Source organism: Acinetobacter sp. 479375 (genome assembly GCF_000581715.1).
Classification (GTDB): domain Bacteria; phylum Pseudomonadota; class Gammaproteobacteria; order Pseudomonadales; family Moraxellaceae; genus Acinetobacter; species Acinetobacter ursingii.
Genome location: NZ_JEZN01000015.1, coordinates 1 through 57,671, shown reverse-complemented (window position 1 = coordinate 57,671; position 57,671 = coordinate 1). Strand labels below are relative to the sequence as shown.

Sequence of the window (57,671 nt, the reverse complement as noted above, 5' to 3'; positions counted from 1 at the left end):
TGAATGAAGAAATAATTCCTTAAGTTCATCTTTAGTTACGCCGTTGTTGAAACAAGCGCGAATATGCATACGCAGCTCTGCTTCACGTCCTAGCGCAAGCAAAATACCCATCGTAACCAGACTGCGTGTATGACGTGGTAGACCTGGACGAGACCAGACCTCGCCCCATGCATAACGACTGATAAAATTTTGAAAATCTGAATTGAAGTCATTCAGGTTCTCAAGTGAACGGTTGACGTGCTTTTCACCTAGAACTTCAGTGCGGACTTCAAGTCCTTGTTTATAACGTTGTTCATCATTCATTAGAGAAACCTCAGATCAAGTTGCATCCGTATGTGCAACAACAGATTTAACAAAGATTGCGACAGCGGCAGCGGCAGCAGGAATAAACAACATGCTCAGGATCATGGTAAATGACCAGTTATTACCTAACAAAACCGCACCAATCCATGCACCAAATACTGCACCAAAACGCCCAATACCAGACATCCAAGCGACACCTGTCGCACGACATTGAGTTGGGTAGAAACGAGCGCTGAGTACAGGCATAGAAGATTGCGCGCCATTGACCGCAATACCAGCACACAGAATAAAGACAGCAAGTAAAGTCGGATTAGATAAACTTTGACCTACAATTAGGGCAAAAATACCAGCAGCTAAATAAAAGCCAGCAATGATACGGTTTGGATTGAAACGATCCATTGCCCAGCCAATGAACAGTGCACTGAGTACACCACCAAATTGGAATAAACCACCGATAAATGCTGCGCGTTCAAGCGATGCACCCGTTTCACGCATGAGTGTTGGCAACCAACTGGTCAACAGGTAAATAACAACTAAACCCATGAAGTAAGTCAGCCAAAGTAAAACAGTACCTTTGACATATTTTGGTGAAAACAGCATGCCAAACACGCCTTTTTTATCACCGTCATTGGCTTTTTCTTCAGGTACATGAAATTCAGTGACGCCTTGTACTTGCTGTGGCGCAATGCGCGTCAAAATCTGACGAACTTTTTCGTTATTGCCGCCTTTTACAATTAAGAAGCGATAAGATTCAGGCAGACAGAAAATCACCAAAAGCATCAAAATAAGTGGAGCCCAGCCACCTAATAAAAATAGGCTATGCCAACCATGGGCTGGAATCAGCCAGCTACTAATGAAACCACCCATTGCCATGCCCAAGTTATAACCACAAAACATGCAGGTCACTAAAAGTGAACGCACGCGCGCTGGGCAATACTCAGAAAATAATGTGGTGGCATTTGGCATAGCTGCACCAAGCCCGATGCCTGTCAAAAAGCGGAAAATCACCAAACTATCCAGATTGGTTGAATAAGCACAAGCCAGCGTAAAACCACCAAAAATCAGCATGGAAACAGACAAGACGATTTTTCGACCAAAACGGTCAGCGGTTGGACCAGAAACCAACGCACCAATAATCATCCCGCCCAATGCAGCACTCATCACAGGGCCAAGTTGAGAGCGATCAACACCCCAATCCTGAGCCAATGCAGGTGCAATAAAACCCATTGCAGCAGTATCAATACCATCAACAAAAACAATGAGAAAACAAACAATGGCGATCAACCACTGATACTTACTTAAAGGAGCATCATTGATCAGTGCCTGTGCATCTAAACTCGTTTTTGAAGTAGCGTAATCCTGAGACGCCATATTTGCCTCCTAAGGCCTAAAGTCCTTTTAAATATCTAAACTACTGAATAGACTCAATAAACTGACTGAAGACTTGAGTAAAGGCTTCAGGTTGTTCAATATTGGAAAGATGAGAAGCTTCAATGATATAAAGCTGACTTTCTTTGATGTGCTGTTGCATAAATTCACCATCTGCAACTGTAGTTACAGGGTCAGCAGCTCCTGCAATAATCAAAGTTGGAATTGCAATCGATGCAAGTTGTTCACGTACATCCGCCGTTGCCAAAGCACGACAGGCGTTGGCATAACCTTGAGCTGGTGTATTGGCCAGACTCTGAATGGTTTGTTGTGCCAAATCATTATTTTGATAATCAAATTTATCGCTAAACCAACGTGTATGGGTGGATGCGACCAAATCAGCCAAGCCATTCGCCTCAACGGTATCAGCTCGTGCATTCCAGCCTTCCTCTGTCCAGATTTTGGCTGCTGAGTTGGCAACAGTAATGCTATAAAAACGTGTCGGCTGATAAATACCTAACCAGAGTGCTGTCATACCGCCCATTGAAATCCCACAAAAATGTGCTTTTTCAATGTTGAGTGCATCCAAAATATCGATGACATCTTCACCCAGATTTTGTAGTGTTGTATTTTCAATGACATCACTTTGACCATGACCACGGGTGTCATAAGTTACAACTCGATACTGGCTTTTTAATGCAGCAACTTGCGGTTGCCACATCCCATGATCTGTACCCAATGAGTTTGAAAATACGATTGCAGGCGCATTTTCAGGCCCATTGATCTGGACAGATAATGTTTTGCCTTGACGATTGGTCATCATGATGCTGTTGTGTACGCTCACTTTGCCACTCCTTTTGCTTCCTGCAATACTGCGTCAATCTGGTCTTGAATATTGCCGAGATATGACTCAGGTTTAAAAATTTCATCAAGTTGTGAGGCATTAAAATATTGCTTCACGTCTTCAATGTTTGAAATTACATCTTTTAAATGTGTATGTTCTGCAACCGATTTTTTGCATGCAGCTTCCACCATATGATGCGCATTAAGACGCCCCATATGCGGTGCCAATGCCATCATCACCGCTTCTGCCATAATCAGCCCATGGGTACACTCGATATTACGTTGCATGTTATCTACATGGACTTCCATGCCTTGCAGTACATCCAAAGTGCGCTCTAATGCACCTGCGGTGAGTTGAAAAATTTCAGGTAAACACAACCATTCTGCATGCCAACCGCCTAAACTGCGCTCATGCTCTTGCACCATACTTTGATAAATGCTCGACATCAGTGCTGGAACACGATTGGCCGCCGCCAACACAGATGCTGCTGCAACTGGATTACGCTTATGTGGCATTGTTGATGAACCACCGCGACCTTTGGCTGTTGGCTCAAAAACTTCTGCAATCTCAGTCTGCATCATGAGCGACCAGTCACGCGCCATTTTGCCTAGGTTACCTGTGATCATGCCAAGTACACTTGCAATCTCGACGATACGATCTCGTTCACCATGCCAAGTACAAGCGGCTGCATTTAGCTGTAATTGCTGTGCATAAGCATTCACAACCACTGAGCCTTGATTCTGCAATGAAGCCAATGAACCAACGGCACCACCTAGTTGTGCGGTTAAAACGCGATCTTTCATGGCATCCATACGATCCAGATCACGTTTAAAAGCTGAAGCCCAACGTGCCAGTTTATGACCTAAAGTAATCGGTAAAGCCTGTTGCAACCATGTGCGACCCATCATCACTTGATAACGATAAGTTTGTGCTTGAGACAAAGCGGTGTCATAACACTGCTGAACTTGATTTTGTACAATGGTCAGTGCATCGCGACATTGCAAAATACAGGCTGTATCTAAAATATCCTGACTGGTTGCACCCCAATGCACATAACGCGCAGCATCTTCGTCCGCTTGTTTGACGATGGCAGTCAACTGTGTTACAAAAGGAATTGCAATATTCCCAGCCAAACCTGTTGCGGTTGCCAAAGTATCAAAGTCAATTTTTTCCAATGCTGTTTTTGCAACTCGTTCAATCACAGCAGCAGCAGATTGAGGAATTACCCCAACCTGTGCCTGTGCTTGCGCCAGTGCAACTTCAGCTTCAACCATATATGACACTAAAGCATGGTCACTGAAAATTTCAGTCACCTCTTTTTGGTAAAACAAGCTGGCATATAACTGGCTCATGATGACTTTCCTTAAACCCGCTCAATAATCAAGGCAATACCCTGACCCACACCGATACACATAGAACATAGCGCATACTTACCACCCGTTTGTTCAAGCTGATTCAGTGCTGTCGTGACCAGACGTGCGCCAGATGCACCGAGTGGATGACCCAATGCAATCGCACCACCATTTGGATTAACTCGTGCATCGTCGTCTTGTAGACCTAAATCACGGGTACAGGCTAAAGCTTGCGCTGCAAAGGCTTCATTCAGCTCAATCACATCCATCTGATCCAAGCTCATGTTGGCTTGCTTCAATAGTTTTTTAATCGCTGGTGCTGGTGCAAACCCCATAATGCGGGGTTCTACGCCCACTGTGGTCGCAGCAATGATTTTGGCACGTGGTGTTAAGTTGTATTGTGAAATGGCTTCATCTGATGCAATCAGTAATGCCGCTGCACCATCGTTAATGCCAGATGCATTACCCGCAGTCACTGTACCGTCTGCTTTAACCACGCCTTTAAGTTTGGCTAAAGCTTCTAAAGTGGTCGATGCACGTGGATGTTCATCGGTATCAATGATGATCGGATCGCCTTTGCGCTGCGGGATCGTGACAGGCACGATTTCTTTGGCAAAGTAACCTTTGGCTTGTGCTGCCGCAGTACGTTGCTGACTGGTATAAGCAAACTGGTCTTGATCTTCACGGTTGATGTTGAACTGTTCTGCCACGTTTTCAGCCGTTTGTGGCATGGTGTCTACACCATACATGGCTTTGAGCTTTGGATTGATAAAACGCCAGCCCATGGTGGTGTCTTCAATCTTTTGGCTACGACCAAATGCGCCTTCTGCTTTGCCCATCACATACGGTGCGCGACTCATGCTTTCGACACCACCTGTAATGATCAGATGGGCTTCACCTGCTTTAATCGCACGGGCAGCCATCGCAATCGCATCCAGTGATGATCCACATAAACGATTCACTGTGGTTGCAGGAACTTCAACGGGTAAACCTGCAAGCAGTGCGGACATTCGTCCTACGTTGCGGTTGTCTTCGCCTGCCTGATTGGCACAGCCGTAGATCACGTCATCGACTTGTTGCCAGTTCACGCTTGGGTTGCGTTGCATCAATGCAGTAATTGGCACTGCACCCAAGTCATCAGCGCGAACTGGTGCTAAACCACCTGCATAACGACCAAATGGAGTACGGATTGCATCAACAATGTATGCATTTTTCATATTTAGTTATCCTTATCCCTGTGTCGCGTCAATCAGCGTTGCACCCGTTAAGCTCTGTAATTCTTCAAAGCTTAAACCGTCCACTTTCTCAGTCACTTTCAGACCTTCTGGTGTCACATCAATAATGCATAAATCGGTGTAGATGCGATCCACACATTTTTGCCCTGTAGCAGGGTAAGTCAGTTCAGCAACGATTTTCTGTTCGCCTTTTTTAGTCACGTGATCTGTGGTCACAAAGACTTTTTTTGCACCAACGGCCAAGTCCATGGCCCCACCCACCGATGGAATTGCATCATGTGCACCGGTATGCCAGTTGGCAAGGTCGCCATTGGCGGCAATCTGGAAAGCACCTAATACACAAATATCGAGATGTCCGCCACGCATCATCGCGAATGAATCACCATGATGGAAAAAACATCCGCCTTTGAGCATAGTCACGTATTCTTTACCGGCATTGATCAGTTCTGGATCTTCTTCACCTTTTGCGGGTGGTGGGCCAAAAGCCAGTAAACCATTTTCTGAATGGAGGAATACATCTTTGTCTGCAGGCAGATAACTGGCAATTTTGGTCGGCAAGCCAATGCCTAAATTGACGTATGAACCTTCTGGAATATCCTGTGCCACACGCTGTGCAATCTGGTCACGGCTTAGTTTTTGATAACTCATGTCGTTCTCCTTATGCTGAAACAGGTACTGGTGCAGGTTGTACCTGTACCACGTGTTGTACAAAGATGCCTGGGGTCACGACCACTTCTGGATCAAGCTCACCGAGTTTAACCACTTCACTGACTTGGGCAATGGTTACATCGGCTGCCATCGCCATAATTGGGCCAAAGTTTCGTGCAGATTTGCGATAGACCAGATTGCCCCAGCGGTCGCCTTTATGCGCTTTAATCAGGGCGAAGTCAGCTTTGATGGGATTTTCTAAAACGTAGTCTTTGCTGTCATATTGAAGGGTCGGTTTACCCTCAGCCAACAATGTACCAAAACCTGTCGGGGTGTAGATTGGGCCAAGTCCCATGCCTGCGGCTTGCATACGGCAAGCCAGATTGCCCTGCGGTACGATTTCCAATTCGATTTTGCCCGCACGATACAGTTCATCAAATACGTAAGAGTCGGCCTGACGTGGGAATGAACAGATGATTTTTTTGACTGCGCCAGTTTTGAGTAGCTTGGCAAGACCGTAGTCGCCATTGCCTGCATTGTTGCTGACGATGGTGAGGTCTTTGCGTCCAAGTTCGATTAAACCATCAATCAGTTCAGCGGGTTGACCTGCTGTACCAAAGCCGCCAATTAAAATGGTGGCACCGTCTTTAATCTGGGAGAGCGCTTCCGCGAGGGTCGCTGCACTTTTATCTATCATTTAGATAACTCCATTGTGCATCAAGCAAAATTAGAAAGGTGGAAAACTAGGACATGGCTAAGGAAGAACATTTCATGCAAGTTCAAATACTATTCCTTAGTCATTCGGTAGGATTCCCTTGTCTGATCATTTTTTATAATTTTTTGTTTGAGTTCCAGACCAGTTTAGTAGGTTTTGTTCGGTGATTAAATCATTTGTTCGACTATCGAACAAAACCTGATTTATCTGGTCGGCTTTAGCGTTATAGTATGCAAATCAATATGACGAATGTATCAAATGCTAGGAATGTCAGTAGATATGGATAAAAAAATAGAGAAAGAAGAAAAAATTCTTCACAATTCAAGTAACAAAAAAACGATTCGTCATGAAGATTTTGTTGCTGGAATTGGTAAAGGCATGGCGATTTTAGACAGTTTTGGTACGGATCGCCACCGATTAAATATTACCATGGCAGCTGAAAAAACAGGGATGACTCGGGCAGCTGCACGACGCCATTTACTTACTTTAGAGTATCTCGGTTATCTTGAATCCGATGGGCATTACTTTTACTTGACGCCTAAAATATTAAAATTTTCAGGCTCTTATCTTGGTGGTGCACATCTTCCCAAGATTTCTCAGCCTTTACTTAACTTATTGACAACACAAACTTCTCTCATCTATTCGGTCATGGTACTTGATGGCTACGAGGCGATTACCATTGCCAGAAGTGCTGCACACCAACAAACAGATCGGGTAAATCCCTATGGTCTACATTTGGGAAATCGCTTGCCTGCACATGCAACCTCAGCAGGAAAAATTCTTTTAGCCTATCTAGATGATCATGAACAACAGGAATGGTTATCACAACATCCACTACAACGCCTAACCAAATATACGCATACCAATAATCAGGATTTTTTAAAACTTTTATGTGAAATTAAAGAACAAGGCTGGTGTTATTCCTGTGAAGAACATGAGCTGGGCGTACATGCCTTAGCTGTACCTATTTATGGACAACAGTCACGTGTAGTCGCTGCGCTTAATATTGTTTCTCCCACGATGCGAACCACTAAAGAATACTTAGTCCAGCATATTTTGCCTTTATTACAGGAAACAGCCAGAGAGTTGCGTAATATTTTATAATTCAAATTTTAAACTTATCGTTCGATCATCGAACTCTTATATTTTTCTAGAAAATATTGCGGCTATGGTTTCGATTAGAAAAAATACACAAATGTTCTGAATTGATTAACTTCTGCTTGAGTATGGATCGGTCTATAATATTTAAGCGATGAAATACATTTAGATAGTTTATGTGAATCTTCATTTAATACTGGCACTCTAGGCTAAACGAAGATTCATTATTTACATATCTTATATGCGTATTTTTATTGCATAAAATGTTCGAGATGATTGCTAAAATGACGTTGAGGGGCAAAAAAATCATCCCATGCTGTTAAAGCGATAAGAAAGATCATCGCAATGACTAATATTACAATGATACGTAAAGTTCCTAGAAAATAATGCATTAACCTTCCCCCTTCAGTTGACTCGAATTTAGTTTTTGAATCATGTAAAAACATACACTACACACGAAGCCAAGGCTCATCATCATCGCGCCAAGAAAAAACAAATGTGGGTAAATGACACCACTTGTATGTAAAAAACTGATCAACAAACCACCTACAAGCTGTGCCGTTGCAAATGCTGCGGTTGCAATACTCCATGCGGATTGGTGATTTTGAGTACCTAATATGCTCAATAAAGCACTTGAACTAAGAGAAACCACAGCAGGATTTAATAAACCTGTTAAAAAAGAAGAAAGCGCTAAGCTATAAAAATGGTGGAAATAAACTGGAATAAAAATGGCGAGACTATAAAGTAAATAACAACGCCATAAAGCACCCGAAATCTGCCAATGTTTACTGCAATAAAAAGCAAATACTGCTCCTAACATCGAGCCTATTCCATAAAATGCCCATTGCTGATTGGAAAATTGAACACTTTGATGTAACTCACTTTTAATAAAATCGATCCAAAACAAACTATGTGGAATATAGGCAATTGCACTTAAAGCGTAAGCAGCAATGATTAGCCCAGCCATTTGAACGTATTTGGGTGCTAAAGAAATGCCTGACTGGTATATCTGATGAGTCTGTAACGTCTTTTGTTGCCCTTGTAAACCAATAAAAATGACAAAACTAAAGATCAAGCTTAGAACACCCAGAAATAACCATCCTAATCCAACATTGATTTTGGCAGCATAAGGCACAATAAATGTTGAAATCACTACCCCCGCTCCTATCCCACTAAATGCCACCATACTGAGCCGCTGTCGTATTTCAGGCTCTACCCATCTTAGTGCGTAGCTTGGCGCAAGCACCATTAAAGTTGCACCTGCAATTCCTGAAAATAATCGAAAAACAATATATAAAAACTCAGGTAAACCATGAATTGCACAAAGTAAAAGGCTTACAGATCCTACAAATGCACTGATACTAATTAATTTTTTATCTTGGATATAATGCGAGACAGGATGCGCCAATAATGCCCCGATGAGATAGCCCAATAAATTTGCACTACTTAAATAACTGGCAAATGATGCAGTAAACCATTTTTGTTCAACTAAAAGTGGCATCAAGGAGGTATATGAAAATCTAAACAACCCAATCCCTAGGCACGTTGACAGAAATGCCACCCAAAACAATCTGGATGTATTTTGCATAGACCAATCTCTGTTTAAGTTAAATAGATTAAAGTCGATTATTTATATCTGGTAAAATGATTTATAGTGATAGCCAGTATCTTATTTTGAGATAGTATTTTTGCGATAGTTTGGGTTTTGAGATGTGAAACACTGAGAGAAAAATAATGCAGTTAAAGTCTTTGGAAATTTTTTTAAAGGTTGTGGAATGTGGCAGTTTTTCCCATGCAGCAACGCATTTGCATACGGTGCAATCGAATATTACTAATCATATAAAAAAGCTTGAAGATGAATTAAACTGTGAATTATTGTCACGTCAATCTCCTATTCGACCCACCAGTGCAGGTCAACAGTTACGCCATTATGCAGAGCAAATGATTGAGCTACATCAACAAGCGAAATTTCATTTTTCTGATCAAACATTATGCCATGACATTCCATTAAAAATTGGGAGTATGGAAACCACAGCCGCAACACGTCTACCCCAGTTATTTAAAGACGTACTTTCGCAACTGCCTGAATTAAGACTTCACTTAAATACGGGTACAACACGTGAATTGATTGACCGCGTTTATAAGGGCGATCTTGACTGTGCTTTTATTGCCAGTTCGCAAGTGCTGCCTGATTTTTATAATCTTCTGGCATGGACGGAACATTTAGTTTTGATTTGTCCTAAAGAAGTCCATGCATTTCCAGATAAGAAGGTTTTATTAAATACGCCTTTTCTTGCTATCCGTCAGGGTTGTTTTTATCGAAAAAGCATTGAGTCTTTTTTACAGGGTTATGATTTACCCCCGTCACAACTCACTGAAATGGGCAATCTGGATGCCATCTTAAGTTGTGTGCATTTAGGTATGGGTTACGCCATATTGCCACGTTCATATATTGAAAAGTCATCCTATAAAGATGCGCTACAGTTTTTTGATATCGATGAGCAAATTGGTGAAATTAATACGTATCTCATCGCCAATAAACCACAAAGCTGGAGTGGTAATCTCAAACATTTTATTGAACAAGCTACAGATATTTTAGTGCAATCTCAAAATGTGGAAATGACATGAAGCTTGTAAAATGGCTCTTAAATAAGATGAATGCTTAAATAACATTCATCTTATTTCATTGTGATAACAGCAAAATTTTAATAGCCTTTCATGACATTCACTTCATTGACTAAAGCCAAGCCCTGCTGCACACGACGATCATTTTCAAGAATTTGCCCAATGACAGCCGACCAAGGTGCGTGTGAAGCAACATGTGGAGTCACCAACACTTTAGGATGTTGCCAAAAAACGTGATCTTGTGCCAAAGGTTCTTTTGCAAATACATCTAAAACTGCACCACGTAATTGCTCTGAATCCAGTGCAGCAATTAAATCCTGTTCGTTTAGATGTTGTCCACGACCACAATTAATTATACAGGCTCCTTTAGGAAGCTGTTGAAACAATTCAGTATTTAATAGACCAACATTATCTTCAGTCAAAGGAAGCAGGTTAATCAAAATTTCACTTTGAGCAAGAAAATCCTGTCTTTGTGCATCACCTGCAAAGCAAGTTACACCTTCAATTTGTTTTAAACTACGCGACCAACCTGAAACCTGATAACCTAGCTTTGCAAATTTTTCAGCAATATAACCGCCCATTTGCCCCAAACCCATAATGCCAATTTTGACATCTGAACTAGATTTTTGTGGCGGTTGTTTCCAGCGTTGTTGCTGTTGTTGGGCGATCAAAACATCAAAAAAACGCTGATAGTACAGCACGCACCATTGCAAATAATCGTACATGCCTTTTTGATGAGATTCATCCACGACACGGCATACTGCATAGCGGTCACCTATGCGTTTTAGATTTAAATGCTCAACGCCCGCCGCCATAGAATGAATCAGCTTTAGATTTGGCAAAGTTTCAAGATAATCTAAATCTGGAAACCATGAAATCGCGGTGGTTGCCTGTAGAGCTTGTTCGCTATGTGCCAGACAATAAGCCTCTTGCGGTGCATATTCAGCCAATGCATCTTCAAGCCATTTTTGTACTTTGGGAACAGTGGTTGCAATCACGATCATGAACAGTATTCCTCTTTTTGTTGTTCAATCAATGACAATGCAGCATGCCATGCATTTGCAATAATTCGCTCAATGCCTTTGGATTCAAATTGTGCTGAAGTATGTTCACGAACCTGTTGACTCGGAATATTTAACTCACAACCACCAGCAAGTGCTTTGATTTGTGCCTGACAAGCGCGTTCTAAAAAGTAAATTTCATGGAAGGCACGTTGTACGCTATCACCTGCTGCTAACAAACCATGATTACGCAAAATCATCACCCGATTTTGCCCAAAATCCTGAACTAAACGTTCGCGCTCTTCAGTTAACAAGGCAACGCCTTCGTAGTCGTGATAGCTGATTTTGTTATAAAACTTTAAGGCATGTTGCGAGATCGGCAATAATCCCTGCTTTTGTGCAGATACCGCAATTCCATCAGCGGTATGGGTATGAATGACACAATGTAAATCTTGACGTGCTGAATGAATGGCTGAATGAATGACAAATCCTGCCACATTGACCATTTTTCCCTGATCATGTTCATCGATAATATTGCCGTCATAGTCGATTTTGACTAAATGAGACGCTGTCATTTTTTCAAAAGGAATACCATATTGGTTAATTAAAAAATGACCTTCCTCATCGGGTACACGTAAACTAATATGAGTGTCGATTAAATCGGTCATGCGATAATACGCAATTAAACGATATAAAGCTGCTAATTGGCATCTGGCAGCCCATTCATTGGCTGAAACTTGTTGTTGTAAACTTGACATGATTGCATCCTTTGCATGTATTGGGTGTCACAAATCGTTTTAAGTTTAATCGAAGTTGGGCTGACGTTTTTGCATAAATGCCTGTACGCCTTCTTTATAATTTGATGATTTGCCTGCCTCACGTTGCAAATCTCTTTCAAGATCAAGCTGTTGTTCAAGCGAGTTTTGCTGCGAAAGATTTAAGGCTTTTTTAATGAGTTTCATGGATGACAAAGGTTGCATAGCTAAAGTCTCAGCCAATGCATTGACTTGTTGCTGAAAAGCATCATCTGGATAAACCTCCCAGATCATGCCCCATTCTAAAGCCTTATTAACCGATAGTTTATTTCCAAGCAACATCAGCGCTTTTGCTCTGGCATGACCCACCAAACGCGGTAAAATCCAAGTCCCACCTGCATCGGGAATTAAACCTACTTTAGAAAATGACTGTATAAATGAAGCGGACTGCTTGGCAACGACAATATCGCATGCCAATGCTATATTGGCACCAGCACCAGCCGCAACGCCATTGACTGCTGCAACAACCACTTTAGGCATATTGGCAATTTTTAAAATCAAAGGATTGTAATAACGATCTAAAGATGCACCAGCATCATAGTTGGGATCTTCGATGACTTCAGGTTTTCGGGCAGATAAATCTTGTCCTGCACAAAAGCCTTTGCCCATACCTGAAATTACAATCACTTTGATCTGTTCAGAGGTTTCCCATTCGGACAAAATCTGAGCCACTTCCTGATGCATCTGTTCATTAAAACTATTGAGCACTTCAGGTCGATTCAGTGTTAAATAGGCAACACGTTGCTCGACATGTGTCAAAATATGTTGAAAATCCATATTCAATACTCTTGTTTGAGGAGATGGTTTTATGTTCGCCATCTCCACGTTTATCATTGATTAAAAAACGAAATCTTCTGCATCTAGCGCCATCACTGATTCAGCGCCTGTTTTAATTGAGGCTGCATGCTGTTGAGTTCGATTTAATAACTTGTCATAAAAGAATTGTGCAGTTTTAAGTTTAGCCTGATAGAACTTCTGTTCAGTGGTGCCTTGATCCAGTTTTTGTTGCGCAACTTTTGCCATACGCGCCCACAGATAGGCAAAAACGATATAACTTGAGTAATATAAATAATCGACTGAGGCTGCTCCGATTTCCTCTGGATTATGCTGTGCTTTAACTGCAATATGCTTGGTAATCTCCAGCCATTCGTTTTTAAGTTTAGACAATTGATTCAGATAAGTTTTTAAACTTGAATTGGACTGATTTTCCTCAACAAACTGATCAATTAAATCAGTCATGTTTTTAAGCAACTTGCCTTCTGATTTGAGTACTTTACGCGCCAGTAAATCGAGTGACTGAATTTCTGTGGTGCCTTCATAAAGCGTAGAAATACGTGCATCTCGAACAATTTGTTCCATGCCATGTTCAACTATAAAACCATGTCCACCAAAAATCTGGACACCATGTTTGGCAGATTCATTGCCGGATTCAGTTAAAAATGCTTTGGCAATGGGTGTTAAAAATGCCAGTAATTCATCTGATAATTTTTTTTGCGCTTCATCACTTGAGCTTTCAATAATATCTGCGTGTTGTGCCAGAAAATATGCCAAGGCACGTCCACCTTCAGCAAGTGCTTTTTGGGTCATCAACATACTACGCACAGCGGGATGTACAATAATTGGATCTGCATTTTGTGTAGGTTGTTTAGCGCCTGTGAGTGCGCGCATGGCTAAACGTTCTTTGGCATAACTGAGCGCCCCTTGAAAAGCAATTTCAGATGCTGCCAAGCCTTGTACTGCTGTACCAATACGCGCAGTATTCATAAAGGTAAACATGCAATTTAAACCACGATTTTCAGGGCCAATCAGATAACCTTTAGCCGCATCGAAATTCATCACGCAGGTCGCATTGCCATGAATTCCCATTTTGTGTTCAATCGCGCTACACACCACCTGATTACGATCTTGAATATTGCCAGACTCATCAACATTAAATTTGGGTACAATAAATAATGAAATGCCTTTGGTCCCTGATGGTGCATTAGGCAAACGAGCCAATACGATATGCACAATATTTTCAGCCAGATCATGCTCACCTGCTGAGATAAAGATTTTCTCGCCTGTGATCGCGTAACTACCATCTGCCTGAGGTTCTGCTTTAGTCCGAATCAAACCCAAATCTGAACCTGCATGCGATTCAGTCAGGCACATGGTACCCGTCCAAATCCCTGCTATCAGTTTGGTCAAAAAAGTTTGCTTTTGTTGTTCAGTTCCATGATGCTCCAATGTCCGCATCGCACCATGTGAAAGTCCCTGATACATTGCCCACGACCAGTTCGACGCGCATAACATTTCAGAAATAGCGATCCGCAACAAAGTAGGCATACCCTGCCCCCCATAAACTGGATCAGCCGTCAGTGAGGTAAAACCTAATTCGACATATTTCTGATAGGCTTCTTTAAAACCTTTTGGCGTGGTGACTTTGCCGTGTTCAAAATGACAGCCTTCATGATCACCACTTTGGTTGATCGGAGCAATTTCATTTTCACAAAAATCGGCTGCGGCTTCTAAATACTGATTGATCAAATCGCGACTAAATTGATCTGCATATTTTGGAAACTGTTGATAGTTTTCTTCAACTTCTAACATCTCGTGTAAAACGAATTGCATATCACGCTGTGGGGCTTTATATACAGGCATATCCTATTTCCTTGATTTTCTATTCAACTTAAAAGCATGTTTTAAGTTTCTCAAAATTTATTCTCCTCATAGGTTAAAAATATCTAAAATAATTCCATATTGCAAAATTTATTTCTGCAAATTTCAATTTTGTTGGCTTTAATTTTTCATGGCTCTTAGTCCAAAATAAATTAAAATATAAATAAACAATAAAATACAAAATGTTATGAATTTTTTAAATTACACCTATTTATTTAATAGAAATTTAATTTTTGTCATGCAAAATTTTATTCCGAAAATCATATTTTTATAGTAAGGTATTTTTCATGTTTTAAAGCAAGGATGAATCATGCAAACAGGTTTAGAGTTTTTAACCGCACTCAAAAATGGCGAAGTATCGTCTTCCCCAATGGCACAAACGCTTCCGATGCAATTGATTGAAGCCTCAAAAGGTAAAGTGATCTATAAAGTGACACCCAATAAAACTCATTTAAATGTTCAAGGGGGTGTACATGGTGGTTTTTGCGCGACTGCGCTAGATACAGCAACGGGCGGTGCAGCGCATTCCGTACTTGAAGCCAATGTTGGTTACGGAACGATAGATTTGAATGTCAAAATGATTCGGCCAATGCAAACAGATACGGCTTACTATGCGCATGGTGAATTGATTAATGCAGGTCGAAATATTATTACCACTGAAGGTAAAATTGTGGATGATAATGGAAAAATTTATGCGTTTGCTTCAGCGACATTTATGATCATCCGCAAATAAACCCTTAGAAGATTAAGTCTTAGTGACTTAATCTTCTGTCATGAGGTTGTCTCATTTTATAAAAATCATAACGATCAATTACAAAGCTAATAATTGCCATGCCCAAACCAATACTGGCACAGGCAATCCAACCAGAATGTTTCCATGTATAAACTGCAATAAAAGAACCTAATGCTGCTCCACCAAAATACAGCGTCATATAAATTGAATTAATTCGAGATCGTGCTTGTGCAGAAATACGATAGACCAGATTTTGATTAAGTACATGTAAAGCAGATAAACCAAAGTAGGCTAAAATCACACCAACTGCATATAAGATCAAAAATTTCTGCGCAAAAAATAAGGGAATCCAAGCCAGAATAAGCAAACTCAGACTAATCAGAGCCGTGATATTTTCCTGCTGATGTGCAATTTTTTTACCTGCCCACGGTGTTGCAAATACTCCTGCCAGACCAACTATTCCAAAGAGTCCTATTTGAAAGTCATTAAAATGATAAGGTGCATTGGCCAGTAAGAATGTCATGGTGGTAAAAATCAGCGCCAAAATACCAAAACCAATACCGCCCACTAATCCTCGACGTATGAGATGTGGTTCATGAACGGCTAAAGTAAATAATGATGCGTAGATTTGCCAGACCTTTAATTTAACTGTCTTTTTTGCAACTGGAAGTTTAAACCAGACAATCGAGGCAAACAGAAGAATAATAAAACCACTTAATAAATAAACAGCATGCCACGTCCAGATCGTCGAAATCAGTCCTGCAATCGAACGGGCTAACAAAATTCCCATGAACAAGCCACTCATCAGGGTTCCCACGACTTGTGGGCTTTTTTGAGGTGTTGCTAAACCTGCGGCAAATGGAACGAGAACCTGAGTAGAAACTGAAAAGAATGTGGAAAGAAAGGTCAAGCTATACAAAGTCGTCAAATTGGGGCTAAAAGAAAGCCCCATTTGAGCCAGACCTGTACAGATCATCAGTAAAACAATATATGACCTTTTTTCAAAAAAATCCCCCATAGGAACCAATACAAACAAACCCAGCGCATAAGACAGTTGACCAATTACGATCACCAGTGCGGCTTGATCTGGATTGACTCCCAGAGCATGTGCGATTGAATAAATCAGCGGTTGATTATAATAATTCGATCCAGCACAAATACCGCAAGTCATTGCAAGTATAAATACCAGACTCTTAGACATATCCATATGTTCTGTACTGGATTGAATCATGTTAGACATTTTTTACTCAAATGCTGATTTTAAAATTTATACATCGATACAAAGTTGACACGCGAAATGTCAGCCGTTCTGCCATCAAATACTTTGCGCTCACCTAGATGATATTCCACACCAAAATCCATTTGCGCTGTTGGACTATAAAATAAGTTAGCTGCATAATCGGTTAAACGATCATTGGCATCCTGATTTAATTCAGCATAGTCGCTACTGTCATCATATTTAAAGATTGAAGCAGACCAGTTGGTACGCCATTGATCATTAAATTTATAGGTATAACCGATATTAAATGAATCGAGGGTATTCATCACCAAATCAGTTTTGTCTTTATTTAATGAGAAATCGCCTGCTGCATTTAAGCTGTTGCTATTCGCCAATCCAGTTTGAGTGGTATACGGCATAAATTTCTGATCACCAACAATATGTTGATAGTTTGCCTGTAAAGACTGTTTTGGCGTAATTTGATATTTCAAACCGCCACCTGCGCCCCAACTTACTTTTTTAACGTCATCCCTGCCCACATCGGCTGATTTTTCGTTTACAAAACCTTGAGCAAGCACAAACAATGGACCTTCTTTATAGGTATATCGCCCTGTTAAAGATGGAAAGGCTGAAACCCTTGAGCTTGTATATTCAAGTGCAACTTTTAAATCATGATTGTTATCAATTTTCCAGTCATAACGAACTTGTGGTAACCGTGTATACGAGGTTCCCATAAATTGGGTATAGTCGACTGATTCTGTACGGGTTTCCATATTCGACATCAGTGACCAAGTCTGACCAAACGTCCAGTCTTTATAAGTAAAGAACGCATGTCGAATGCGGAACTTGCCATCACCAGTTCCCATTGTTGAGCTATCAAAGAAATCGGCTTCAATATTACCCGTCACTTTTTTATCTGGGCTAGTGAAGTAAACACCTAAACGACTGGCATTAATCATCGCATCTGAACGCGGATGATTGGCACGTTTATCATTTTCAAACGGTGCTTTATAAATACTGCTTGTTGTACGCCCACCCGTATCTGGTGAGGATTGAAAATCAACAGCCGCATCTAAACGTGCAATTCCGTAGACCTTAACATTATCAGTCCAAGTAACCCATGAAGGTGGTATTGCTTTATCCGTTTTTGCTGAAGAATCAGAAGATTGCACGGTTTTTTTCTCAGCTAATTCGGCATTGGTAGCCAATATTTTTTGCTGATTGGTTTTTTGCAGCTCAAGCTCAGTTTTTAAACGCTGTAATTCTGCTTCAAGCGCATTTATTCGTTGCTCAGTCGTACTTTCTACAGAATTTGCAAAAAGCGCCCCAGAAGCCGCGGCACAAGCCGCAGCTAAAATAAGTTTTTTCATCTTTATTCCTTAAAGATAGAGATTAATCAATCAACTTGTATATGCCCCTGAACATCCGAATTTTCATATACAAGCTATTTTGAAGTACTAAAGTAAAATTTAAATTCGAGCATCCACAAGTGGACATTCTGTTACAGCCTGCAACTCATCAAAAGTTAGACCTTCAACCATTTCAATCACATGTGCTTGTCCACCTTTTAAGTCAATAATGCATAGATCGGTGTAAATACGATCGACACATTGCTCACCAGTGATTGGATAACTCAATTGATTCACAATTTTGGCTTCACCTTTTTTAGTGGTGTGCTCCATATAAACAAAAATACGTTTTGCACCAACTGCCAAATCCATTGCGCCACCAACCGCAGGGATATCATCTTCTCGACCTGTATGCCAATTCGCCAGATCACCATTCAATGCAACCTGAAATGCACCCAATACACAGATATCCAAGTGTCCGCCACGCATAATGTCGAATGAATCACCATGATGCATAAAACAACCACCTGGTAATAAAGTCACCAGTTCTTTACCCGCATTGACTAGATCTGGATCTTCTTCACCTGGTGCTGGCGGTGGGCCAAATGCCAATACTCCATTTTCAGAATGTAGAAAGATTTCCTTGTCTTTAGGCAGATGTTTGGCAACATTGGTCGGCAATCCAATCCCCAAATTTACATAAGAACCATCAGGAATATCTTTTGCGATAATTACCGCAATTTCTTCACGACTTCTTTTTTGAATGGTCATTTGATATCTCCTACTTTGACAACATGCTGTACAAATATTCCTGGAGTGATGATGCATTCAGGATCAAGACTACCCAGCTCCACGACATCATTGACCTGTACAATTGTGGTCGTCGCGGCTTTTGCCATAATTGGACCAAAATTACGCGCGGCTTTACGATAAATCAGGTTGCCCCAACGATCAGCTTTGTCCGCATAAATAAAAGCAAAATCGGCATGTAATGGATATTCCAATACATAGTTTTTACCATTGATGGTTCTTGTTTCTTTACCTTCAGCAATCTTTGTACCGTAAGCTGTTGGAGTAAATACTGCCCCAAGTCCTGCACCTGCGGCCTGAATACGGCAAGCCAGATTGCCCTGTGGAACAAGTTCTAGTTCAATTTTTCCAGCACGATATAAGTCAGGAAAAACTGTTGAACTTACAGACTTTGGAAACGAACAAACCAGTTTTTTAACCAGTCCAGCCGTAAATAGTTTGGTTAAACCGTTTGGACCCGAAGACGCATTATTATTGATAATGGTCAGCTCTCTTGGTGCAATATCAATAAGTGCTTCCAGTAAAGCTTCTGGTTGACCAGTAGTACCAAATCCACTGGTCATGATGGTTGCACCATCAGGAATCGTTCTTAAGACCGATTCAATATCACTGGTGATCTTATTAATCATATCAATTCATTCCTTCTGTCTTCATTTACAAAGCTTTTTGTAAACTATTCATTACTCAGCCTTTTGCGGATCGTATAATCTGTCTTTGATAAATAAGGTTGGAATCAAACCACATAAAAAGTAGGCCACTCCCATTAACAACAAACCTGCACCAATCGAGTTATGAGTTGCCAAATAACCAATAGCGATCGGGGCAAAAATTGCACCAATTCTTCCAATATTAAATGCACCACCTACCGCAGTTCCTCGAATTGAAGTCGGAAAACTTTCAGTTAAATAGGTGGCATTGATGGCATAAGGAATGCCGTATAAAAAACCAAAAATTAGCATTAACCAGCCAATATTTTCGGCCGTATGGAAATAAACAACGACTGGAATAAATAGCGCAGTCCCCATTGTTCCAAATGCAAATACAATTCGACGGCCAATTCTGTCTGCGACAAAACCAGCGATCACTTTGGCAAACATCATGGTCAGGAAAGTCCCAATCATATAAATTGCCATTTCTTTAAACTTGATTCCCAATTCTGCTTCTAAATATGAAGGCAGCCAGTTACTTACGCCAAAATAACCGAACAATAAAAATCCAGAACTAAATGTCCATAACATCAACATCTTGCCGTGTTGTTTATCTTTAAATAATGCGACATAAGGGTTTTCGAGTTTTTGTGCTTTACCTGCTTGCGGATTTGCCAATTTGAGTGCACGTGCTTTTTTCCATGACGCAGGCTCTGGAACAAGAAAGAACATCAAAATGGAAAATACAATTGGAATAATGGTAATGAAATACAGCATTCGCCAGCCAAACTCTGGAATAATCCATCCAGATAAAGCCGTGATGACCAATGAACCTAAGGTATAACCAGTCATGAGCGTTGCCAAAACAGTGGTTCTATATTTAGTCGGAACCAGTTCCGACATAAGCGTATTACATGCAATATACAGTGATCCTAAACCCAGACAGGTAATGGTTCTTAAAATAACAATCTGTTCATAAGACTGCGCCAAACCCGTACATGCAGAAAGAATGGCAAACATCGCTGTTGCGATGACAATCACGCGTACACGTCCAAAGCGATCACTTGCCCATCCACCAATCAACCCACCAATCGCCATTCCAAAAATAGACCAGCTTCCGAGTGCTCCTGCCTGTACACTGGTTAAACCAAACTCTGCTTTCAAACTTGTTAGTGTAAAAGCTAAAATCCCAATATCTGCTCCGTCACACAGCAACACCAAAAAACAAAATATAAACGCAGTCATCCAGACTTTTTTTGGGGTCTGAATTACCGTATCTTTCTCAAAACCCAAAACTTCCATTTTCATATTGCCACCTATTTCATTTAGATGAATTTGTTGTACTTTTAAATAATGAATATTTTTAAATTCAGACTGGTGATCCATCACCAGTCTGAATAGCAGCATTAATCCGCTTTTTGTGGATTAAATAGTCTGTCTTTAATGAATAACAGTGGAATCACACCACAGATAAAATATGCAGCGGCCATCACCAACAACCCCAAACCAATTGAGCCGCTTTGAGATAAATAACCGATAGTTAATGGAGAGAAAATAGAAAGTACTTTACCAACATTGTATGCACCACCTACTGCTGTACCACGAATCGACGTTGGAAAGCTTTCCGTCATATAAGTTGCATTGATGGCATAAGGAATTCCGTAAAGGAAGCCAAAGAACAGCATTAACCAAAGAATGTTTGTAGGTGTATTGAGATAAACAATGACTGGGATAAATAAAGCAGTCCCAATGGTTCCAAAAGCAAATACAGCACGACGCCCTAAACGATCTGCAATCATCCCTGCAATGATTTTGGCAAAAATCATAATGATGAATGTGCCCACCATATACATGGCCATTTCTTTGAATTTGATACCGAGTTCAGATTCAAGATATGCTGGCAACCAGTTACTGACACCGTAATAGCCAAACTGCAATGCACCTGTACTCACCACCCAGAGCAAAAACATGATGCCGTGTTTCTTTTCTTTAAAGATTTCACGATATGGATTTTCACGCTTAACTGCTTTCATACCGCCTTCAGTTTGAGCTGCACGAAGTTGACGCGATTTTTTCCACGATTCTGGTTCAGGCACCATGAAATACATAAAGAAAGACAAAACAATAGGTGTAATCGCTAACCAATAAAGATAACGCCAGCCATGATCTGGAATAATATGTCCAGCCAATAAAGTCGCAAGTAATGAACCTAATGTATAACCTGTCATTAAGGCTGCAAGAACTGTTGTACGATGTCGGGTCGGTACCATTTCAGACATCAACACGTTACAGGCAATATATAGTGCGCCTAAGCCCATTGAACCAAAAACACGCACTAGCGCAAATTGTTCAAAAGAATGAGTAAAGCCTAAAGCACAGGTTAAAATTGAAGAGTAAGCAATAAAGAATACGATGATACGTACGCGCCCAAAACGGTCACACGCCCATCCCCCGATCAATCCCCCGATTGCAGAACCGAATAAAGTTAAACTACCTAATGTCCCAGCTTGAACCCCAGTAAGATGAAACTCTGTTTTAAGACTGGTCAAACTTAATGCTAAAAATCCTAAGTCCGCACCGTCACAGAGTAAAGCAAGAAAAGCAAATATAAATGCAGTAATCCAAATTTTTTTAGGCGTTTGAATCGCCTGTATTGTATTACTTGATGTAATTGTATCTGTTGTCATGTCTATTTCCTCAGACAAAAAACACATGAGGCATCCAATTGCCTCATGTCATATAAGATCAGAAGTTAAGCAGTCACTTCCTTAATCATATTTTTAGCGATAATGATTTGTTGAACTTGAGTTGTTCCTTCATAAAGACGGAACAAGCGAACGTCACGATAAAAACGTTCAATTGAATATTCGCTGATATAACCCGCGCCACCATGAATCTGTACACAGCGATCTGCTACACGACCACACATTTCAGTAGCAAACATTTTTGCGCAAGATGCTTCAGTGCTAATGTTTTGACCTTCATCACGACGACGTGCAGCATCTAAAACCATACATTTGGCTGCATAGATTTCAGCTTTAGAGTCTGCAAGCATGGCTTGAATTAATTGAAAATTTGCAATCGGTTGACCAAATTGTTTACGCTCTACAGCATAACGAAGTGCATCATCCAGCATACGTTCCGCCACACCAACACTATATGCACCAATATGTAGACGACCTTTATCCAAAACTTTCATTGCAGTTTTGAAACCTACGCCTTCTACCCCACCAATTAATGCAGAAGCAGGTACACGACAGTTTTCAAAAATCACATCACAAGTATGTGATCCTTTTTGTCCCATTTTTTTATCAATTTTACCCAGCGTAATTCCTGGGGTATTGGCTTCAACCAAAAATGCAGAAATACCACTTGCACCTTTAATTTCAGGATTAGTACGTGCCATCACTGTAAAAGTCGCAGCATGCGGTGCATTGGTAATAAAACGTTTAGTACCATTTAAAACGTAGAAATCGCCATCTTTTACCGCAGTTGTTTTTAAAGATGCCGCATCAGAACCCGCTTCTGGTTCAGTCAGACAGAAAGAACCAATAATTTCGCCGCTTGCATAACGCGGTAAATATTTTTGTTTCTGTTCTTCAGTACCATCAATGATCAGACCACTTGAACCAATGCCGTTATTTGTACCAATTAACGAACGAAATGCAGGAGAAGTATGACCCAATTCAAAGGCAACATTGACTTCCTCTTCCATCGTGATACCTAAACCGCCGTATTCTTCTGGAATGGTCAAACCGAATAAGCCTAGTTCACGCATTTGCTGAACAATATCTTCAGGAATACGGTCATTTTCAGCAACTTCATGTTCTCTTGGAATCAATTCATTTTTGACAAAATCCCGAATCGTCGAGAGTAATTGTTGCAACATTCCTTCATCGCGGATCATGAGTGATCTCCCATTTCATATATTTCGCTATTGATACCAACTATTTTGCAAATTAGTCAGCACACAAAGTTTCACAAAATCTAGTTCTGCATTAAATTAATTTCATACTACGAGAATTAAAACTATTTTTTCAATACTTTTTTAAAAATAAATTTCGTTAAACGAAATTATGTATCAGCTAGGCTTTATTTTTCAGGCATTTACTGATTTATCAAAAAGTTCAATCAATTAATGTCATAAAAAACACTTGAAAATTTTTGTCGATTAAGCATTATATGAGGAATATAGTTTTGATATGCGAAACAAAGGATGTAAAATGACAGATATGAACAAGGATAATTTCGTCGAAATCGATTATTCAATTGAAAAAATAGCAATCGTCAAAATCAACCGCCCTGAATCAAAGAATGCATTAAATACAGAAGTGCGCAAACAGCTTGCACAGGCATTTAGTGAACTTAGCTTTAATGACGATATTCACGCCATTGTCCTTACAGGTGGTGATGAAGTGTTTGCAGCTGGTGCAGATTTAAAAGAAATGGCAACAGCAGGTTCAACTGACATGATGCTACGCCGTACAGAACGTTATTGGAACGCGATTTCTCAATGTCCAAAACCTGTTATTGCGGCAGTGAATGGCTATGCTCTTGGTGGTGGTTGTGAACTTGCCATGCACAGCGACATTATTATTGCAGGTAAAGGGGCCATTTTCGGTCAGCCTGAAATTAAAGTCGGTTTAATGCCAGGTGCTGGTGGTACACAGCGTCTGTTCCGTGCGGTCGGAAAATTCCATGCGATGCGCATGATTATGACAGGTGCCATGGTTCCAGCAGAAGAAGCCTATATCATGGGTCTAGTCTCTCAAGTGACCGAAGATGACCAAACCATTCCTACTGCTATCAAAATGGCGCAAAGTCTTGCCAAAATGCCACCGATCGCATTGCAGCAAATTAAAGAAGTTGCGCTGATGAGTGAAGATGTGCCATTAAATGCTGGCTTAACCTTAGAACGTAAATCTTTCCAATTATTATTTTCTACTGAAGACAAAAACGAAGGGATCAATGCTTTTATAGAAAAACGCAAACCTTCTTATCAAGGCAAATAGGTCTTTACAGTCGAATATTGAGGAAATGAAATTGATGGCGCGTAAAGTATTTATTAGTGCTGGTGGTTCTGGGATTGGTCGATGTATCGCAGAAGCCTTTTTAAAACAAGGCGATGACGTTTTTGTATGTGATATCAATCAACAAAGCTTGCAGCAATTCAAACAGGATTATCCTCAACTACAGATTGCGTATTGTGATCTGGGTCAAATGAATGCAATTCAACCCATGTTTGAAACTGCCATGCAAGCGTTAGGCGGATTAGATATTTTAGTAAATAACACAGGAATTTCTGGCCCTACCGTGGCAGCAGATGAACTGAGTTTTGAAGACTGGACACAGGTTTTAAATTTAAACCTGAACAGTACCTTTATGATGACGAAATTGGCGATCCCTTATCTCAAGCAATCCAATTCAGGTGTCATTATCAATCTTTCCTCGATTGCAGGACGAATGGGTTATCCATTTAGACTGGCCTATTCGACTTCAAAATGGGGAATCATTGGTTTTACCAAAACGCTTTCGATGGAACTGGGTGCCTTTGATATTCGTGTCAATGCAGTTCTTCCCGGTGCAGTCGATGGTGAACGTGTGCAACGTGTATTACAAGCTCGTGCAGATGCCATGAATATTTCTCTTGAAGAAGTGACTCAAAACGCACTTGCCAATCAATCGCTTAAACAATTTGTCAATCCTAAACATATCGCAGATTTATGCGTTTTTCTCGCATCGGATAGTGCGAGTTCCATCTCTGGGCAAATATTACCGATAGATGGCGATAAGCAGCGATTAACCTAATTTTTTATATCTTTATTTTTTAAATGATTACAGTATCTTAGGACAGTTATCATGACACAACAGATCAAAACTATTGCCATTATTGGTGTCGGTGTTATGGGTAGTGGTATTGCCCAGATTGCAGCCCAATCGGGTCACACCACTTATTTGTATGATGCCAAAGCTGGTGCAGCACAGCAAGCCAAAGAAAAATTGGCAGCGACCTTTCAAAAGCTGCTTGATAAAAACAAAATCACAGCTGAACAAGCTGATGCAGCCAATGCAAATCTTTTGATTGCCCATGAACTTAGTGATTTAAAAAGCTGTGATTTGATCGTTGAAGCCATTATTGAGCGTTTAGACATTAAACAATCTTTGATGGATCAGCTTGAAGCAATTGTCCCAGAAACCACAATTTTGGCTTCAAACACTTCATCGCTTTCAATTACTGCGATTGCAGCGAATTGTCAGCATCCTGAACGCGTGATCGGCTATCACTTCTTCAATCCTGTTCCACTCATGAAAGTGGTTGAAGTGATTCAAGGTTTAAAAACAGATCCAAAACATGTGGAAACGCTGAACCAACTTTCTCGTGTATTTGGTCATCGCCCAGTGGTGGCAAAAGATACTCCAGGATTTATTATTAATCATGCGGGTCGTGCTTATGGTACAGAAGCTTTAAAAATTTTAAATGAAAATGTCACAGACATCAGTGAAATTGATCGTATTTTACGTGATGGTGTGGGTTTCAGAATGGGCCCTTTTGAACTCATGGATTTAACAGGGCTTGATGTTTCACATCCTGTGATGGAATCAATCTATCATCAATATTATGAAGAAGCACGTTATCGTCCAAGTCCGCTCACCAAACAAATGCTCGGAGCCAAACAATTGGGTCGCAAAGTTGGTCAGGGTTTTTATGACTATCGTACAGGAAGCAAAACAGGTGAAACACCTGCCAAAGTGGTAGAAGGTTTAGATCGTTATCCGACTGTATGGATTGTAGCTGATTTTGCAGCTGACAAAAAACTGCTCGAAGCCTATCTCACTGCACAAAATATTCAACTGGATACTGGAACAACACCTCAAGCAGACAGCTTATGTTTATTGGCTTGTTATGGTGAAGATACCACACATGCAGCGAAACGTTTCAATGTAAACCCTGCGCATAGTGTCGCGATTGATATGCTGTATAGCATTGAAAAACATCGTACCTTGATGCCTTCACTTGCCACCCAAGCCGATTATGTTCAGGCCGCGCATTCAATATTCAACCTTGATGGTGCATTAGTCAGCATGATTGATGAAAGCACAGGTTTTGTCGCGCAACGTGTATTGGCTATGGTGATTAATTTAGGTTGTGACATTGCGCAACAAAATATTGCAACGGTCGACGACATCAACGCTGCTGTTCGTCTAGGTTTGGGTTATCCGTACGGCCCAATCGAATGGGGTGACGTACTCGGTTCAGACAAAATTTTACTGATCCTAAATCGCATTTCCGAATTAACTTACGATCCGCGTTATCGCCCTAGCCCATGGTTACAACGCCGTGTCGCACTGAATCTTCCACTTACTTTTACTGCTTAATTTAAAAAGGGAATTTACTCCATGTTAAATGCATATATTTACGACGGTTTACGTACTCCATTTGGTCGCCATGCAGGTGAACTTGCTTCAATTCGCCCTGATGACTTAGCTGGCTTGGTCATTCAACGTTTGATTGAAAAAACAGGTGTACCGGGTGCCGATATTGAAGATGTCATTTTTGGTGATACCAATCAGGCCGGTGAAGATAGCCGTAACGTGGCACGTCATGCTGCATTATTAGCAGGCTTACCTGTGACTGTGCCGGGTCAAACGGTCAATCGTTTATGTGCCAGTGGTTTAGGTGCAATTATTGATTCTGCGCGTGCGATCACTTGTGGCGAAGGCGATTTATATGTTGCGGGTGGCGTAGAAAGCATGTCTCGCGCTCCTTTTGTCATGGGTAAAGCAGAAAGTGCATATAGCCGCGATGCTAAAATCTATGACACCACTATTGGTTCACGTTTTCCGAATAAAAAGATCGTGGCACAGTATGGCGGTCATTCTATGCCTGAAACAGGTGATAATGTCGCCGTTGAATATGGCATTACTCGTGAACAGGCCGACTTATTTGCTGCTCAATCTCAAGCGAAATACCAAAAAGCAAAAGAAGAAGGCTTTTTTGAAGGTGAAATCACGTCGATTGAAGTCTCTCAAGGTAAAAAGCTACCGCCAAAACAAGTGACTGAAGATGAACACCCTCGCCCTAGCTCAACCGTTGAAGCTTTAACCAAGCTCAAACCATTATTTGAAGGTGGTGTAGTCACTGCTGGTAATGCATCGGGCATTAATGATGGTGCAGCTGCGGTATTGATCGGTTCAGAAGCTGCTGGTCAAAAATATGGTCTTAAGCCAATGGCAAAAATTTTGTCTGCGGCTGCAGCTGGTGTTGAACCACGCATCATGGGCGCAGGTCCAATTGAAGCAATTAAAAAAGCGGTATCTCGTGCAGGCTTAACATTAGATGACCTAGATATTATTGAAATCAATGAAGCGTTTGCTTCACAGGTTTTATCTTGCTTAAAAGGTCTAGGGGTTGACTTTAATGACCCACGTGTCAATCCAAATGGTGGTGCAATCGCCGTTGGTCATCCTTTAGGTGCTTCAGGCGCGCGTTTGGCATTGACTGTTGCACGTGAGTTACAGCGCCGTAATAAAAAATATGCTGTTGTCAGCCTATGTATTGGTGTTGGTCAAGGTTTAGCAATGGTCATTGAGAACGTCGCTTAACCATCAAAACATATCCATTCATCACAACCCTGTTTATGATGAATGGATTCATTTTACAATGCAAAATAAAATGCTCTATGATCAGGAGATCCTTTTTAATTTGAGAATTCAATGTCGCAACACGCTGAAAGTAAAAAGAATGATAAAACACTCAATTTTGATGAAATTCGTCTAGATCCTATTTCTCATATTCATCGTGAAAATAATCCTCAATTTATTGCATCTTTGGCACGTGGTTTAGAACTACTACGTTGTTTCTCATTGCAACATCAAGTACTAGGTAATTTAGAATTAGCCAAAATGACAGGCTTACCTAAGCCGACGATTGCCCGCATTTGTAATACCTTGGTTAGCTTAGGCTATTTGAAGCAGATGCCTGATTCTCCTAAATATATGCTCGATATTGGCGTGCTTTCTTTGGGTTATGCTGCATTATCAAATCTAACCATTCGCACTACGGCACATCCTTTTATGGAAGAAATGAGCCTTTATGCGCAAGCACCTGTAGCGTTAGCAGCTCGTGATCGTCTGAATATGCTTTATCTGGATGTCGTTCAAACCAATAGCACCTTACGTCGTCCGATTGGTTCAACATTACCGCTATATAGTAGCTCCATGGGTCGTGCCTGTTTGGTGGCAACGCCTGAATACGAACGGAATTTAATTTTAGAGGCCATACAAAAACGAGAACCAGAACAATGGCCACAGATTCAGGAACAGCTTGATCGGGCTTTTGAACAATATGCCAAATATGGTTATTGCCTTTCTTTAGGCGAATGGCAACAAGGTATTAATTCTGTTGCTGTACCATTAATCAGTTCAAAACATGGCTTATATGTTTTTAACTGTGGTTCCCCCTCTTATTTACTGAGTGCTGAAAAAACCATTGAAGAGATTGGCCCGCGTTTGAAATATATGGTGAATAGCATTCAGGATGCCTTAACAGAAAGCTTATAAATCAAATCATCAAAAAAGGAGCAATTGATGATATCAATGCTCCTTCTCGATTTAATGGTACAAGCTTAGCCTTGCTGAACCACTTTTTTGTCTTTTAAATCTTGTAGCTCTGTTGGCGTTAAAAACCGATCTAAAATAGAGTCTGTATCTTCGCCTAGATATGGCGGAGTTTTAACATACTGTACTGGTGTTTTAGAGAGCTTGATGGGTGAAGCAATCGAGACATAATCGGAACGTAGTGGATGCTGCATATTTACGACCATTTCCCGAAAAACCACCTGTTCTTCTTCTAAAGTCTGCTGTAGATTATTGATCATCCCTACTGGTACTTTTACCGCATGAATACGCTCCACCCAAGCTTGAGCTGGTTGTGCCATAAAATGCTGCTGTAAAATGGCACTGATTTCTTCGCGATGAGTGACACGACCTTTATTCTTTTCAAATTTCGGGTCTTTGCACAGTTCAGGCAAACCGATACTTTCACATAAAGCCTTAAACTGCTGGTCATTACCGCAGGCAATAATAAATTCTCCCTCTTGGGCTTTAAACACTTGATAAGGCACGATATTGGCATGTGCATTACCAAAACGGCCCGGCACTTTTGCAGAAGTCAAATAATTCATCGCCAAAACCGAAAGTGAAGCGACTTGGGTATCGAGTAGTGCCATATCGATGTGCTGGCCTTCACCTGTGGTCACACGTGATAACAGTGCCGCTTGAATCGCAATCGCAGCGTATAAACCTGTAGTGAGGTCAGCAAATGCCAAACCTGCTTTTTGCGGCCCACCACCGGGCAAATCATCGCGTTCGCCTGTGACACTCATCATGCCACCCATGCCTTGAATGATAAAATCGTAGCCGGGTTCTGCTGCACGTGGGCCTTTTTGTCCAAAACCTGTAATTGAGCAATACACCAATTTGGGGTTAATCTGGCTTAAACTTTCATAGTCAAGCCCGTATTTTTTAAGAGAACCTGCTTTATAGTTTTCAATTAAAACGTCACTTTCTAGCACCATTTTTTTAATCAGCGCTTGCCCTTCGCTAGTCGCCATATCAATGGCAACTGAATGCTTACCACGATTTGTAGACAAATAATAAGCCGATTCACCCGTGTCCTGACCGTTATCATTTTTAAGAAATGGAGGCCCCCAGATGCGTGTATCATCACCCTGAAATGGTTTTTCAATCTTGATGACCTCTGCACCCAAGTCTGCCAAAATCTGGCTACACCAAGGTCCAGCTAGGATTCGACTTAAGTCCAGAACCCTAAATCCTGTTAAGGCACTCATATTCTTCCTCATTATTGTTGATTAAATTTAACTATTCCCATGATCGAGTAAATTGAATATGTCTTACTCGATTTTTTATAATAAATTAAGATATCGCATTGCAAAATGTAATTCTATTATTATTGTAAAAAATTTGTTTTTTCATTAAGCTTGTTGAATCCCTCTATGTGTAATCAAAAATTGCACTAAAAAAATTCAAGTGAACCTGCATGAAATCGTCGAGTATCTATACACCAACCGTTATTTTGATGGCAGTTGCGGCTGGTATTTGCTCAGGAAGTAATTATTTTAGTCAGCCCCTAATCCATTCAATGGCAGTGGCATTACATCTTTCAGAAACAACCGTTGCATGGGTACCTACACTCGCGCAAATCGCGTATGCCATTGGCTTGTTACTGCTCATGCCATTGGGTGATATTCTGGAAAAAAGACGGCTATTGTTCGTTTTAATGTTACTCGCCTCGTTGGGTTTGTTAATGAGTGGTTTTTCCAGTCATATTAGTTGGATCATGCTGGGTACGGTCATTACCGGTTTATTTTCAATCTCTGCACAGCTTTTATTACCACTGGCTGCAAGTTTAGTCCCCATTCAGCACAGTGGTCGTGTCGTTGGTTTTCTGATTAGCGGCTTGATGATTGGTATTTTATTGGCACGTTCCTTATCAGGACTAATGTCAACATCGTTTGCATGGAATATTATCTATCAGATTAGTGGCTTTTTATTACTCATCATAGCAGTTGTCTTATATAATAAAATCGGCTCTTTTCCTGCTACGCAGTCCGAAAGTTATTTTAAAACCATTCGTTCCATTCCTATTATTTTTAAACAAAATCAACGTTTACGTCGTCGAACCTACATTGGTTTTTTAACCTTTGCAGGAATCAGCATGACCTTTACCACGATGTCGCTTTTACTTGCTCCTGCACCTTATTATTTTAGTGACTTTACCATTGGTTTATTTGGTTTTGTGGGAATTATTGGGACATTTATTGCCAACTTTTCAGGTAAATATATCGATCAGGGTTATATTCATAAGATTTCAATTAGCTGTGGTATTGGTCTGATTTTAAGTTGGTTGTTATTTACTTTATTGCCGTTTTCTTTTGTTTATTATGTGATTGCGACAATTTTAATTTATTCATGTCTTTCAGCAGTTCATGTTACCAATCAAAGCATCGTGTTTAAGCTTAATCAACAACTCAGATCAAGATTCAATGCAATTTATATGACTGGCTATTTTACAGGTGGCGCAGTTGGCACAACCGCTGGAAGCTATGCATGGCGGCATTTTGGTTGGAATGGAGTATGTATATTAGGCATTATTTTTGCTATTTTAGCACTTTATTGTTGTCTTCGAGATGCAAAACTTTCCCATTATGGATAAATAAAAACCAGTAATATTTTGAGTATTACTGGTTAAATATCTGATTTTTTTCATCATCATTTAAACCTTCTTTATTTTCTCGCAAAAGAGAAATAAAAAGGAATGATTTAAGAAATCTATAAAAAATAAAATTAACCAATTTCAGTTTTTATATTATTGACCATGTGTAATAAACGCGGTGCGATATCTTCTTCTAGCTTTTCACGTTTCATAATAAAGCTTGGACCGCCGCAGTTAAAGACTAAAAGACCATGTTGCTCATGCAATAAAGGCACCGCGACCGAATTCACATCTTTATGCCAATCACCCATAGAAAAGCAATAGCCAAAATCCTGATAGTCTTTAAATGCTTTATCCAGATCACGGTTGATCTTGATCCAGTCTTCCTTATGTTTAACGCGAATTGCATTGAGTAAAAAGTCACGTTCATCTTCAGGCATTGCGGCTAGACAGGCACGACCCATCGAACTTAAGTGAATGGGCAAATATGTTCCAACCTGACGACGCATGGTGACATTGCCTTTGCCCTGCACTACATCCAGATAAATCATATTCAGACGATCACGCGTCGACATCGCGACCGCAGCACCTGCATAATCAGCCAACTCTTTCATATAAGGCTGAGCAATAGATCTTACCGAGACATTGGCGAGCATCGAATAACCAAAAGCCAAAACACCTACAGATAATTGAAATTTAGTTGAATTTGGTACTTGGCGAATATAACCCAAACGCGACAATGTATGGGTCAAACGCGTAATCGTTGGTTTGGGTAGCCCCGTCATTTGTGATAATTCTTGATTACCCAAATGTGGCTGTTTGGCTGAAAAGCAACGTAAAAGCTCTAAACCACGTGCAAGCGCAGTAATAAACTGACGATCGTCCTCTTCCTGCATGTCTTCAATAGGATGAAGTAATTCATGGCGTAGCGGAACCAGTAGTTTTTCCGTTTGTTCGGTTTCGTTTAAATCAGTCATGGTATTAGAGCGCACTCAAATCTATTAATGTTTCGCAATGCGAAAATTATAATCTATTTATTCTATCAATAGCAAAAGAAGCATGTACAAAAACGTTTACTTCTTTTGCTATTACCGCCATTTTGTAATCTTATTCTACAATCCCTTTCGATTTTAACTCATCCAGTGTTGATTTAGACAAGATCCTTGAAAGTATTTCATCGGTATGTTGTCCCAACATCGGTGGCGCACGTTTGTACTCAATAGGAGTGCGTGACAATTTGATTGGAGAACCAATCACTTTTAAATGTTGACGCTGTGGATGTGGCATATCGACTAACATTTTCCGTTCCACGACTTGTGGTTCTTCAAATGCTTGCTCTAGGTTATTAATCACGCCAACAGGGACTTTTGCCGCATGAATTGCAGCAACCCATTCATCAGCCGTTTTGCTTGCAAAATGTGTTGACAGTAAATCGGTGATCTCTTCCCGATGCTTAATACGATCCGCATTTCGAGTAAATTTTGGATCATTCGGAAGTTCTGGCAAACCAATGGCCTGACAGAGCTGAATAAATTGTGTGTCATTACCACAGGCAATAATAAAATCGCGATCGCAAGCTTTAAACACTTGATAAGGCACGATATTGGCGTGGGCATTACCATAACGACCCGGCACTTTATCTGAGGCTAGATAATTCATCCCTTGATTAGCCAATGTTGCAATTTGCACATCAAGCAATGCCATATCAATGTATTGCCCCAAGCCTGTAATATTTCGATTGAGTAAAGCCGCCTGAATCGCAATTGTAGAATACAAACCTGTTGTAATATCGGAAAATGCAATGCCTAATTTTTGTGGTCCGCCACCCGGTAAGTCATCTTTTTCACCAGTCACGGACATAAGTCCGCCCATGCCTTGAATGATAAAATCATAACCCGGTTCTTCAGCACGAGGACCAGTCTGCCCAAAACCCGTGATTGAACAATAGATCAATTTTGGATTGAGTTTAGATAAAGTTTCATAATCCAGACCATATTTCTTTAATGAACCAGTCTTATAGTTTTCAATCACAACATCTGACTCAAGCGCTAAAGCCCGAACTACTTCCTGCCCTTCAGGGGTGGCGATATCAATGGCAACGGAAAGCTTATTACGATTAGTCGATTGATAATATGCCGCTTCGTGTGTATCGCGTCCTTCATCGTCTTTCATCCATGGTGGTCCCCATGCACGCGTATCATCGCCACGTTTAGGACGTTCAACTTTAATGACTTCAGCACCCAAATCTGCCAAAATTTGACCACACCATGGTCCTGCTAGTACCCGACTTAAATCTAGAACACGAAATCCTTCTAGAGCACCCATATTTTTTCCTATAACGATCAGAATCAGCGAAAGAATTAAAATTAATATTAAGTTTCGCATAGCGATATTAAATAACTAATATACACCCATTACCTGTAATAGCAAATACTGAGCAGTTCACGACTAAAGTCGTAGTTTTTCTTTTCACAAAATTTTTCATTAAAAAACATAAATTTAATATACATAATAAAATATCGCTGTGCGATACTTATTTTTATAATTATTGTTTTATTTGACTCTTTGTTTTACTATCCGAAAAATTTTAGAAATCTCCCACATAAATTTTCCGATTTTTAAATCATTAAAAACTCGGTGTTGTGCTTTGGGAATCTCCTCTGTGGTAAAGGAACTGCTGTGAACACAAACAAACTGACGTCCAAAATTGGACCAAATACATGGAAAATTGCATTTCTATTTGCATTTTTAGCACTGTTGGTTGATGGTGCTGATCTGATGCTGCTTTCATATAGCTTAAATAGTATTAAAGCAGATTTCGGATTAACTTCAGTCGAAGCGGGGATGTTAGGAAGTTTTACCTTAGCAGGTATGGCTGTTGGTGGGATTTTCGGCGGTTGGGCCTCTGACCGTTTTGGGCGTGTTCGTATTGTCGTTATTTCTATCCTGACATTTTCAATCTTAACCTGTGGATTAGGTTTAACTCACAGCTTTTTACAGTTTGGAATTTTACGTTTCTTTGCTTCGCTCGGCTTAGGTTCTTTATATATTGCCTGTAATACGCTAATGGCTGAATATGTGCCTACACGCTATCGCACTACAGTTTTGGGAACATTACAAGCAGGCTGGACAGTCGGCTATATCGTAGCAACCTTACTTGCAGGCTGGATTATTCCTGAGCATGGCTGGCGCATGCTGTTTTTTATTGCGATTATTCCTGTGATCATGGCTGTATTGATGCAAATTCTTGTACCTGAACCAGCAGCATGGCAGCAAGCACGCTTACAACCAATCCAAAATAATGAACAGCCAAAAGAATCTGCATTTAAACTGATTTTTCAGGATAAACGTAACCGCAATATGTTTATCTTGTGGGCACTCACCGCAGGCTTCTTGCAGTTTGGTTATTATGGTGTAAATAACTGGATGCCATCGTACCTTGAAAGTGAACTTGGGATGAAGTTTAAAGAAATGACTGCCTATATGGTTGGTACATATACAGCCATGATTTTAGGTAAAATTTTGGCTGGGTTCATGGCTGATAAATTAGGTCGTCGTTTTACTTATGCATTTGGTGCAATTGGTACAGCCATCTTCCTACCTTTAATTGTGTTCTATAACTCACCAGACAACATCTTATATTTATTGGTAATCTTTGGCTTTTTATACGGTATTCCATACGGCGTAAATGCAACCTATATGACTGAAAGCTTCCCAACGGCAATTCGTGGTACAGCCATTGGTGGTGCTTATAACGTAGGACGTTTAGGTGCAGCCATTGCTCCAGCAACCATTGGTTTCTTGGCTTCTGGTGGTTCTATTGGACTTGGTTTTGTGGTCATGGGCGCAGCTTACTTCATTTGTGGTGTGATTCCAGCGCTGTTTATTAAAGAGAAACAATTTGATCCGCAAAAATCGTAATTAATCATTATATTAATAACAATTTAAATCGATTTCAGTTTATAGCCAGTATTAGCCCTACTGGCTTTTTTTATCATTAAAAAGCCTTGTCTTATTAAAAATAACAAATTAAAATATCGACAAGCGAAACTAAATTTCTTTTTTATTATGGATAATTTTGAACGAGAATCAATGGAATTTGATGTTGTCATCGTTGGTGCAGGCCCTGCGGGTTTATCTGCTGCGATTAAAATCCGTCAATTAGCCATTGAAAATAATCTGCCTGATCTTTCTGTCTGTGTGGTTGAAAAAGGCTCTGAAGTAGGTGCACACATTCTTTCAGGTGCAGTACTTGAACCACGTGCGATCAATGAACTCTTTCCAAACTGGAAACAAGAAGGCGCTCCATTAACTGTTCCTGTTACAGATGATGAAACTTATTTTCTTCTATCTGACACAAAAGCACAAAAAGTTCCGTATCGGATGGTTCCAAAATCTATGCATAACGAAGGAAACTATGTCGTTTCTTTGGGAAATGTGGTGCGTTGGCTAGGTCAAAAGGCAGAAGAACTCGAAGTCTCTATTTTCCCAGGCTTTGCAGCTGCTGAAATTCTTTATCATCCAGATGGTATGGTAAAAGGCATCCAGACTGGTGATATGGGGATTGCTAAAGATGGCGAAACTACCCCTCATTTCACACCCGGTTATGAGCTTCATGCTAAATACACCTTATTCGCTGAAGGCTGTCGTGGACATTTAGGAAAGCGCTTAATTAGCAAATTTAATCTGGATAAAGATGCGGATCCGCAACATTACGGTATTGGTATCAAAGAATTATGGGAAATTGATCCTGAAAAACACAAATCAGGTTTAGTGATGCATGGTACGGGTTGGCCATTATCTGAAACAGGTACTGCGGGTGGTTGGTGGTTATATCACGCTGAGAATAACCAAGTCACTTTAGGTCTGATTGTGGATTTATCTTATGAAAATCCACATATGTATCCATTTATGGAAATGCAGCGCTGGAAAACTCATCCAACGATTAAACAATTTTTAGAAGGCGGTAAGCGAATTTCCTATGGCGCGCGCGCGGTCGTTAAAGGTGGTTTTAATTCTCTGCCTAAACTAACATTTCCGGGCGGATGCTTAATTGGCGATGATGCTGGCTTTTTAAACTTCTCAAAAATCAAAGGTTCACACACGGCGATGAAATCTGGCATGTTATGCGGAGAAGCTGTATTTGAAGCGATTGCTGCGGGTGTTGCCAAAGGTGGCGATTTAGCCATTGCTCGCGTAGTGGAAGGCGATGATCATTTTGATAAAGAACTGACTGCCTATACGAACAAATATGATAATTCTTGGCTGAAACAAGAATTATATCAAGCACGTAATTTTGGTTCTGCCATGCATAAGTTTGGTCAGTGGATTGGTGGTGCATTTAATTTTATCGATCAAAATGTTTTTAAAGTTCCTTTTACTTTACATGATTTAAAACAAGATTTTGCTGTACTAAAAACTGTAGATACAGCAACATTTAAGCCGGATTATCCAAAGCCAGATGGTAAATTAACCTTTGATCGTTTGTCTTCGGTCTTTATCTCCAATACTGTACATGAAGAAAATCAACCTGCGCATTTGAAACTTACTGATCCATCAATTCCTGTAAACATCAATTTACCGAAATGGGAAGAACCTGCTCAACGCTACTGCCCTGCGGGTGTTTATGAAATTATGGAAAATGATGATGGTTCTAAACGTTTTCAGATCAATGCAGCCAACTGTGTACACTGTAAAACCTGCGATATTAAAGATCCATCACAGAACATAACATGGGTTACGCCAGAAGGTGGTGGTGGTCCAAACTACCCAAATATGTAAATCTTGGGGTCATTCTTGCGAAGCTATAATCACTTCTCATACCCTAACATGTCATTTGTTTCCGAAGATGTAACATTCGGCTGATGCTTGTGAAGCTTTAATAATTTTTCATACCTTATGCAATGTGCATTATATCTATATTGCATCGGTATGAAATTGACTTAAACCAGTTATCAGTAAATATGCTGACGTTTCAAAATATGGTCACCAATAAATACGACCAAACCAAATATATAAGTTTGAACGATTTCAGACTTATATATGCACACTAATCATTATTAGTGCTTTATATCATTTTTTAGGTAAGCATAGTCCCCAAGGGGGCTATGCTTAAAAATTACATCCAAAAAGAAATAATTAGCAGAATCGCACTGAGTATCGTGAAGTAACTTAATACAATAGGTAAATTGGTTCGATAACCTTCAATCATTTCTAACGGCGTAAGTGACTTCAGTGCAACTCGATACTGAATAATCGATAAGATACTAATGATTAATCCCAAAACGATCACCAGTACACCGAGCCAGCGATTAAATAAAATCTTATCGTGATAGCGAACAGGATCAATCAGATGGATTAACAAGGTCGATTTTTCGATTAAAAATCCAAATGCAATTAAAGCGAGGCTACTTCTATTCCATGCCAATAAGGTTCGTTCAAGAGCAAGTAATACACGGGGATCTTCTAAATTTGACATGACTCAGACTTTAAAATAATTCAATGGTAACTTTAAATAAGATTGACCATTCGATTCAGCCAAGGGAAACTTTCCAGCATCCATATTGACCTGAATAGCGGGCAAAATCAGTTTCGGCATTGCAAGTGTAGCATCCCGAGCCTCTCGCATTTTAATAAAATCTAATTTTGCAGTCGTCTGATCAATATGAATGTTGAATTGCTTTTGTGTCTTTACATCAGTTTCACCGATAAAATATTCACGTGTTTCTGGTAAATAATCATGACACAAGAACATCCGCATGGTTTCGGGCAAATCATATAATCGCTGAACTGAATCATAAAGCTGTGCTGCACTTCCATTTGGAAAATCACAACGTGCTGTACCATAATCTGGCATAAACAGTGTATCTCCCACAAATACAGCATCCCCTATCACATAGCTCAAACAGGCAGGCGTATGTCCTGGAGTGGGAAGGTTATACGCATCTAAATGACCAATACTAAAATACTCATTGTCAGCAAATAAATAATCAAAACTCTGATGCAAGTTAAAGTATTTGATATCCAGATTGTAAATTTGACTAAAGGCTTGCTGAACAATAGATATTTTATTACTCATGGCAATTTTGCCACCGAGTTGCTTTTTTAGATATTGTGAAGCAGTTAAATGATCGGCGTGGACGTGAGTTTCTAAAATCCATTCTATGCTTAGGCTATTTTCATGAACATAGTGAATGACTTTATCTGCCTGAGTAGTAGACGTTGTGGCCGAAGCCGCATCATAGTCCAGTACACTATCAATAATCGCGCTTTGTTTAGTATCTGGGTCACTTACCACATAGGTAAAAGTATGAGTCGCTTCATCAAAAAAACTTTTAATCAACGGTTTCTGAGTATTCATATTTTTTAAACACCTCTTATTTTCCGATGAAGTATCATGCCAATCAACATTGCTCCAATAAAATATAGAGCCTGAGCATATCCGAGTCCAATTAAGGTTAACGCGGGAGCAGGACAAATTCCTGCTATCCCCCACCCAATACCAAAAATCAACGATCCTACAATTAAATCTTGATCAATTTGATGATTCTGAGGTAACTCAATTTTTTCTTTGAATAATGTTATTGGATGTCTTTTTGCTCTTTGAAATGGAATAAATGCCACTAGAATTGCACCGATCATCACAAATGCCAAACTTGCATCCCATGTGCCGAATATATCTAAAAAAGCGAGGACCTTTTCAGGGTTAGACATCCCTGAAATTATTAGACCCAATGAAAAAAGAGAGCCAAATAAAAAAGCAAATATATTTTTCATGATAGGCATTCCAGTAAATGACGCATCACATAAACTGTAACAAAGCCTGCAAACATAAATATGATTGTTGCGAATATTGAACGTTTCGATAAACGACTTATTCCACAGATACCATGCCCGCTGGTACAACCCGACCCCAGACGTGTACCAAAACCGACCAATAAACCCGCAATGATTAATTGATAAGGATTGGAACTGATCTTAATCTGTGGTGCATAAAAATAAGAAACAACGAACGGCGTAATCAATAAGCCAAGTAAAAACCAGATTGCAGGTGTTTTGGCTATTGTTTTAGGATTTATCACCTGTGCAAGTAAACCACTGATGCCTGCAATGCGACCATTCACATACAGATAACCAACGACGGCTATTCCAAGTAATACACCGCCCAAAAAAGCCAACAAGAAACTATGCATGGTTTTAGCTCAAACAATATATAAAAACATAATATATTTTTATGTAATTTAACCAATGCACGTTTGACTCATTTTTCAATTGATTAAAATCGCATCTAACTACATAAATTCGTTGAATACACGATCTACAAACCATTTAGGGAAATGTTGCAAGTTCTTATTTAATTTTAAAGTTTCTGCTTTTTCAATTTCTGCTAAAAAAGATGCTTGAGTACCATCAGAAGAATTATCAAATATATAAGCTCGATCTGAGGCATCTATTGCATCTAATAGTAAATCCATACTTCTCAAATAGCGCGTTCGAATTTTATCTCTTGGAACATCGTGACCACCTTGACTCACGCGATACTGTACTCGACTGATATTGATATCAGGATCAACAGTAGAAACATAATAAAGATAAGTACGAAAGCCCTGTGCTTTAGCATGTTGAAGAAACTCAACCTTACTCCTATGCGACATGACTGTTTCAAAGGTAAAGCTAATTTTTAACTCAATAAATTGAATACGAATATAATCAATAATTCTTGCTGCTAAATATGAATCAATTTCACTTGCTTCAAAAGCAATTTTTCCATTTGCTAAAATAATCGGATTGCTAGTCAGTAAAGGCATCATTGTCTGATTCACTTTACGTTTTTTTGATTTTAGAAAATCGATAAGCTGCTGACTTTCAAGTGCTTCATGAAAATCTGTCAATGAAAAGCAGTGATCCTGAACGAGTTGTTTTTCCAGTTCATCGGCATTTAAATACGCACCAATATGTCGCGGTAATAAATAATCTTTAATAGTGCTTTTACCCGATCCATTTGGACCTGCAAACATCCTTATTCTGGGTTGTGGCATATAAAATTAAAATGCCACTTTTTTCTTACGTTTCAATGTCGTTTCTGACACGGCGATGTCAGTATAATAAGATGAAATATTTTTCAGGATTTGTGTCTCGCCATTGCAGGATTGCTTAAGCAAATACTGGTCTTTGGCATACACTACAGAAGCTGATTGTGAAGCTTGACAAAAAGCATGACGAAAAGCCTCCACAGCAAGATGCGGAATCATTTCTTCCTCTCTTAAACTGGCTTTCATGGGAACAAATGCTGTCATGCTTAATCTCCCGTATTGATTAAATACGTTTCTAGTTATCTTAGCATAATTTTGAAAATTGTCTATTTGACCACCATTTTTCTGATTTATAGATTATTTATTCTATTCAGTCTAAGCCATTCATATTTTACTCTTTGCTTACAGCTCATCAGATTGATAATGAGATTGGCACATTGCTTGCTTTATGCACCATATTACCACTCAAATAAGGTCATAAAGAATGCACGACACATCAGTAACGGATTCTTTTGATGCAACCAAACCCAATAATGCAGCAAATGAAACACTTGAAGATTATACATTACGTTATGCACCGCATAGCTTTCGTCGCTGGAGTCCCAAAGTAGTCGCCATCACGGCGCTTGGTGGTATTGCATATCTTGCAGATTTCTCTATTGGTGCAAGTATCGGGATGACTTATGGCACGACCAATGCAATTTATTCGATTTTATTCGCTGCTATTATCATCTTTATCACAGGTATTCCTCTTGCCTACTATGCTGCCCGCTACAATATTGACCTCGATCTGATCACTCGTGGTGCAGGTTTTGGATATTTTGGTTCAGTCATTACCAGTATTATCTTTGCAAGTTTTACTTTTATCTTTTTTGCGCTTGAAGGCTCCATTATGGCGCAAGGGTTATTGCTTGGACTGGGTATTCCTTTGTGGGCAGGTTATCTTATTTCTACGATTATGGTCATTCCTTTAGTCATCTACGGCATGAAAGCCCTAAGTAAGTTACAAGTTTGGACAACTCCAATCTGGCTGATTTTGATGATTGGCCCTGTGGCTTATTTGATTCATAAAGAACCTAATCTGGTTGGTTCTTTTGCGACTTATGCAGGTAATAGTGGTTATGCGCCTATGGATATGGCAGCAATCATGCTCGGTGCTGGTGTATGCTTATCGCTAATTATGCAGATTGGTGAACAAATCGACTACTTACGCTTTATGCCAGCCAAAACTAAAGAAAATAGTAAATCTTGGTGGGCAGCAGTCATTTCGGCTGGACCAGGCTGGGTCATCTTGGGTGCGATTAAACAAATTATTGGTGCATTCTTAGGTTTTTACTTATTGACCAAATTACCAGGGATTAATGCGACTGAGCCTGTACAACAGTTCAATGCGGCATTTCATGACATGTTACCGGGCTGGTTAGCTTTAGCATTGGCAGTTATCTTGGTGGTGATTTCTCAAATCAAAATTAACGTGACCAATGCTTATTCAGGTTCTTTGGCTTGGACAAGTGCTTACACTCGTATCAGCAAAAAATATCCGGGTCGTATTGTATTTGTATTAGTCAATCTAGCTGTTGCACTTGCGCTCATGGAAGGCAACATGTTTGCAGTACTCGGTAAAATTCTAGGCTTTTACTCAAACTTCGCAATCGCTTGGGTCGTTGTCGTTGCAACGGATATTGCTATCAATAAATACTTATTAAAGCTTTCACCTAAACAGCCTGAATATCGCCGTGAAATGCTGTATGACTTTAATCCTGTTGGTTTGGTGGCTTTTGGTGCAGCAGCAGGTTTATCGATTGCAGCTTTCTTCGGTTTATTAGGTGATTTCCTTTCTTCTTATTCTCCACTGATTGCTTTGATCGTTGGCTTCGTACTTACCCCTGTCATGGGCTTACTGACTAAGGGTAAGTATTATATTAAAAAGCATGATGATGGGATCAATGAACCGCGTTTTGATGCTGAAGGTACCCCAGTTGCGACCGTCTATGCGTGTGTAGCTTGTGATCAAGATTATGAACGTCCAGATGTGATGTATTCACATCAGCATAACGGCGTGATCTGCTCACTATGTAAAACGATGGAAAAATAATGAGTCCTATAACTAAATTGTATTAGCAGAATAAAAATTTAACTGAGCCCTGAATTGTCAGGGCTTTTTTATGACTGAATGGACTTGATTTTAATCACCGCAAAAATTAGAGTAATTACTCTAATTTTAATGGAATTATTATAATGCTAGGATCGTATCATTGGGCGCAAGAAAAACGTGGTCAAATGACTTTAAAAGAAAAGCTGTATCTTCTACAGAAAACATTCATCCCAACCACGCAGCATTTACTACAACACGTCTTGCCGAAACAACGAGAAACAATTTTTATTGATTTTAACAAGATTATTTTACCAGACAGTACTTTAGTCAAAGCAGCAATTGAACAACTTGAAGAAACCCAAAAAACCTCTTTAATTTATCATTCATGGCGGAGCTATTTTTGGGGAATCGCTTTTAGCCAAATTCATGGATGGCAATATGACAATGAAGCTTTTTTAGTGGCTGCCCTTTTGCACGATATTGGTTTAATTGATCAACATAAAACCTCGAAATGTCAGTGTTTTACTCTTAATAGTGCAATGCAGGCTGAACAACTTTGTAAGTATCACCATTATCCAGAAAATAAGATTAATTTAGTTACCAATGCAATTTGTATGCATATGAATGGCTTTACCGATTTGAGTCAGCCTAAAGAAGTGATCATGCTACAAAAAGGAACCAGCTGTGATGTGATTGGATCAGAACTCCATCTCATTGATAAACAATTCCAAAAACAATGTCTGGAAAACTATCCTCGTGAAAAATTTAACACTTCTTTTAAAGCATATATTCAAGAAGAAATAAAACGTCATCCACATTCTAGAACGGCGTTTTTGAATAAATTAGGTCTCAGCACCTTGATTCAACTTAGTCCATTTAAGGAATAAAATATATGGAATGTATTCAAAAACTTATTTACTTTCCAAAATCAGATGGGATTTATGCCAAAGTGAATATCATCAATCAATATGCAAAAACGATCATTATTCTTCCTGCTATCGGTGTTGAAATTGATAAATATCAAAAACTGATCAGGGGTTTAAATACGAAGGGATTTAATACAATAGCAGCTGATTATCCCGGATGTGGCAGAAATATCCCAAAAGTTTCTAGTCACTTTGATTATGGATATAGAGATTTATTGCAAGATTTTATTCCGCAACTTATAAACTTAGCCCCACAACCTCATTCACAACAAAACGTGGTACTACTTGGACATAGTTTAGGTGGGCATTTGGCTACATTGTATAGCCAACAACATGACGTTACAGTGATTGGGATCGCAACAGGCAATATTGGACTACATTATTGGGATTTAAAGGGTAAGATTCAAATCTTAAAAGCAATCTCAGTCTTTAGTCTTCTCATTCAAATTTACGGTTATTTACCAGGAAAAAAGGTTGGCTTTGGCAATAAAGAAGCAAAATCTCTTATTCAGGATTGGTGTAAAACTGGACTGTCAGGAACATATGATCATATTTTAAAGCCAACTCATGTTTCAGATAACCAAGCTCTTTTTATTCAAATGAAGGGCGATGAATGGGCACCAATGTCCTCATTAATGGGCTTAACTCAATATTATAGTCATCCTCAAATTAAACAGCTCGATTTAAGACCAAGTCTACAAGGCAATCAGCATAGCGTCTGGATTAAACAGCCAGAACAAGTCATCAATGTTATCCAAAACTGGCTTAACTAAAAACGAATTTGATCTTGATGTGCTTTAATAATACTTAACCATGCTTTAGTCGCAGCGGTCATCGGTACAGAAGTATTCCATGCCATACTTAATGTCCAACGCAAAGAAGTATTGGCTAAAGGCGTAATATTAAACTTACTTTGATCAAGTTGTTCACAATAGATTTGTGGCAATAACGCAATGCCCATCGAAAATTCAACCATTTTGGCAATAAAATCCCATTGGCTACTTTTACATACAATTTTTGGCTGAAATCCTTCCACCTGTGCCGCCTGAATAATCAGGTTATTCAAGGTAAAACTATCGTCATATAAAAGAAAAGATTCTTCTTTTAAATCAGCTAAGCTCACCTCTTGTATATTTTTCCATCTCGAATGTTTCGCGGACAATAAACACAAAGATGAATCTACGATCGGAATTTCTGCAAGAATAGGATTGTGATTACTTAAAAGCACACCTACATCAAGAGTTCGGTTGAGAATTGCTTCTGAAATGGCATTTGATCCCACTTCCATAAATTGTAATTCAATATCAGGATATCGTTTATGAAACGATGCGATCAGTGAGGTAAGCAACACCGAGCCCAAAGGTGGTACACCCAAAGTCAATTTTCCTTTTTTTAAATGTTTTATATCTTCTAATGTTTCATAAATTTTTTTCTGTTCATCCAATATAGTAAGCGCATGTTGATAAATTTGCTGACCCGTATATGTCAGTTCCACTTCACGTTTACGCCCTGCTTCCCCTTTTTTAAATAAGGTCGTAGCTAACTCCTGTTCAAATGCAGCAATGGCTTTACTGACGGTAGGCTGCGTCATATAGAGTTGCTCCGCTGCTGCCGTAAAACTTTGGCTTTGTACAATTTGTACAAAAATCTTTAGGGTTTTAATATCCATCAACAACCATTCCATAAAAGCATAATTAATTTTTTATTATTCATAATATGGCATAACAACTCCATTTACAATTGTTCTATTCCAAACACATCATAGAGTTTATAGGTGATCCCTTGTCTTATTCCAGCCTTGCATATTTTGCCAAAGTGATCATCCAGATTGGTTTATTACTTATTTTCTGGTGGATTGGATCACTCTTGCAACAAGCATTAAATCTGCCTGTTTCAGCAGGCGTTATTGGGCTTTTTCTAGTTTTGATCGGGCTTGTAAGTGGTGTGTTTAAATTGCAGTGGATTAAAACTGGTTCGGATTTCATGCTAGCCGAACTCGTGCTGTTTTTCATTCCTTGTGTTGTGGGACTGATCAACTATAAAAGTTTATTTATAGCTGAAGGCTGGCAATTAATAACTGCAATTGTGCTCAGTACTCTGTGTGTCATGGTATTCACCGCCTATACCGTACATTTTTGCTTTAAATTGGAATCACGACTCAAACAACGCAGCCAAGATAAAATGCTACTTCAACATGAGCTAAAATCATGAATATTGCCTTGATATGTTTTGTTGGAACACTTTTGGGTTATATCTTGGCCAAACCCATTTATCGTCGTTTGCCTTATTTACCTTTTGCACCTGCAATTTTAGTTCCTTGCTTGATTATGGTTCTACTCATGATTTTCCATGTGCCTTATACCACCTATATGCAGGATAATCACTGGATCGTATGGATGTTAGGACCAACCACAGTAGCATTTGCGATTCCGATTTATGAATACCGCGATATCATTAAACAACATGCATTGTCTATTTGTATGGGTATTATCGTAGGAATGGCGGCAGGTATGCTGAGTGCTTTTTATCTGGCGCGTTTGTTTCATTTTGATCAGCAAACCACTTATAGTCTCATGTCTCGCTCGATTTCTACGCCTTTTGCCATGGAGCTCACGCAACATATTGGCGGTTCGGTTGAATTGGTGATTTTGTTTACCATTTTGACTGGCATTGTAGGTATCATCTTTGGCGATCTTATTTTAGCTGGATTAAAGCTCAAGTCTTATTTGGCCAACGGCGCTTCTCTGGGCAATGCTGCGCATGGTTTTGGTACAAGTAAAGCATATATGCGCAATAAGCAAGAAGGTGTTATTGCGAGTTTAACCATGGTATTGGCAGGCATTTTTATGGTCATTACAGGCCCTTTTCTGGTTCATGTTATTGTTAAGTTACTGGCCTGAAAACATTGATCAATAAAAGCCGCTTAAAACAAAGCTAAGTAATAAAGCTGTTTCTAGTAGTTCAATACTTGCTCCGATGGTATCACCTGTGATGCCATCAATACGTTTGATAAAAAGATGTCGCAAATAAATCAATCCCGTCACAAAAACAAGTAAGCTTAAAACACCTTGTAATTTCCAGTAGATCAAACTGAGTAAAACCATCAAACTTATCAGCCAAGCACTTTTTTTAGGTAAATCCTTAGCTAAGTGCCGTCCCAGACCATTTTCACGAACATAGGGTGTGGTGAGCAATAAAATTAATGGCACAACTCGCCCGAGCAAAGGCACAACAATCAAAAATAGCGCTAAGTGTTGCTCAAGTAACAGATAAATACAGACCCATTTAAGCAAACAGACTGCGATCAGACTTAACACACCAATCGGCCCACAACTTGGATCTTTCATAATCTCAAGGGTACGTTGTTTATCACCAAAACCACCCACCCATGCATCAGCTGTATCTGCCAAGCCATCCAAATGTAAACCACCTGTTAGCCAAATCCAGATGATTAAAATAAGACTTGCGCTCAAAAGATGCGGAACTGGACTCAGCAACCAACTCAAACTATATAAAATCAGACCGATCAGTAAACCAATCAACGGATAATATAAAACAGATCGCGCATTTTCAGTCTGATTGGGTATCCGTGATAATTGAACAGGAATTACGGTCAAAAACTGTAGTGCAATCCAGAATGGCAACATACGTTATTCCTCGGATATCTGTAACTGTTGCTGATCATCCAGAGTGATTTTAAAGCGATACATTTGCCCTAAACTTGCCTGCATTTTCAGCAGATCGTCCAATGGCTGGTGTTGCGCCAAACAACGCAACAACTTGATTACACCGCCATGCGTGACCAATAAGGCATGCTCATGTTGCTGTATTTGCATCTTTTCAATGACTAAGAATAACCCTTGTTGAATGCGTGATTGAAAATCTAATAAACTCTCGCCATTCGGAGCCGTATATTGGGTGGGTTGCTGCCAAAAATTTGTAAGTAGTTCAGGTGACTATTGATAGATCTGCGCTGTACTGATCCCTTCCCAATCTCCAAAATACATTTCCTTAAAATTTGCATCCATATCACAATTCAGATTCGTTTGTGCTGCAAACCTTTGTGCAAATGCAGCACAACGTTGTAAGGGTGAAGTAAAAACCACTTGCCATGCAGAGGGCTGCATTTGCTCAATCGTGGTCTGCATTTGCTGCCAACCTGTTGGTGTCAATGCATCGTCCAGATGACCACGTAAAGTATGGCTCAATGTCGTTTCACCATGACGTAACACATCAATGATCCACACTTTTTGCATGTTGTTTTATACCTGATCGCCTGAAACTGAAGCTTCGGCAAAAGTTGCCATTTGGTTGTGTAAGGCACAGGCCAATTGAATGACACCCAACGCTGCCCCTGCACCACTACCTTCACCTAAACGTAAATTTAAGTTTAATATCGGCTGTGCATTTAGTTCAGCTAAAACACGACGATGCCCATATTCAGCAGATTGATGTCCAAACAACATCCAGTTTCGCGCATCAGGATTTAAACGCACGGCACAAAGTGCTGCAACCGAACTGATAAAACCATCAATCACCATCGGCATACCAAGTTGTGCGCAGCGAATATATGCTCCCGTCATGGCTGTAATTTCTAAACCACCGACTGCTGCCATTATTTTCAAGGGATCATCTTGTATATGGGATTTATGCAATGCAATTGCCTGATCGATCACCTGCTTTTTATGCTTTAGCTTTTCAGCATCTATACCTGTGCCAACGCCTGTCAATTGCTCTGCATCTTCATCTAATAATAAACAAGCCAAAGCTGAGGCTGAACAGGTATTCCCAATTCCCATTTCACCTGCAACAAAGATATCAGCCTGCGCTTGAACTGCGTGTTGTACGCTATTGCGACCCAAATCCATGGCTTGCTGACATTCAATTTCTGTCATTGCAGATTCAATTGCAAAATTTGCGGTTCCAGCACGAATGCAATGCGTTTCTACACCCTCATAACAATAAGATTCACCCACCGTACCACAATCAATCACTTGTAAATTGGCAGCATATTGTCGTGCGATTACACTGATACACGCACCACCTGTCGCAAAATTTTGTAGCATTTGTCGCGTCACTGCCTGCGGATAGGCTGAAATATTTTCTTGCATCACCCCATGGTCGCCTGCAAAAATAGTAATCCACGGTTGATTCACATGCGGATGAGTTGTGCCTTGTAATGCAGCCAGTTGTATGGCGATCAACTCTAAATCACCCAATGAACCCGTTGGCTTAGTCAATTGTTGCTGGCGTTGCATAGCAGATTGTTTGGCTTGCTCATCGATGGCTTTAACTGGTTCTACCCACCAACTCATGATTTTTCTCCTTTCAGTAACATTGGGAATCCTGCGACACAAAATTCGACCTTATCTGCGATTTTTCCTAGACGCTGATGTAACCGTCCAGCTTCATCAACAAAACGACGTGTCATTTCCCCCATCGGCACAACACCCAAACCTGTTTCATTACTCACTAAAATAATATCTGATTGAAGTCGTGGTAAGAGCTCAAGCAAGTCCTCGCATGCTTGAGTTTGCTGGCTATACTGTGGATTGCAATCATCTAACAATAGAAGATTGGACAGCCATAAAGTCAAACAATCAATCAAAATGATCTGTTGTGGTTGATCAATCATCTTAAGTTGCTGAGCCAGTGCAATGGGTTCTTCAATGAGTCGCCACTCACTTGGTCGCTGCTCACGATGATGGTCTATACGCTGTTGCATTTCATCATCCAGTGGCCGCGCAGTTGCAATATAAGTCACAGGATGAGACAGCGCTTTGGCAATAGCCTCTGCATGTCGACTTTTACCTGAACGCGCGCCACCTAAAATGAGATGTATCATAGATCAATCCAGTTGTAAGCAATAAAGAGAATGTAGAGGGCCTTGTAATTGTTGAGCATCATAATAGCCAAAATGAAGCTGATTGATGGTTATTTTTAAATTAATCTCTGGGCATTGCCGCATACGGTCAAGAATTACATGACTGGAATAAGCATCACGATATAACCCAAGCGTAATATGCGGATGATATTGCAAAGCTGCAATTTCCTGATGCTCATCAAGTTGAAGGTTTCGTCGCAGATCAATGAGATGATTTTTTTCATCTCGAATATCAGCAAATAAAGCACTGCTAAAACTATTTAATTTACTGATATTCAGTTGAAATGCAGTTTGTTTTAAAAGTTGTCGGCGTTGCTGCTCAAACCAATCTATACAAAAATCATCATTATAAACAGGGTATTGCTGCGTCAAAAAACCACAAATATACAGTGTTATATGATATTGGCGTTGCGAATTGGGCAATAACAGATCTGAAAAAGAAGCTTGTAATTGATCGAGTTTTGCAACCAATTCTGGATATTGATCACGCTCAACTAAAATATACCAAAGTGCATAGATGCTACGTCCATGATGCCATTCGGAATAATCACGATGCAAAGTTGGAATGACACAACCATTTGGCTTCAAATACAAGAAAAAAACACTAAAAATCAGAATGCTTTATTAAAGCATGATTTTTGGTGGGATCACTAAAATGATGAGATCAGTTTTGCGCGTGAGTTAAGCATATGAAGACTTTATCTCTTCAGGCAAAGCAAAACTTTTGAATTGTTTTAAACACGAAGGATATTCCATGAGTTGATCAAGATGCTGCTGTATGCTCTGCTCAATCTTTTTCTTTAGAGCATGATCTAAATCAAGTTGGACAATATTTGACTGCAAATGCTCGGTGATATTTTCAAGACTCATGTCTAACGTCTCGATCACATAAAAATAGCCCAAACTTGCCCCCCATAACAAACTCTCGATGGGTTGATCAAATTTAAGATTGTTGGCAATAGAGCCCATAACCCGTTCATTATGATTCAGCTTGCGCAAAGGATCACGTGCCACGCGCTGACACGGATCTTTGTAAGCATATTGACACGACAATACAAAGCTCTTGGCTAGTCGATCCAAATCTTTCGCTCGTTTTGGCAAACAGACGGAAAGTCCTTGCTTGATCTCGTGAACTAAATGCTCAACCAATGACTTTACCCGCGCATCTCCCATTGCTACCCCAATGGTTTCATGTCCCAATAACGAGGCATACCACGCCAACACGGCATGTACGCCATTCCATAGTCGATTTTTAATGAGTTGAATATCGGCAATATTATCCACCACAATCATTTGTCGCATTTTAGCCAACAATGGGCTGTTATTTTCGACATAGATCGGCATATCCGTTTCACTATTAAATAAAATCAGGTCCATCGTCTGCAAAATATGACTCGGCTGAAAATTACGTCGCATATCATCAATATATAAAGAGGCTTGATGTTCCTGCTCAGATGAAAGCTTACTGGTATCTTCAATTTCGACATTTTCATCTTCAACATCAGACTGATATTGTTTAAAAAAATTGTATTTAATTTTGAGCTGACGATATAGATTTTGTTCAGATAACTTAGAGACCATACGGTTGACAACCGTATCACAGAAATAATGTTGTCCGATAATTTGATCGGCAATTTCCACGTTGGATAATGCGATCAATTGCTCCCGAATATGAGCTAATACTAAGGTTTTAGCTCCTACTTTATTTAAAATAATCAAAAAAGTGAGTGGACGTGTATTTTGCATGACTTGTGAAGCAAAACGCGCATAGAGTCCTTTCGCAATAATTTTTGCCTCACTGGGAATCGCATGTTCAGGCAGACACAGCGCTATCAAAGATGATTCCAAATACATATCCAGCATATGCTGTTGATGGTCTGTATCAATCACTGACATATATTCAATTCGTTCATCATAGGAAACTTGGCCATAACGAATGCAATAGGTGCCAAAGGCATTGACTGCTTCACGATATAAACTGTTACGCGTTGAGGCAATAATGCGTTGCGGACGCGTATACCCATCCCAATGCGATAAAATCTGTGCAATGTATCCGCCACCAATTGCACCAAAACCGTGAATCCCAACTGTTAGCTGATTCAAGGTCTGCGGAAATGCTTCCTGTAAAATCGGCATCTCCATCGCAGGGACATATTGATCTAAATCCTCTAAACACTCATACATAGTCTCAAAGTAAAAATCGGCTTTAGACAGCATATTGTCATTTGGTGCTTTGATATCTTTGAGCAAAATGGTCATGCCACCTGCTGCATGTGCAGATGTGATTCCATTTTCAGAATCTTCGAACATCAGGCACTGTGAAGTGTCCAGATTTAATTTTTCTGCGGCTTTCTCAAAAATTTCAGGATGTGGTTTGCCATGTTCAACTTCATCACCACAAACCAGCACATCAAAGAATTTATATACATTGGCATTAATCAAATATTCTTCTGCTATTGCGCGGCGGCTAGATGTTGCAACAGCCATACGTAATCCAGATTTTCTTAAACGTTCTAAGACCTGAACCAAACCTTTTTTAATAGGAACGCCTTCTTTACGTACCATTTCCAGTTCAAGTTGATCGGCACGCTGGCGAATTTCTTGGTATGGAATATCTAAACCGTATTGTTGTTGAGCCAGTTGCTCTGCTGTTTTAGCACTCAAGCCTAAACATTGCATTAAATATTCATTGGAAAATGCTTGTCCAATCAGCTCTTGAGATGCCTGTTTCAATGTTTGAAACCGTAATCGTTCAGTATCAAACATTGTTCCATCCATATCAAAAAGTGCAGCTTGAACAGCAGAACCATGAAAAATCAGCATCCATTTACCTCTATTTATTTATAATTCACATATTTAGGGTATACAAAAAATGTGCAGAATAACGACTTATTTAATAAATGAAACATTTTTGAATGTTTTTTAATCAAACGTTTTCTAATTGTGCACCGAAAGCTTATTTTATTATTTAAATTATTGATTTTTATTTTGAATTATGAAATTAATAAAATTAAAGATATCATTCACTTTGTAATGATATCCCGAATAAAATTTCAGTGATCAGATACTGTTAGTTAATACTGTAGCACTGCTTAAGTTTTTGATAATCATAATAAAAACTTGTTGAATTATAACGAGCATAATCACAACTTGACTTAAATAAAGTTTCTTTCTCGTTATACAACATTTTGACCAAAGTAGAACCCTGTGCATTTTGATAAATATCCCATTGCATATTGGCTGCCATAGGTGAAACATCCTCACCACGCCAAGTGCTTGAACTATAACTATAGGTCTGATTTAGGGCTAAAGGTGTCATCATTACTTTTAATTCAAATGCCGTTGCAAGGGGTATAATGATTTCAGCATGGGCAAATCGTAACACAGCTTTATGTTGCTGTTGTTTATTGATAACCTGATCTACCTGAGCAAAGAAATCCTGTTTAAGTCCCTGTGCAATATTGCTGGTCACTTGATTGGACTCAGTAAAGCTTGGACCTTTTTGGTAAAAATCCTGTGCATCATTATATTCTGCATAAAATTTGGCAGCATCTATTGGCATATATTTTGTAAAATCTGTATTACCTAATTCTTTTTTCATCCCGGGTGCAATTGAATACAGCTCATAGAGATAAGCTGCTGCATCCACGGTACTGGCTATGGTGTTTTTGCCTTTTCCTTTTTCAGTAAATTGAGTACCATCTAAAGCTGTTGCAGTAAATGATCCAGTATTACTAAAAGTATAGCCTTGGCTACCTAATTTCTGAATAAACTCATTTTTAAACAATGGCGTCAGTACTTTCAATGCAATTTGCTGAGCGTTGTTATTATTCGATAATTCTTGTAATTTCTGTTTTAAATTTACATCATTTTCTTCAAAATCCTGATATTTCAGACTGGCATCATAGATACTTTGTCTAAGGGGTGAATTCATTTGGCTCAAATCTGTCGCTTTATTTAGACTATGGAAATAAAGTAAAAAGCGATCAACCCCTTGATCGTCAATCGACGGATTACTGTTACTATCTAAACTCGTATAACTTACTGGACGAATTTTTTCTTTAAGATCTGGGCGTTTCGTGATCAATTCACTGGTAAAGAATTTGGCACTATCCACTGCACGATCTACACCAGAACTTTGTACAGCAATATCCATTTGCTCTAACGCTGAGGTATTAAATAATGATGGTAATCGCTGTAACAAACGATCAGCAATTCCGCGATGTTCCTCAATACCTAATTGGCTTTCATTGCCATAGCCAGGCTGACGAATTCCAGACACGCCATACCCCAACAAGATATTGGCTTTCATCATTGCTTCAATATCAGCACCAAGCTGTTCACCGAGTGGTGTTAATGCATGATCAGCTTTGGCTTGTTTCCATAGGTTATAAAGCGCCAAATCGTACTTGATGCTAGATAGACCACGCGAACCATGACGAGCAACCAGCTCGGTGAAAACAGGCTGAAATCCTGTTGGTACACTCTGATAGCTATTTAAATCTTGCTGTGGTTTATAAGGTGTTTTAGTTTGAACATAGGCTGAATTTTCTACTGTTGCAGAATGCTCAGACGTGCTGACGTTATCATCATGATCATTACAGGCACTTAAAACAAGTATTCCGCTCGCTGCCATGAAAAACTTCAATATGTTCTTAGTCTTCATTGAATTCAGTCATTAAAAATTTTGACTTAAAATATCTGGCTTCAATGACGATTGGATGACAACCACCCTAAAATTTAAACTAAACAATATTAATGGCTTATCTTGATCTTTCTTCAAAAATTATTGATCGAGAATATCAACGAATTGCGCATCTAATATTTTTGCAATCGCTTGTGGTGCTACTCCAATATCTAAACCACGTTTTCCACCACTGATATATATTTTTGTTTTCATTTCAGCAGAAGTATCAATGACAGTTTTAAGAAGCTTTTTCTGACCAAGTGGACTAATTCCTCCCACTAGATAGCCAGTCAGTCGTTCTGCATCTTTCGGATCTGCCATATGTAACTTTTTACATCCCAATGCTGCCGCAACTTTTTTTAAATTTAATTGATGATGAACAGGCAACATTGCGACAAAGTGATTTTTATCATCGGTGACCAGCAAGGTTTTAAAAACTTCTTCCACATCCAGATTTAGCTTCTCTGCTGCTTCCAAACCAAAACTTTTTGCATTGGGATCATGTTCGTATTCATGCGTACTATATTCAATTTTATTGATTTTAAGTAACTTACAGGCTGGGGTCATAATCTTTATATAAGCATGTTATTAAAGTTTGAATTTTATAATAGTTTCTCTAGGAAAAAAATTAAATTTACTTAGGCTATTTAGATATTGATCACCTTGCAAATTGTCACATCACTTTTGTTGACGCTATGGCAATGACAAATTAAGATTTTTCAACTTGAATATTTATTGATGGTACTTCGTTTTGCAATTGCTTGATACTTTTATAAATGCTAATCGCCTGATTTTCGATAACTACAAAATTACATTGTCTAAATTATTCCTTGTAAGTAGTTTAGGTCTTTTTTTTACGGGTTGTACGACACTTGGTCCCAATAGTGGTTCTTTAGAAAAACGTTCAAATAAGCTCTCAAGTGGACTACAAAAAGCTTATGCTGTTTCACCATCTACGGCAAATCGGTTATCTCCCATGATTATCCAAAGTGCTGATCGCTATGAAGTTCCGCCCTTACTGATTGCTGCCACTATTCGTCAGGAATCAAACTACAATTCTTATGCACGTTCATCTGGCGGAGCTGTAGGTTTAGCTCAAATTATTCCAAGTTACTGGAGACAAGCCTGTCCTGGTAATCTGGCCGATGAATATAATAATATTCAATGCAGTGCCTATATTTTAGGACATTATAATGAAATGGCTGGAAGTTGGTTCAAAGCTAGTGCTTATTATAATGTTGGCCCAACGGGATATAAGTCTAGCTTTTGGACACGTCACAAAGCCAAAAAATATGCACGTTCAGTGAAACGTTTTGAAAAATCCCTAAAGAAAGAACTCTAATAAAAAGTTCTAATAAACTTGAGATTAACTAATCGTCGAAATTTCATTTTATTTAAAAAAAGGAACCTAGAATGTAATATATTCTAAGTTCCTTTTTAGTGACTTCATTTAACTGAGGCTATAAAAAACACTAGCTCGCCTAAGATCGAATTTGCCGAAAATAATTTATTCTTCAAATAAACCATCAAATAACACAGAAGATAAATAGCGCTCACCACTATCAGGCAAAATTACCACAATGGTTTTCCCATTATTTTCAGGACGCTGGGCAATTTTTGCAGCAGCAGCAAGAGCTGCGCCACTTGAAATACCCACCAGAATTCCTTCTTTAGTGGCACAGTTACGCGCCCATTCAATTGCCTCTTCACTCGTAATCGGCATCACTTCATCGACAATATTTAAATCCAGATTTTTAGGAATAAAATTGGCGCCAATGCCTTGAATTTTATGTGGTGCTGGTGTAATGCTCTCACCACGCTTAGTTTGACTAATAATCGGTGACTCCGCAGGTTCAACTGCAACTGAATAAATTGGTTTATTTTTGATATTTTCAAAGAAATGTGAAATACCAGAAATTGTCCCACCTGTCCCCACGCCTGCCACTAAAATATCAACATTTCCATCCGTCGCTTCCCAAATCTCTGGCCCTGTGGTTTGTTCGTGAATTTTAGGGTTGGCAGGGTTTTCAAATTGTTGAGGCAAGAAATAGACATCAGGTTGCTCAGTCGCTAAACGTACTGCTTCATCAACAGCACCTTTCATCCCTTTTGCTGGCTCAGTAAGCACTAAATTTGCACCAAAAGCTTTCAGCACTTTACGACGCTCAAGACTCATACTTGCAGGCATAGTCAATGTAATTGGATAGCCTTTTGCGGCTGCTACAAACGCCAATGCAATACCTGTATTTCCACTGGTCGGCTCAACAATATGCATCCCAGCTTTCAACACACCACGTTTTTCAGCATCTGCAATTAAAGCAGCACCAATACGGCATTTTACTGAAAATGCAGGATTACGGCTTTCAACTTTTGCCAATACTGTGGCGCCTGACTGAATAATACGATTAATGCGAACTAATGGGGTGTTACCAATCGCCTCTGCATTATCAGGATAAACCGCTATTCCTAAATTGGCAGGCGCTTTAAATTGTTGATCGGTAGACATATTATTTCCTTATTAGATTTGGAATGATTCTGAATTATTATAGGCTTGTCAGCTAAGGAGAAAAGCAAAAATGTTAAGATTTATAGAAAATTATTGTTATAAATTTTGATCCCCAAATAATCAGAATAGCTATCTACTACATAGAAAATAACTTAAATTAAATGCTGTTATTTTACATTCAGGCAAACAATACTGTAAGTTTTTACACCTTTTAATATAAATAATGTCTGAAATAAACTGAATATTTTTCTTCGCTAATCTCTATTTGCCACCAATAAAGCTGTTCCGGTTGTATAGGTTCAATCTCAGTGAACTATCGCATAGATGCTACTGATTTTGGATTAACGTTTTGCTTAAATAAAAGATCTGGAGGCAAAATAACTTGACTAACGTATTTGCATAAAAGTATCTTTATCCTATTGATTAAGCTTTCTATCAGCTCCTAATAAGCAACTAATTTGATAATCTAAGGATTAAAATATATACAAAATAAATGGGTATATAAATTTTTCCCAATAAAAAACACTCCCTCTGCATAAGCGGAGGGGGTATTTAGTATTTAAAAGCTGGCGATGACTTACTCTCACATGGCTAACGCCACACTACCATCAGCGCGAAGAGGTTTCACTTCTGAGTTCGGGAAGGGATCAGGTGGTTCACTCTTGCTATTGTCGCCAGCAAACTGTTGTGGTGCTTTGGGGTCTTATTCACATTACTTAATAATGTATGCCTTACTTACGGACCAAAGAGTTATTAACGGATTGGAAATTGAGTCGGTATTGTAACTAGTTTATTGACTAAATCAAGTTTTCGTATCGAATTTATCTTGAATACAACAACTGTTTGGGTGTTGTATAGTCAAGCCTCACGAGCAATTAGTATTGGT

The 57,671-nt window shown here is 39.5% G+C and carries 54 protein-coding genes, 1 rRNA gene and 1 pseudogene (1 of these 56 running past the window's edge); 17 read left to right on the top strand and 39 right to left on the bottom strand.

Going from position 1 to position 57,671, the window contains the following annotated elements:
• The 7 genes in view from pcaC to J500_RS12255 are tightly spaced (at most 40 nt apart) and all read right to left on the bottom strand, a layout consistent with a single transcriptional unit that may run on beyond the window.
• Positions 1-303, bottom strand: the 5' portion of a protein-coding gene (pcaC, locus tag J500_RS12285; protein ID WP_004997876.1) for a 4-carboxymuconolactone decarboxylase. The gene continues 102 nt to the left of window position 1, outside the view; the window shows 303 of its 405 coding nt (coding positions 1-303); its start codon is at positions 301-303; its stop codon lies off the left edge, out of view.
• A gap of 15 nt (positions 304-318) precedes the next feature.
• Complete coding sequence (locus J500_RS12280; protein WP_004997875.1) at positions 319-1,674, bottom strand: MFS transporter; 1,356 nt, start codon at positions 1,672-1,674, stop codon at positions 319-321.
• 40 nt (positions 1,675-1,714) lie between these two features.
• Complete coding sequence (gene pcaD, locus J500_RS12275) at positions 1,715-2,515, bottom strand: 3-oxoadipate enol-lactonase (RefSeq protein WP_004997874.1); 801 nt, start codon at positions 2,513-2,515, stop codon at positions 1,715-1,717.
• Positions 2,512-3,867 carry a 3-carboxy-cis,cis-muconate cycloisomerase gene (pcaB, locus tag J500_RS12270; protein ID WP_034699856.1) on the bottom strand — a complete coding sequence of 452 codons (1,356 nt, stop codon included), beginning with the start codon at positions 3,865-3,867 and terminating at the stop codon, positions 2,512-2,514. Before pcaB ends, pcaD begins: the two co-directional genes overlap by 4 nt.
• Before the next feature lie 11 nt (positions 3,868-3,878).
• The gene (pcaF, locus tag J500_RS12265; protein WP_004997865.1) at positions 3,879-5,084 is read right to left on the bottom strand and encodes a 3-oxoadipyl-CoA thiolase; all 1,206 of its coding nucleotides are present in this window, start codon (positions 5,082-5,084) and stop codon (positions 3,879-3,881) included.
• 12 nt (positions 5,085-5,096) lie between these two features.
• Positions 5,097-5,750 carry a 3-oxoadipate CoA-transferase subunit B CatJ gene (gene catJ, locus J500_RS12260; RefSeq protein WP_004997862.1) on the bottom strand — a complete coding sequence of 218 codons (654 nt, stop codon included), beginning with the start codon at positions 5,748-5,750 and terminating at the stop codon, positions 5,097-5,099.
• Positions 5,751-5,760: 10 nt separating this feature from the next.
• Entirely contained in the window at positions 5,761-6,447 is a 687-nt protein-coding gene (locus J500_RS12255; protein WP_004997859.1) for a 3-oxoacid CoA-transferase subunit A, read from the bottom strand.
• 309 nt (positions 6,448-6,756) lie between these two features.
• On the opposite strand from J500_RS12255, the gene pcaU reads away from it, so the two are divergent.
• Positions 6,757-7,569 carry an IclR family transcriptional regulator PcaU gene (pcaU, locus tag J500_RS12250; protein ID WP_026039993.1) on the top strand — a complete coding sequence of 271 codons (813 nt, stop codon included), beginning with the start codon at positions 6,757-6,759 and terminating at the stop codon, positions 7,567-7,569.
• A gap of 385 nt (positions 7,570-7,954) precedes the next feature.
• On the opposite strand, the gene J500_RS12245 is transcribed toward pcaU, so the two are convergent.
• A complete protein-coding gene (locus tag J500_RS12245) occupies positions 7,955-9,091 on the bottom strand; it encodes a YbfB/YjiJ family MFS transporter (RefSeq protein WP_240295758.1) in 1,137 nt (378 codons plus the stop codon).
• A 206-nt stretch (positions 9,092-9,297) separates the two neighbouring features.
• Between J500_RS12245 and J500_RS12240 the strand changes: the two genes are divergently transcribed.
• A complete protein-coding gene (locus J500_RS12240; RefSeq protein WP_004997852.1) occupies positions 9,298-10,191 on the top strand; it encodes a LysR family transcriptional regulator in 894 nt (297 codons plus the stop codon).
• A 77-nt stretch (positions 10,192-10,268) separates the two neighbouring features.
• On the opposite strand, the gene J500_RS12235 is transcribed toward J500_RS12240, so the two are convergent.
• From J500_RS12235 to J500_RS12220, 4 genes are read right to left on the bottom strand one after another with little or no spacing between them, the layout of a single operon-like run.
• Positions 10,269-11,192, bottom strand: a complete 924-nt coding sequence (locus tag J500_RS12235) for a 2-hydroxyacid dehydrogenase (RefSeq protein ID WP_004997850.1) — start codon at positions 11,190-11,192, stop codon at positions 10,269-10,271.
• Positions 11,189-11,947: a class II aldolase/adducin family protein gene (locus tag J500_RS12230; protein WP_004997848.1), complete on the bottom strand. Its 759-nt coding sequence runs from the start codon at positions 11,945-11,947 to the stop codon at positions 11,189-11,191. Before J500_RS12230 ends, J500_RS12235 begins: the two co-directional genes overlap by 4 nt.
• A gap of 45 nt (positions 11,948-11,992) precedes the next feature.
• Entirely contained in the window at positions 11,993-12,781 is a 789-nt protein-coding gene (gene paaG, locus J500_RS12225) for a 2-(1,2-epoxy-1,2-dihydrophenyl)acetyl-CoA isomerase PaaG (protein ID WP_004997846.1), read from the bottom strand.
• A gap of 60 nt (positions 12,782-12,841) precedes the next feature.
• Positions 12,842-14,644 (bottom strand): acyl-CoA dehydrogenase C-terminal domain-containing protein, encoded by a 1,803-nt coding sequence (locus J500_RS12220; RefSeq protein WP_004997843.1) that lies wholly within the window; start codon positions 14,642-14,644, stop codon positions 12,842-12,844.
• Between the two features lie 328 nt (positions 14,645-14,972).
• Between J500_RS12220 and J500_RS12215 the strand changes: the two genes are divergently transcribed.
• Positions 14,973-15,395 (top strand): PaaI family thioesterase, encoded by a 423-nt coding sequence (locus J500_RS12215; RefSeq protein ID WP_004997842.1) that lies wholly within the window; start codon positions 14,973-14,975, stop codon positions 15,393-15,395.
• A gap of 19 nt (positions 15,396-15,414) precedes the next feature.
• Here J500_RS12215 and J500_RS12210 read toward each other — a convergent pair whose 3' ends face one another.
• The 7 genes from J500_RS12210 to J500_RS12180 all read right to left on the bottom strand — a co-directional run bounded on the left by J500_RS12210 (position 15,415) and on the right by J500_RS12180 (position 23,327).
• The gene (locus J500_RS12210; RefSeq protein ID WP_372463989.1) at positions 15,415-16,626 is read right to left on the bottom strand and encodes an MFS transporter; all 1,212 of its coding nucleotides are present in this window, start codon (positions 16,624-16,626) and stop codon (positions 15,415-15,417) included.
• A 29-nt stretch (positions 16,627-16,655) separates the two neighbouring features.
• Positions 16,656-17,984, bottom strand: coding sequence for an outer membrane trimeric porin-like protein DcaP (gene dcaP / locus J500_RS12205; protein WP_004997835.1), 1,329 nt, complete (start codon positions 17,982-17,984; stop codon positions 16,656-16,658).
• Positions 17,985-18,083: 99 nt separating this feature from the next.
• Positions 18,084-18,734, bottom strand: coding sequence for a 3-oxoacid CoA-transferase subunit B (locus J500_RS12200; RefSeq protein ID WP_004987666.1), 651 nt, complete (start codon positions 18,732-18,734; stop codon positions 18,084-18,086).
• On the bottom strand, positions 18,731-19,402 hold the full coding sequence (locus J500_RS12195; RefSeq protein WP_004987665.1) for a 3-oxoacid CoA-transferase subunit A: 672 nt from the start codon (positions 19,400-19,402) through the stop codon (positions 18,731-18,733). Before J500_RS12195 ends, J500_RS12200 begins: the two co-directional genes overlap by 4 nt.
• A 51-nt stretch (positions 19,403-19,453) precedes the next feature.
• Positions 19,454-20,728, bottom strand: coding sequence for an MFS transporter (locus tag J500_RS12190; RefSeq protein ID WP_026039979.1), 1,275 nt, complete (start codon positions 20,726-20,728; stop codon positions 19,454-19,456).
• Positions 20,729-20,826: 98 nt separating this feature from the next.
• The gene (locus tag J500_RS12185; protein ID WP_004987661.1) at positions 20,827-22,107 is read right to left on the bottom strand and encodes an MFS transporter; all 1,281 of its coding nucleotides are present in this window, start codon (positions 22,105-22,107) and stop codon (positions 20,827-20,829) included.
• Positions 22,108-22,172: 65 nt separating this feature from the next.
• The gene (locus J500_RS12180) at positions 22,173-23,327 is read right to left on the bottom strand and encodes an acyl-CoA dehydrogenase family protein (protein ID WP_004997831.1); all 1,155 of its coding nucleotides are present in this window, start codon (positions 23,325-23,327) and stop codon (positions 22,173-22,175) included.
• 316 nt (positions 23,328-23,643) lie between these two features.
• On the opposite strand from J500_RS12180, the gene J500_RS12175 reads away from it, so the two are divergent.
• The 5 genes from J500_RS12175 (at position 23,644) to J500_RS12155 (ending at position 28,981) form a co-directional block, all read left to right on the top strand.
• Positions 23,644-24,432 carry an enoyl-CoA hydratase gene (locus tag J500_RS12175; RefSeq protein ID WP_004987658.1) on the top strand — a complete coding sequence of 263 codons (789 nt, stop codon included), beginning with the start codon at positions 23,644-23,646 and terminating at the stop codon, positions 24,430-24,432.
• Positions 24,433-24,466: 34 nt separating this feature from the next.
• The gene (locus tag J500_RS12170; RefSeq protein WP_004987656.1) at positions 24,467-25,228 is read left to right on the top strand and encodes an SDR family oxidoreductase; all 762 of its coding nucleotides are present in this window, start codon (positions 24,467-24,469) and stop codon (positions 25,226-25,228) included.
• A 51-nt stretch (positions 25,229-25,279) separates the two neighbouring features.
• Positions 25,280-26,797 carry a 3-hydroxyacyl-CoA dehydrogenase gene (locus J500_RS12165; protein WP_004997828.1) on the top strand — a complete coding sequence of 506 codons (1,518 nt, stop codon included), beginning with the start codon at positions 25,280-25,282 and terminating at the stop codon, positions 26,795-26,797.
• A 21-nt stretch (positions 26,798-26,818) separates the two neighbouring features.
• Positions 26,819-28,024 carry a 3-oxoadipyl-CoA thiolase gene (locus tag J500_RS12160; protein ID WP_004997825.1) on the top strand — a complete coding sequence of 402 codons (1,206 nt, stop codon included), beginning with the start codon at positions 26,819-26,821 and terminating at the stop codon, positions 28,022-28,024.
• 111 nt (positions 28,025-28,135) lie between these two features.
• Entirely contained in the window at positions 28,136-28,981 is an 846-nt protein-coding gene (locus tag J500_RS12155; RefSeq protein ID WP_004987652.1) for an IclR family transcriptional regulator, read from the top strand.
• 65 nt (positions 28,982-29,046) lie between these two features.
• Here J500_RS12155 and J500_RS12150 read toward each other — a convergent pair whose 3' ends face one another.
• Entirely contained in the window at positions 29,047-30,270 is a 1,224-nt protein-coding gene (locus J500_RS12150; protein WP_004997823.1) for a CaiB/BaiF CoA transferase family protein, read from the bottom strand.
• A 209-nt stretch (positions 30,271-30,479) separates the two neighbouring features.
• Here J500_RS12150 and J500_RS12145 point away from each other — a divergent pair, with 209 nt between their 5' ends.
• Entirely contained in the window at positions 30,480-31,655 is a 1,176-nt protein-coding gene (locus J500_RS12145) for an MFS transporter (protein WP_004997819.1), read from the top strand.
• A gap of 131 nt (positions 31,656-31,786) precedes the next feature.
• On the opposite strand, the gene J500_RS12140 is transcribed toward J500_RS12145, so the two are convergent.
• Both J500_RS12140 and J500_RS12135 read right to left on the bottom strand, forming a co-directional pair.
• Positions 31,787-32,632, bottom strand: a complete 846-nt coding sequence (locus J500_RS12140) for an IclR family transcriptional regulator (protein WP_004997816.1) — start codon at positions 32,630-32,632, stop codon at positions 31,787-31,789.
• 130 nt (positions 32,633-32,762) lie between these two features.
• Entirely contained in the window at positions 32,763-33,980 is a 1,218-nt protein-coding gene (locus tag J500_RS12135; protein WP_004997811.1) for a CaiB/BaiF CoA transferase family protein, read from the bottom strand.
• 354 nt (positions 33,981-34,334) lie between these two features.
• On the opposite strand from J500_RS12135, the gene J500_RS12130 reads away from it, so the two are divergent.
• Together J500_RS12130 and J500_RS12125 are read left to right on the top strand one after the other, a co-directional pair.
• Complete coding sequence (locus J500_RS12130; protein ID WP_004987643.1) at positions 34,335-35,576, top strand: MFS transporter; 1,242 nt, start codon at positions 34,335-34,337, stop codon at positions 35,574-35,576.
• Between the two features lie 147 nt (positions 35,577-35,723).
• Entirely contained in the window at positions 35,724-37,436 is a 1,713-nt protein-coding gene (locus tag J500_RS12125) for an electron transfer flavoprotein-ubiquinone oxidoreductase (protein WP_034699853.1), read from the top strand.
• Positions 37,437-37,773: 337 nt separating this feature from the next.
• Here J500_RS12125 and J500_RS12120 read toward each other — a convergent pair whose 3' ends face one another.
• The 6 genes from J500_RS12120 to J500_RS12095 all read right to left on the bottom strand — a co-directional run bounded on the left by J500_RS12120 (position 37,774) and on the right by J500_RS12095 (position 40,951).
• The gene (locus J500_RS12120) at positions 37,774-38,133 is read right to left on the bottom strand and encodes a YidH family protein (protein ID WP_004997808.1); all 360 of its coding nucleotides are present in this window, start codon (positions 38,131-38,133) and stop codon (positions 37,774-37,776) included.
• Between the two features lie 3 nt (positions 38,134-38,136).
• Positions 38,137-39,015, bottom strand: a complete 879-nt coding sequence (locus J500_RS12115; protein WP_004997807.1) for an MBL fold metallo-hydrolase — start codon at positions 39,013-39,015, stop codon at positions 38,137-38,139.
• A gap of 5 nt (positions 39,016-39,020) precedes the next feature.
• A complete protein-coding gene (locus tag J500_RS12110) occupies positions 39,021-39,431 on the bottom strand; it encodes a DUF6691 family protein (protein ID WP_005004336.1) in 411 nt (136 codons plus the stop codon).
• On the bottom strand, positions 39,428-39,847 hold the full coding sequence (locus J500_RS12105) for a YeeE/YedE family protein (protein ID WP_034699850.1): 420 nt from the start codon (positions 39,845-39,847) through the stop codon (positions 39,428-39,430). The genes J500_RS12110 and J500_RS12105 overlap by 4 nt, the downstream gene beginning before the upstream one ends.
• Positions 39,848-39,946: 99 nt before the next feature.
• A complete protein-coding gene (locus J500_RS12100) occupies positions 39,947-40,693 on the bottom strand; it encodes a zeta toxin family protein (RefSeq protein ID WP_034699849.1) in 747 nt (248 codons plus the stop codon).
• 6 nt (positions 40,694-40,699) lie between these two features.
• Positions 40,700-40,951 (bottom strand): hypothetical protein, encoded by a 252-nt coding sequence (locus J500_RS12095; protein WP_004987632.1) that lies wholly within the window; start codon positions 40,949-40,951, stop codon positions 40,700-40,702.
• A 220-nt stretch (positions 40,952-41,171) separates the two neighbouring features.
• Here J500_RS12095 and J500_RS12090 point away from each other — a divergent pair, with 220 nt between their 5' ends.
• The 3 genes from J500_RS12090 (at position 41,172) to J500_RS12080 (ending at position 44,481) form a co-directional block, all read left to right on the top strand.
• Positions 41,172-42,782, top strand: coding sequence for a purine-cytosine permease family protein (locus J500_RS12090; RefSeq protein WP_034699847.1), 1,611 nt, complete (start codon positions 41,172-41,174; stop codon positions 42,780-42,782).
• A gap of 143 nt (positions 42,783-42,925) precedes the next feature.
• The gene (locus tag J500_RS12085; RefSeq protein ID WP_034699845.1) at positions 42,926-43,669 is read left to right on the top strand and encodes an HD domain-containing protein; all 744 of its coding nucleotides are present in this window, start codon (positions 42,926-42,928) and stop codon (positions 43,667-43,669) included.
• 5 nt (positions 43,670-43,674) lie between these two features.
• Positions 43,675-44,481, top strand: coding sequence for an alpha/beta fold hydrolase (locus J500_RS12080; protein ID WP_034699843.1), 807 nt, complete (start codon positions 43,675-43,677; stop codon positions 44,479-44,481).
• Here J500_RS12080 and J500_RS12075 read toward each other — a convergent pair.
• The gene (locus tag J500_RS12075; RefSeq protein ID WP_034699860.1) at positions 44,478-45,377 is read right to left on the bottom strand and encodes a LysR family transcriptional regulator; all 900 of its coding nucleotides are present in this window, start codon (positions 45,375-45,377) and stop codon (positions 44,478-44,480) included. The genes J500_RS12080 and J500_RS12075 overlap by 4 nt on opposite strands.
• Before the next feature lie 113 nt (positions 45,378-45,490).
• Between J500_RS12075 and J500_RS12070 the strand changes: the two genes are divergently transcribed.
• Together J500_RS12070 and J500_RS12065 are read left to right on the top strand one after the other, a co-directional pair.
• Positions 45,491-45,919: a CidA/LrgA family protein gene (locus J500_RS12070; protein ID WP_034699839.1), complete on the top strand. Its 429-nt coding sequence runs from the start codon at positions 45,491-45,493 to the stop codon at positions 45,917-45,919.
• On the top strand, positions 45,916-46,608 hold the full coding sequence (locus J500_RS12065; RefSeq protein WP_034699836.1) for an LrgB family protein: 693 nt from the start codon (positions 45,916-45,918) through the stop codon (positions 46,606-46,608). The genes J500_RS12070 and J500_RS12065 overlap by 4 nt, the downstream gene beginning before the upstream one ends.
• 9 nt (positions 46,609-46,617) lie before the next feature.
• Here the strand turns inward: J500_RS12065 and J500_RS12060 are convergent, their stop codons facing one another.
• The 8 genes and pseudogenes from J500_RS12060 to ybaK all read right to left on the bottom strand — a co-directional run bounded on the left by J500_RS12060 (position 46,618) and on the right by ybaK (position 54,846).
• Complete coding sequence (locus tag J500_RS12060; protein WP_034699833.1) at positions 46,618-47,355, bottom strand: adenosylcobinamide-GDP ribazoletransferase; 738 nt, start codon at positions 47,353-47,355, stop codon at positions 46,618-46,620.
• A gap of 3 nt (positions 47,356-47,358) precedes the next feature.
• Positions 47,359-47,964: pseudogene (locus J500_RS12055) on the bottom strand (histidine phosphatase family protein).
• Positions 47,965-47,970: 6 nt separating this feature from the next.
• Positions 47,971-49,023, bottom strand: coding sequence for a nicotinate-nucleotide--dimethylbenzimidazole phosphoribosyltransferase (gene cobT, locus J500_RS12050; protein ID WP_034699830.1), 1,053 nt, complete (start codon positions 49,021-49,023; stop codon positions 47,971-47,973).
• A complete protein-coding gene (gene cobU / locus J500_RS12045) occupies positions 49,020-49,553 on the bottom strand; it encodes a bifunctional adenosylcobinamide kinase/adenosylcobinamide-phosphate guanylyltransferase (RefSeq protein ID WP_034699828.1) in 534 nt (177 codons plus the stop codon). Before cobU ends, cobT begins: the two co-directional genes overlap by 4 nt.
• 3 nt (positions 49,554-49,556) lie before the next feature.
• Entirely contained in the window at positions 49,557-50,186 is a 630-nt protein-coding gene (locus tag J500_RS12040; protein WP_034699826.1) for a 2'-5' RNA ligase family protein, read from the bottom strand.
• An 87-nt stretch (positions 50,187-50,273) separates the two neighbouring features.
• A complete protein-coding gene (mtlD, locus tag J500_RS12035) occupies positions 50,274-52,415 on the bottom strand; it encodes a bifunctional mannitol-1-phosphate dehydrogenase/phosphatase (RefSeq protein ID WP_034699823.1) in 2,142 nt (713 codons plus the stop codon).
• 247 nt (positions 52,416-52,662) lie between these two features.
• Positions 52,663-54,258 (bottom strand): histidine-type phosphatase, encoded by a 1,596-nt coding sequence (locus tag J500_RS12030; protein ID WP_392389568.1) that lies wholly within the window; start codon positions 54,256-54,258, stop codon positions 52,663-52,665.
• A gap of 120 nt (positions 54,259-54,378) precedes the next feature.
• A complete protein-coding gene (ybaK, locus tag J500_RS12025) occupies positions 54,379-54,846 on the bottom strand; it encodes a Cys-tRNA(Pro) deacylase (protein ID WP_034699817.1) in 468 nt (155 codons plus the stop codon).
• Between the two features lie 223 nt (positions 54,847-55,069).
• Between ybaK and J500_RS12020 the strand changes: the two genes are divergently transcribed.
• On the top strand, positions 55,070-55,621 hold the full coding sequence (locus J500_RS12020) for a lytic transglycosylase domain-containing protein (RefSeq protein ID WP_371863732.1): 552 nt from the start codon (positions 55,070-55,072) through the stop codon (positions 55,619-55,621).
• 165 nt (positions 55,622-55,786) lie between these two features.
• On the opposite strand, the gene cysK is transcribed toward J500_RS12020, so the two are convergent.
• Positions 55,787-56,785: a cysteine synthase A gene (gene cysK, locus J500_RS12015; RefSeq protein ID WP_034699811.1), complete on the bottom strand. Its 999-nt coding sequence runs from the start codon at positions 56,783-56,785 to the stop codon at positions 55,787-55,789.
• 564 nt (positions 56,786-57,349) lie between these two features.
• Positions 57,350-57,464, bottom strand: a 5S ribosomal RNA gene (rrf, locus tag J500_RS12010).
• Between the last annotated feature and the right edge of the window lie 207 nt (positions 57,465-57,671).

Bases quoted from the DNA above. Each gene is read 5' to 3' on its own strand.
- J500_RS12280 (WP_004997875.1), bottom strand. From the start codon at position 1,674: ATGGCGTCTCAGGATTACGCTACTTCAAAAACGAGTTTAGATGCACAG.
- pcaB (WP_034699856.1), bottom strand. From the start codon at position 3,867: ATGAGCCAGTTATATGCCAGCTTGTTTTACCAAAAAGAGGTGACTGAA.
- pcaF (WP_004997865.1), bottom strand. From the start codon at position 5,084: ATGAAAAATGCATACATTGTTGATGCAATCCGTACTCCATTTGGTCGT.
- catJ (WP_004997862.1), bottom strand. From the start codon at position 5,750: ATGAGTTATCAAAAACTAAGCCGTGACCAGATTGCACAGCGTGTGGCA.
- J500_RS12255 (WP_004997859.1), bottom strand. From the start codon at position 6,447: ATGATAGATAAAAGTGCAGCGACCCTCGCGGAAGCGCTCTCCCAGATT.
- J500_RS12240 (WP_004997852.1), top strand. From the start codon at position 9,298: ATGCAGTTAAAGTCTTTGGAAATTTTTTTAAAGGTTGTGGAATGTGGC.
- J500_RS12235 (WP_004997850.1), bottom strand. From the start codon at position 11,192: ATGATCGTGATTGCAACCACTGTTCCCAAAGTACAAAAATGGCTTGAA.
- J500_RS12230 (WP_004997848.1), bottom strand. From the start codon at position 11,947: ATGTCAAGTTTACAACAACAAGTTTCAGCCAATGAATGGGCTGCCAGA.
- paaG (WP_004997846.1), bottom strand. From the start codon at position 12,781: ATGGATTTTCAACATATTTTGACACATGTCGAGCAACGTGTTGCCTAT.
- J500_RS12220 (WP_004997843.1), bottom strand. From the start codon at position 14,644: ATGCCTGTATATAAAGCCCCACAGCGTGATATGCAATTCGTTTTACAC.
- J500_RS12215 (WP_004997842.1), top strand. From the start codon at position 14,973: ATGCAAACAGGTTTAGAGTTTTTAACCGCACTCAAAAATGGCGAAGTA.
- J500_RS12210 (WP_372463989.1), bottom strand. From the start codon at position 16,626: ATGATTCAATCCAGTACAGAACATATGGATATGTCTAAGAGTCTGGTA.
- dcaP (WP_004997835.1), bottom strand. From the start codon at position 17,984: ATGAAAAAACTTATTTTAGCTGCGGCTTGTGCCGCGGCTTCTGGGGCG.
- J500_RS12200 (WP_004987666.1), bottom strand. From the start codon at position 18,734: ATGACCATTCAAAAAAGAAGTCGTGAAGAAATTGCGGTAATTATCGCA.
- J500_RS12195 (WP_004987665.1), bottom strand. From the start codon at position 19,402: ATGATTAATAAGATCACCAGTGATATTGAATCGGTCTTAAGAACGATT.
- J500_RS12190 (WP_026039979.1), bottom strand. From the start codon at position 20,728: ATGAAAATGGAAGTTTTGGGTTTTGAGAAAGATACGGTAATTCAGACC.
- J500_RS12185 (WP_004987661.1), bottom strand. From the start codon at position 22,107: ATGACAACAGATACAATTACATCAAGTAATACAATACAGGCGATTCAA.
- J500_RS12180 (WP_004997831.1), bottom strand. From the start codon at position 23,327: ATGATCCGCGATGAAGGAATGTTGCAACAATTACTCTCGACGATTCGG.
- J500_RS12175 (WP_004987658.1), top strand. From the start codon at position 23,644: ATGACAGATATGAACAAGGATAATTTCGTCGAAATCGATTATTCAATT.
- J500_RS12170 (WP_004987656.1), top strand. From the start codon at position 24,467: ATGGCGCGTAAAGTATTTATTAGTGCTGGTGGTTCTGGGATTGGTCGA.
- J500_RS12165 (WP_004997828.1), top strand. From the start codon at position 25,280: ATGACACAACAGATCAAAACTATTGCCATTATTGGTGTCGGTGTTATG.
- J500_RS12160 (WP_004997825.1), top strand. From the start codon at position 26,819: ATGTTAAATGCATATATTTACGACGGTTTACGTACTCCATTTGGTCGC.
- J500_RS12155 (WP_004987652.1), top strand. From the start codon at position 28,136: ATGTCGCAACACGCTGAAAGTAAAAAGAATGATAAAACACTCAATTTT.
- J500_RS12150 (WP_004997823.1), bottom strand. From the start codon at position 30,270: ATGAGTGCCTTAACAGGATTTAGGGTTCTGGACTTAAGTCGAATCCTA.
- J500_RS12145 (WP_004997819.1), top strand. From the start codon at position 30,480: ATGAAATCGTCGAGTATCTATACACCAACCGTTATTTTGATGGCAGTT.
- J500_RS12140 (WP_004997816.1), bottom strand. From the start codon at position 32,632: ATGACTGATTTAAACGAAACCGAACAAACGGAAAAACTACTGGTTCCG.
- J500_RS12135 (WP_004997811.1), bottom strand. From the start codon at position 33,980: ATGGGTGCTCTAGAAGGATTTCGTGTTCTAGATTTAAGTCGGGTACTA.
- J500_RS12125 (WP_034699853.1), top strand. From the start codon at position 35,724: ATGGATAATTTTGAACGAGAATCAATGGAATTTGATGTTGTCATCGTT.
- J500_RS12120 (WP_004997808.1), bottom strand. From the start codon at position 38,133: ATGTCAAATTTAGAAGATCCCCGTGTATTACTTGCTCTTGAACGAACC.
- J500_RS12115 (WP_004997807.1), bottom strand. From the start codon at position 39,015: ATGAATACTCAGAAACCGTTGATTAAAAGTTTTTTTGATGAAGCGACT.
- J500_RS12110 (WP_005004336.1), bottom strand. From the start codon at position 39,431: ATGAAAAATATATTTGCTTTTTTATTTGGCTCTCTTTTTTCATTGGGT.
- J500_RS12105 (WP_034699850.1), bottom strand. From the start codon at position 39,847: ATGCATAGTTTCTTGTTGGCTTTTTTGGGCGGTGTATTACTTGGAATA.
- J500_RS12100 (WP_034699849.1), bottom strand. From the start codon at position 40,693: ATGCCACAACCCAGAATAAGGATGTTTGCAGGTCCAAATGGATCGGGT.
- J500_RS12095 (WP_004987632.1), bottom strand. From the start codon at position 40,951: ATGACAGCATTTGTTCCCATGAAAGCCAGTTTAAGAGAGGAAGAAATG.
- J500_RS12090 (WP_034699847.1), top strand. From the start codon at position 41,172: ATGCACGACACATCAGTAACGGATTCTTTTGATGCAACCAAACCCAAT.
- J500_RS12085 (WP_034699845.1), top strand. From the start codon at position 42,926: ATGCTAGGATCGTATCATTGGGCGCAAGAAAAACGTGGTCAAATGACT.
- J500_RS12080 (WP_034699843.1), top strand. From the start codon at position 43,675: ATGGAATGTATTCAAAAACTTATTTACTTTCCAAAATCAGATGGGATT.
- J500_RS12075 (WP_034699860.1), bottom strand. From the start codon at position 45,377: ATGGATATTAAAACCCTAAAGATTTTTGTACAAATTGTACAAAGCCAA.
- J500_RS12065 (WP_034699836.1), top strand. From the start codon at position 45,916: ATGAATATTGCCTTGATATGTTTTGTTGGAACACTTTTGGGTTATATC.
- J500_RS12060 (WP_034699833.1), bottom strand. From the start codon at position 47,355: ATGTTGCCATTCTGGATTGCACTACAGTTTTTGACCGTAATTCCTGTT.
- cobT (WP_034699830.1), bottom strand. From the start codon at position 49,023: ATGAGTTGGTGGGTAGAACCAGTTAAAGCCATCGATGAGCAAGCCAAA.
- cobU (WP_034699828.1), bottom strand. From the start codon at position 49,553: ATGATACATCTCATTTTAGGTGGCGCGCGTTCAGGTAAAAGTCGACAT.
- mtlD (WP_034699823.1), bottom strand. From the start codon at position 52,415: ATGCTGATTTTTCATGGTTCTGCTGTTCAAGCTGCACTTTTTGATATG.
- J500_RS12030 (WP_392389568.1), bottom strand. From the start codon at position 54,258: ATGAAGACTAAGAACATATTGAAGTTTTTCATGGCAGCGAGCGGAATA.
- ybaK (WP_034699817.1), bottom strand. From the start codon at position 54,846: ATGACCCCAGCCTGTAAGTTACTTAAAATCAATAAAATTGAATATAGT.
- cysK (WP_034699811.1), bottom strand. From the start codon at position 56,785: ATGTCTACCGATCAACAATTTAAAGCGCCTGCCAATTTAGGAATAGCG.